At 72.2% G+C, this 56,929-nt stretch carries 48 protein-coding genes, 1 tRNA gene and 2 pseudogenes (1 of these 51 cut by a window edge); 12 read left to right on the top strand and 39 right to left on the bottom strand.

What is annotated here, in order from left to right; genetic code table 11:
- The 12 genes and pseudogenes from ABT014_RS11295 to arc all read right to left on the bottom strand — a co-directional run.
- Nucleotides 1–143, bottom strand: the 5' end (the start) of a protein-coding gene (locus tag ABT014_RS11295; RefSeq protein ID WP_350638444.1) for a helix-turn-helix transcriptional regulator. It extends 814 nt beyond the left edge of the window; 143 of the gene's 957 nt are visible here — the first part of the coding sequence; the start codon lies at nt 141–143; the stop codon falls past the left edge of the window.
- Between the two features lie 4 nt (nt 144–147).
- Entirely contained in the window at nt 148–1,119 is a 972-nt protein-coding gene (locus ABT014_RS11290; RefSeq protein ID WP_350638443.1) for a helix-turn-helix transcriptional regulator, read from the bottom strand.
- A gap of 147 nt (nt 1,120–1,266) precedes the next feature.
- A complete protein-coding gene (locus tag ABT014_RS11285; protein ID WP_350638442.1) occupies nt 1,267–1,638 on the bottom strand; it encodes an FKBP-type peptidyl-prolyl cis-trans isomerase in 372 nt (123 codons plus the stop codon).
- Nucleotides 1,639–1,790: 152 nt separating this feature from the next.
- Nucleotides 1,791–3,074: an FKBP-type peptidyl-prolyl cis-trans isomerase gene (locus tag ABT014_RS11280; protein ID WP_350638441.1), complete on the bottom strand. Its 1,284-nt coding sequence runs from the start codon at nt 3,072–3,074 to the stop codon at nt 1,791–1,793.
- A 116-nt stretch (nt 3,075–3,190) separates the two neighbouring features.
- Nucleotides 3,191–4,177 (bottom strand): FKBP-type peptidyl-prolyl cis-trans isomerase, encoded by a 987-nt coding sequence (locus ABT014_RS11275; protein WP_350638440.1) that lies wholly within the window; start codon nt 4,175–4,177, stop codon nt 3,191–3,193.
- A gap of 105 nt (nt 4,178–4,282) precedes the next feature.
- Nucleotides 4,283–5,644: a Pup--protein ligase gene (gene pafA, locus ABT014_RS11270; protein ID WP_350638439.1), complete on the bottom strand. Its 1,362-nt coding sequence runs from the start codon at nt 5,642–5,644 to the stop codon at nt 4,283–4,285.
- A gap of 145 nt (nt 5,645–5,789) precedes the next feature.
- A complete protein-coding gene (gene prcA / locus ABT014_RS11265) occupies nt 5,790–6,608 on the bottom strand; it encodes a proteasome subunit alpha (protein ID WP_350638438.1) in 819 nt (272 codons plus the stop codon).
- Between the two features lie 36 nt (nt 6,609–6,644).
- A complete protein-coding gene (gene prcB / locus ABT014_RS11260) occupies nt 6,645–7,487 on the bottom strand; it encodes a proteasome subunit beta (protein WP_350638437.1) in 843 nt (280 codons plus the stop codon).
- A pseudogene (locus ABT014_RS11255) lies at nt 7,439–7,561 on the bottom strand (endonuclease VII domain-containing protein); the annotation flags it as partial. The gene prcB and the pseudogene ABT014_RS11255, both read right to left, overlap by 49 nt.
- A gap of 158 nt (nt 7,562–7,719) precedes the next feature.
- Entirely contained in the window at nt 7,720–7,935 is a 216-nt protein-coding gene (locus ABT014_RS11250; protein ID WP_350638436.1) for a ubiquitin-like protein Pup, read from the bottom strand.
- Nucleotides 7,936–8,094: 159 nt separating this feature from the next.
- On the bottom strand, nt 8,095–9,606 hold the full coding sequence (dop, locus tag ABT014_RS11245; RefSeq protein ID WP_350638435.1) for a depupylase/deamidase Dop: 1,512 nt from the start codon (nt 9,604–9,606) through the stop codon (nt 8,095–8,097).
- A 196-nt stretch (nt 9,607–9,802) separates the two neighbouring features.
- Nucleotides 9,803–11,569 carry a proteasome ATPase gene (arc, locus tag ABT014_RS11240; RefSeq protein WP_350638434.1) on the bottom strand — a complete coding sequence of 589 codons (1,767 nt, stop codon included), beginning with the start codon at nt 11,567–11,569 and terminating at the stop codon, nt 9,803–9,805.
- 287 nt (nt 11,570–11,856) lie between these two features.
- On the opposite strand from arc, the gene ABT014_RS11235 reads away from it, so the two are divergent.
- Nucleotides 11,857–12,144, top strand: a complete 288-nt coding sequence (locus ABT014_RS11235) for a ferredoxin (RefSeq protein WP_350638433.1) — start codon at nt 11,857–11,859, stop codon at nt 12,142–12,144.
- Between the two features lie 34 nt (nt 12,145–12,178).
- Here the strand turns inward: ABT014_RS11235 and ABT014_RS11230 are convergent, their stop codons facing one another.
- From ABT014_RS11230 to ABT014_RS11220, 3 genes are all read right to left on the bottom strand, one after another.
- A complete protein-coding gene (locus tag ABT014_RS11230) occupies nt 12,179–12,790 on the bottom strand; it encodes a hypothetical protein (protein WP_350638432.1) in 612 nt (203 codons plus the stop codon).
- Nucleotides 12,791–12,996: 206 nt separating this feature from the next.
- Nucleotides 12,997–13,959, bottom strand: a complete 963-nt coding sequence (locus ABT014_RS11225; protein ID WP_350638431.1) for a tRNA (adenine-N1)-methyltransferase — start codon at nt 13,957–13,959, stop codon at nt 12,997–12,999.
- Between the two features lie 73 nt (nt 13,960–14,032).
- Nucleotides 14,033–15,241 carry a site-2 protease family protein gene (locus ABT014_RS11220; protein WP_350638430.1) on the bottom strand — a complete coding sequence of 403 codons (1,209 nt, stop codon included), beginning with the start codon at nt 15,239–15,241 and terminating at the stop codon, nt 14,033–14,035.
- Between the two features lie 245 nt (nt 15,242–15,486).
- Here ABT014_RS11220 and ABT014_RS11215 point away from each other — a divergent pair, with 245 nt between their 5' ends.
- Nucleotides 15,487–16,380, top strand: coding sequence for a RecB family exonuclease (locus ABT014_RS11215; RefSeq protein WP_350638429.1), 894 nt, complete (start codon nt 15,487–15,489; stop codon nt 16,378–16,380).
- A 46-nt stretch (nt 16,381–16,426) separates the two neighbouring features.
- Nucleotides 16,427–17,098, top strand: coding sequence for a response regulator (locus ABT014_RS11210; protein ID WP_350638428.1), 672 nt, complete (start codon nt 16,427–16,429; stop codon nt 17,096–17,098).
- Between the two features lie 84 nt (nt 17,099–17,182).
- Here ABT014_RS11210 and ABT014_RS11205 read toward each other — a convergent pair whose 3' ends face one another.
- The 3 genes from ABT014_RS11205 to metH form a co-directional block, all read right to left on the bottom strand.
- Nucleotides 17,183–18,793, bottom strand: a complete 1,611-nt coding sequence (locus ABT014_RS11205; RefSeq protein WP_350638427.1) for an ABC transporter substrate-binding protein — start codon at nt 18,791–18,793, stop codon at nt 17,183–17,185.
- A 345-nt stretch (nt 18,794–19,138) separates the two neighbouring features.
- Nucleotides 19,139–19,837 carry an HAD family hydrolase gene (locus tag ABT014_RS11200; protein WP_350638426.1) on the bottom strand — a complete coding sequence of 233 codons (699 nt, stop codon included), beginning with the start codon at nt 19,835–19,837 and terminating at the stop codon, nt 19,139–19,141.
- A gap of 138 nt (nt 19,838–19,975) precedes the next feature.
- The gene (gene metH, locus ABT014_RS11195; RefSeq protein ID WP_350638425.1) at nt 19,976–23,500 is read right to left on the bottom strand and encodes a methionine synthase; all 3,525 of its coding nucleotides are present in this window, start codon (nt 23,498–23,500) and stop codon (nt 19,976–19,978) included.
- A 153-nt stretch (nt 23,501–23,653) separates the two neighbouring features.
- Between metH and ABT014_RS11190 the strand changes: the two genes are divergently transcribed.
- On the top strand, nt 23,654–24,709 hold the full coding sequence (locus ABT014_RS11190; protein WP_350638424.1) for a glycoside hydrolase family 18 protein: 1,056 nt from the start codon (nt 23,654–23,656) through the stop codon (nt 24,707–24,709).
- Between the two features lie 20 nt (nt 24,710–24,729).
- Here the strand turns inward: ABT014_RS11190 and ABT014_RS11185 are convergent, their stop codons facing one another.
- From ABT014_RS11185 to ABT014_RS11150, 8 genes are all read right to left on the bottom strand, one after another.
- The gene (locus ABT014_RS11185; protein WP_350638423.1) at nt 24,730–25,296 is read right to left on the bottom strand and encodes a TetR/AcrR family transcriptional regulator; all 567 of its coding nucleotides are present in this window, start codon (nt 25,294–25,296) and stop codon (nt 24,730–24,732) included.
- Nucleotides 25,293–25,655 carry a DUF1304 domain-containing protein gene (locus tag ABT014_RS11180; protein WP_350638422.1) on the bottom strand — a complete coding sequence of 121 codons (363 nt, stop codon included), beginning with the start codon at nt 25,653–25,655 and terminating at the stop codon, nt 25,293–25,295. The genes ABT014_RS11185 and ABT014_RS11180 overlap by 4 nt, the downstream gene beginning before the upstream one ends.
- Nucleotides 25,656–25,714: 59 nt before the next feature.
- The gene (locus ABT014_RS11175) at nt 25,715–27,331 is read right to left on the bottom strand and encodes a glycoside hydrolase family 13 protein (protein WP_350638421.1); all 1,617 of its coding nucleotides are present in this window, start codon (nt 27,329–27,331) and stop codon (nt 25,715–25,717) included.
- Between the two features lie 49 nt (nt 27,332–27,380).
- A complete protein-coding gene (locus tag ABT014_RS11170) occupies nt 27,381–28,250 on the bottom strand; it encodes a carbohydrate ABC transporter permease (RefSeq protein WP_350638420.1) in 870 nt (289 codons plus the stop codon).
- Nucleotides 28,251–28,262: 12 nt separating this feature from the next.
- On the bottom strand, nt 28,263–29,210 hold the full coding sequence (locus ABT014_RS11165; RefSeq protein ID WP_350638419.1) for a carbohydrate ABC transporter permease: 948 nt from the start codon (nt 29,208–29,210) through the stop codon (nt 28,263–28,265).
- A gap of 78 nt (nt 29,211–29,288) precedes the next feature.
- Nucleotides 29,289–30,686 (bottom strand): extracellular solute-binding protein, encoded by a 1,398-nt coding sequence (locus tag ABT014_RS11160; RefSeq protein ID WP_350638418.1) that lies wholly within the window; start codon nt 30,684–30,686, stop codon nt 29,289–29,291.
- A 310-nt stretch (nt 30,687–30,996) separates the two neighbouring features.
- Nucleotides 30,997–35,295 carry a galactose-binding domain-containing protein gene (locus tag ABT014_RS11155; protein WP_350638417.1) on the bottom strand — a complete coding sequence of 1,433 codons (4,299 nt, stop codon included), beginning with the start codon at nt 35,293–35,295 and terminating at the stop codon, nt 30,997–30,999.
- A gap of 329 nt (nt 35,296–35,624) precedes the next feature.
- Nucleotides 35,625–36,638 carry a LacI family DNA-binding transcriptional regulator gene (locus tag ABT014_RS11150; RefSeq protein WP_350638416.1) on the bottom strand — a complete coding sequence of 338 codons (1,014 nt, stop codon included), beginning with the start codon at nt 36,636–36,638 and terminating at the stop codon, nt 35,625–35,627.
- Between the two features lie 147 nt (nt 36,639–36,785).
- Here ABT014_RS11150 and ABT014_RS11145 point away from each other — a divergent pair, with 147 nt between their 5' ends.
- Nucleotides 36,786–37,610, top strand: coding sequence for an SGNH/GDSL hydrolase family protein (locus ABT014_RS11145; RefSeq protein ID WP_350638415.1), 825 nt, complete (start codon nt 36,786–36,788; stop codon nt 37,608–37,610).
- A 223-nt stretch (nt 37,611–37,833) separates the two neighbouring features.
- Entirely contained in the window at nt 37,834–38,940 is a 1,107-nt protein-coding gene (locus ABT014_RS11140) for a PAC2 family protein (protein ID WP_350638414.1), read from the top strand.
- 61 nt (nt 38,941–39,001) lie between these two features.
- On the opposite strand, the gene mshC is transcribed toward ABT014_RS11140, so the two are convergent.
- From mshC to ABT014_RS11120, 4 genes are all read right to left on the bottom strand, one after another.
- Nucleotides 39,002–40,231, bottom strand: coding sequence for a cysteine--1-D-myo-inosityl 2-amino-2-deoxy-alpha-D-glucopyranoside ligase (gene mshC, locus ABT014_RS11135; protein WP_350638413.1), 1,230 nt, complete (start codon nt 40,229–40,231; stop codon nt 39,002–39,004).
- A 111-nt stretch (nt 40,232–40,342) separates the two neighbouring features.
- Nucleotides 40,343–41,239, bottom strand: a complete 897-nt coding sequence (locus ABT014_RS11130; RefSeq protein WP_502894942.1) for an SCO1664 family protein — start codon at nt 41,237–41,239, stop codon at nt 40,343–40,345.
- Nucleotides 41,209–41,766, bottom strand: coding sequence for a DUF3090 domain-containing protein (locus ABT014_RS11125; RefSeq protein ID WP_350638412.1), 558 nt, complete (start codon nt 41,764–41,766; stop codon nt 41,209–41,211). The genes ABT014_RS11130 and ABT014_RS11125 overlap by 31 nt, the downstream gene beginning before the upstream one ends.
- Before the next feature lie 82 nt (nt 41,767–41,848).
- A complete protein-coding gene (locus ABT014_RS11120) occupies nt 41,849–42,574 on the bottom strand; it encodes a histidine phosphatase family protein (protein WP_350638411.1) in 726 nt (241 codons plus the stop codon).
- Between the two features lie 99 nt (nt 42,575–42,673).
- Between ABT014_RS11120 and corA the strand changes: the two genes are divergently transcribed.
- A complete protein-coding gene (corA, locus tag ABT014_RS11115) occupies nt 42,674–43,660 on the top strand; it encodes a magnesium/cobalt transporter CorA (protein WP_350638410.1) in 987 nt (328 codons plus the stop codon).
- Nucleotides 43,661–43,743: 83 nt separating this feature from the next.
- On the opposite strand, the gene ABT014_RS11110 is transcribed toward corA, so the two are convergent.
- Nucleotides 43,744–44,790, bottom strand: a complete 1,047-nt coding sequence (locus ABT014_RS11110) for an LLM class F420-dependent oxidoreductase (protein WP_350638409.1) — start codon at nt 44,788–44,790, stop codon at nt 43,744–43,746.
- Nucleotides 44,791–45,073: 283 nt separating this feature from the next.
- Here ABT014_RS11110 and ABT014_RS11105 point away from each other — a divergent pair, with 283 nt between their 5' ends.
- The 3 genes from ABT014_RS11105 (at nt 45,074) to ABT014_RS11095 (ending at nt 49,129) form a co-directional block, all read left to right on the top strand.
- Entirely contained in the window at nt 45,074–46,054 is a 981-nt protein-coding gene (locus ABT014_RS11105; protein ID WP_350638408.1) for an aldo/keto reductase, read from the top strand.
- 23 nt (nt 46,055–46,077) lie between these two features.
- Nucleotides 46,078–48,165, top strand: coding sequence for a helix-hairpin-helix domain-containing protein (locus tag ABT014_RS11100; protein WP_350638407.1), 2,088 nt, complete (start codon nt 46,078–46,080; stop codon nt 48,163–48,165).
- 97 nt (nt 48,166–48,262) lie between these two features.
- The gene (locus tag ABT014_RS11095) at nt 48,263–49,129 is read left to right on the top strand and encodes an MBL fold metallo-hydrolase (RefSeq protein WP_350638406.1); all 867 of its coding nucleotides are present in this window, start codon (nt 48,263–48,265) and stop codon (nt 49,127–49,129) included.
- A gap of 58 nt (nt 49,130–49,187) precedes the next feature.
- Here ABT014_RS11095 and ABT014_RS11090 read toward each other — a convergent pair whose 3' ends face one another.
- Nucleotides 49,188–49,805: a hypothetical protein gene (locus tag ABT014_RS11090; protein WP_350638405.1), complete on the bottom strand. Its 618-nt coding sequence runs from the start codon at nt 49,803–49,805 to the stop codon at nt 49,188–49,190.
- Between the two features lie 325 nt (nt 49,806–50,130).
- Here ABT014_RS11090 and ABT014_RS11085 point away from each other — a divergent pair, with 325 nt between their 5' ends.
- Nucleotides 50,131–50,343 carry a DUF5703 family protein gene (locus ABT014_RS11085; protein WP_350638404.1) on the top strand — a complete coding sequence of 71 codons (213 nt, stop codon included), beginning with the start codon at nt 50,131–50,133 and terminating at the stop codon, nt 50,341–50,343.
- 125 nt (nt 50,344–50,468) lie between these two features.
- Here ABT014_RS11085 and ABT014_RS11080 read toward each other — a convergent pair whose 3' ends face one another.
- From ABT014_RS11080 to ABT014_RS11070, 3 genes are all read right to left on the bottom strand, one after another.
- Entirely contained in the window at nt 50,469–51,209 is a 741-nt protein-coding gene (locus ABT014_RS11080) for a chaplin (protein WP_350638403.1), read from the bottom strand.
- A gap of 319 nt (nt 51,210–51,528) precedes the next feature.
- The gene (locus ABT014_RS11075) at nt 51,529–51,771 is read right to left on the bottom strand and encodes a chaplin (RefSeq protein WP_350638402.1); all 243 of its coding nucleotides are present in this window, start codon (nt 51,769–51,771) and stop codon (nt 51,529–51,531) included.
- A gap of 284 nt (nt 51,772–52,055) precedes the next feature.
- Nucleotides 52,056–53,393 (bottom strand): M20/M25/M40 family metallo-hydrolase, encoded by a 1,338-nt coding sequence (locus tag ABT014_RS11070; protein WP_350638401.1) that lies wholly within the window; start codon nt 53,391–53,393, stop codon nt 52,056–52,058.
- A 246-nt stretch (nt 53,394–53,639) separates the two neighbouring features.
- Between ABT014_RS11070 and ABT014_RS11065 the strand changes: the two genes are divergently transcribed.
- Nucleotides 53,640–53,724, top strand: a tRNA-Leu gene (locus ABT014_RS11065).
- Nucleotides 53,725–53,831: 107 nt separating this feature from the next.
- On the opposite strand, the gene ABT014_RS11060 is transcribed toward ABT014_RS11065, so the two are convergent.
- The 4 genes and pseudogenes from ABT014_RS11060 to ABT014_RS11045 all read right to left on the bottom strand — a co-directional run.
- Nucleotides 53,832–54,734 carry an ABC transporter permease gene (locus tag ABT014_RS11060; RefSeq protein WP_350638400.1) on the bottom strand — a complete coding sequence of 301 codons (903 nt, stop codon included), beginning with the start codon at nt 54,732–54,734 and terminating at the stop codon, nt 53,832–53,834.
- Complete coding sequence (locus tag ABT014_RS11055; protein ID WP_350638399.1) at nt 54,721–55,545, bottom strand: ABC transporter ATP-binding protein; 825 nt, start codon at nt 55,543–55,545, stop codon at nt 54,721–54,723. The genes ABT014_RS11060 and ABT014_RS11055 overlap by 14 nt, the downstream gene beginning before the upstream one ends.
- A 78-nt stretch (nt 55,546–55,623) precedes the next feature.
- Complete coding sequence (locus tag ABT014_RS11050; protein ID WP_502894941.1) at nt 55,624–56,787, bottom strand: aliphatic sulfonate ABC transporter substrate-binding protein; 1,164 nt, start codon at nt 56,785–56,787, stop codon at nt 55,624–55,626.
- A pseudogene (locus ABT014_RS11045) lies at nt 56,744–56,929 on the bottom strand (hypothetical protein); the annotation flags it as partial. The gene ABT014_RS11050 and the pseudogene ABT014_RS11045, both read right to left, overlap by 44 nt.

The raw sequence follows: 56,929 nt of genomic DNA, 5'->3' as shown, positions 1-56,929 counted from the left end.
GGCAGCACGTTCAGGTCGCCGATCAGCTCGCGCTCGGTGATGCCGAAGGCGCGGGCGACCTCGGCCACCTCGGCGCCCGGGCGCTCGCGCAGATAGGTGACCAGGGAGAGCATCCGCCGGGTCTGGTCGATCGCGTTGCTCATGGCCTTACTCCCCCTCGGCGAGGCCGGCCACCGCGCGCAGCCGGTCGATGACGTCGGCCCGCAGGTCGTCCGGGCCCAGCACCACGACGTCCGGCCCGAACTCGGCCAGGTCGGCGCCCAGCCCGTAGCCGTACGGGATCTCCAGCTCGTCCCACTGCTCGTCGACCCGGACGCTGGCCAGCGCCTTGGTGCGCAGCGGGAAGGCGGCGCCGCGGCGCAGCCGGACGGTGGCCGTGCTGGTGGCGCCCTCGCCGGCGAACCGGGCGACGTACGCCCGGACGTCCACGTGCTCGGGCACCGCGCCGGTGAAGGCGCCGGAGCGGGAGCGGACCTTGCCGGTGATCCGGCTGAGCCGGAAGACCCGGGCGTCCTGCCGGTCCCGGTCGTAGCCGGCCAGGTACCAGTGGCCGCGCCAGCACTCCAGTGCCCACGGCTCGACGGCGCGCTGCTCGGGCACGGCGGAGCCGGCCTTGCGGTACTCGAATCCGACCGGGCGGCGGTCGCGGGCGGCGGTGAGCAGCGGCTCGAACGCGGCCTCGCGGGCCGGGATCCGCGGCTCCAGCGCGCTGTGCTCGGCCTCCTCGGCGAACGGCACGCCGGCCGCGCGCAGCTTCTGCAGCGCGCCGCTGGCCGCACCGGACATCTTGGCCTGCTGCCAGACCCGGGCGGCCAGGCTGAGCGCGGCGGCCTCCTCGGCGTCCAGGGCGATCTCCGGCAGCCGGTTGCGGTCACGGCGGGCCAGGTAGCCGATCTCGCCGTCCAGGGCGTTCTCGTCCACGTCGATGATCAGGCCGAGCTCGCGCAGGTCGTCCTTGTCGCGCTCGAACATCCGGTTGAAGGCGTCCTCGCTGCCCTGCTGCCAGGCCTCGCGGTAGGCCTCGACGGACTCCCGGAGCTCCTTCTTGGAGAGCGGGCGTCTGGTGTTCATCAGGCACAGCGCAAGGTTCATCAGCCGCTCTGCCTTGGCGATCGCCATCGCGGACCTTCCTGGGAGTCTCGGCGGGACATTCTTGATCCGGCGGACCTGACCGTACCGGTACGGGCACGCTGCGCAAAAGCCGAGTCCGGATACGCCGCAGGGGCCGCCCCCGCCGGAGCGGGTGGCGGCCCCTGCGGGCGGGGCTCAGACGCCGAGCAGGTCGACCACGAAGATCAGGGTCGAACCGGCCGGGATGAGCGGGCTGGGCGACTGGTTGCCGTAGGCCAGGTGGGCCGGGATGACCAGCTCGCGGCGGCCGCCGACCTTCATGCCCTGGACGCCCTGGTCCCAGCCCTTGATGACGCGGCCGCCACCGAGCGGGAAGCGGAAGGTCTGCCCGCGGTTCCAGGAGGCGTCGAACTCCTCGCCGGACTCGAAGGTGACGCCGACGTAGTGGACCTCGACCATCGCGCCGGCCTTGGCCTCCGCGCCGTCGCCGACCACGATGTCGCGGATCTGCAGCTCCTTCGGCGGCTCGCCGCCCGGGAAGTCGATCTCCGGCTTGCTGATGCTCACAACAGACTCTTCTCGTTCGCTGATAGAGACATGACGCGGCGGCAGCCGCCCGCGCCGAGGTCCTTTCGGAACCACGGTACGACCGGCTGCCGCCCGTCGAAGTCAGGCCCGGCCGCGAGTTGCCCCGCGGCCGATCACCCGGACATTGTGTCTCAGCCGCTGCCGCCGCCGATACCGGCGTCCAGGATGTCGACCACGAAGACCAGGGTCGAGTTGGCCGGGATGGTGTCCTTGGCCTGGTCCTTGTAGGCCAGCGAGGCCGGGATCACCAGCTCGACGCGGCTGCCGATGTTCTGCCCGACGATGCCCTTGTCCCAGCCCTCGATGACGCTGCCGCCACCGGTCACGAAGCTGAAGGCCTGGCCCCGGTCGAGCGAGGAGTCGAACTTCTTGCCGTCCTTGTAGAGCGCGCCCGTGTACTGGACGAGGACGCCCTCACCGGACTCGACCTTGCGGCCCTTGCCCTGGATCAGCACCGCGCTCTTCAGCTCGGTCGGGTCGGCCGCGCCCGGCACCGGGATGATCTCGGCGGCCTTCTTGCCGTTGTCCTTGACCTTCGGGAAGTCGGACGGCGGGGGCGTGACGTCGCCGCTCAGCACGGCGTCCTGCGCGTTGGCGTTGCGGATGTCGATCACGAAGACCAGGTTGTCGGTCGGGCCGACGCCCATGCCCTGGCTGCCCTGGTCACGGAAGGCCGCGGCCGGCGGGGCCACCACCAGCAGCCGGCTGCCGACCTTGTGGCCGGTCACGGCGGCGTCCAGGGCGGGGATCAGCTGGCCCCCGTCGGCCTGGAACAGCTGCGGCTTGCCGCCCTCGTACGAGCCCTGGATCTCCTTGCCGGTGGTCCAGTTCATCGCGGTGAAGTCGGCGGTGACCCAGTTGTTCTTGTCCACCTTCGGGCCGGTGCCCGGGGTCAGCTCCTTGACCACGAAAGTGCCGTCCGCCGCCTCCTTGGGCAGCGTGATGGTGGCCTTGGTGCCGAAGTCGCCGGTGACCGTCGGGAGCACCTTGGCGGTGTCCTTGATCGGCGGCACCGGGGCCTCGGTGGGCGACGGCTCCGCGGTGGGCGCGGCGTCGGCCTTGGCGGCGGAGCTCTTCGAGTCCGGCTTGTAGGCCACGTACAGCGTGATGCCGCTGCCGACCAGCAGCAGGGCGAGCACCGTGCCGAGGATCACACCCAGCTTGCCGACCCCGGGCGGGTTCTCGTTGTAGCCCGCCTCGGACACCTCCTGCTTGCGCTTGGTGGAGGCGAAGACCTGCGGCTGCTCGTCATCCGCGGACCCGGCCGGGGCGGCCGGGGCCTGGCCCCAGCCGGCCTGCTGGGCCAGGATCGCCGGCGGCACGACGATCGACTCGCGGTCGGGCGATGCCGGGCCTGGGCCGACCGCGCCGTTCGCGGTCCCGGCCTCGCCCGGGCCCGACGCTTTCTCAGTCATGACTCCCCAATTCATCTCGCCCGACGACAGGTACCAACTGCGGAAGGGCAGCAGTATGTCAGGTCACCATGAGGACGGGCGTTCAGGTTCGCGAACGCCCGTCCGCCCCCATGGGATCAGACCGCTTCGAGAATGTCGATCACGAAGACCAGCGTCGAGTTGGCCGGGATGGAGCCGCTGGCCTTGTCGCCGTAGCCCAGCGCCGGCGGCACCACCAGCATCACCCGGCTGCCGACGGTCTGGCCGACCAGGGCCTGGTCCCAGCCCTTGATCAGGCTGCCGGTGCCGACCTGGAGCGCCTGCGCACCGCCATGGCTCCAGGAGGAGTCGAACTGCTTGCCGTCCGCCCAGGTGACCCCGGTGTACTGGACCAGCAGGGTCTGCCCGGAGGTGACCTCCTTGCCGTCGCCCTTGACCAGGACGAAGGTCTGCAGGTCGGTGGGCGGTGCCTGGCCCGAGGGCACGGTGATGGTGGGCGCGGCCTTCCCGTTGTCGGTCACCTGCGGCATGTTCGCCGGCGGCTCGGAGATCGTGCCGGTGATCGTGGCGTCCGGCGGGACGTCCTGCACGATGTCCAGCACGAAGACCACGGTGTCGTCCTTGCCGATCTCGAGCGCGCTGTTGCCCTGGCTGCCGAAGGCCGCCGCCGGCGGGGCCACCACCAGCACCCGGCTGCCCACCTTCTGGCCCACCACGCTCTGGTCGAAGGCGGGCACCAGCCCCCCGCTGCCGGCCTGGTAGAGCTGCGGCTTGCTGCCCTGGTCGTAGGAGCTGGGCAGGTCCTTGCCGGTGGTCCAGTCCTTGGCGGTGTAGTTCACCGTGACCCAGTCGTTCTTGGCCACCGTCGCCCCGTTGCCCTCCGAGACGGTGCTCACCACGAACTGGCCGCTGGGCTTGGCGTCCGGCAGCGTGATGGTGGCCTTGCTGCCGAAGCTGCCGCTCACGGTCGGCATCGGGTCGGCCGAGGCGACCGGGCTCGGCACCTCCACCGGCGAGGGCGCGGTCGTGGTGGGCGAGCCGCCCCCCGAGGACCCGGATCCGCTGCTGCACGCGGCCAGCAGCACGGCGAGGGGCACAACCAGAAGAGCGGCGAATCTGCGCATGCGGCTCAGCGTATGGCCCGATTCGTCCGGGATGTCGGAGACACAAGGGCAAGACAAAGGGGTGGTGATCGGACAATTGGTCCGATCACCACCCCGGCCCACCGGTCACATGCCGGCGATCAGCTTCTCCACCCGCTCGTCCACCGAACGGAACGGGTCCTTGCAGAGCACCGTCCGCTGCGCCTGGTCGTTCAGCTTCAGGTGCACCCAGTCGACGGTGAAGTCCCGGCGCTGCTCCTGCGCCCGGCGGATGAAGTCGCCGCGCAGCCGGGCCCGGGTGGTCTGCGGGGGCACCGACTTGGCCTCGAAGGTCTTCAGGTCGGTGGTCACCCGGGTGGCCTGCCCCTTGTTCTGGAGCAGGTAGAACAGTCCGCGCCGGCGGTGGATGTCGTGGTACGCCAGGTCGATCTGGGCGACCCGCGGGTTGGACATGGTCATCTGGTGCTTCTCGCGGTACCGCTCGATCAGCTTGTACTTCATGATCCAGTCGATCTCGTTGCCGACCCGGGCCAGGTCCTCGGTGCGGACCGCCTCCAGGGTGCGGCCCCACAGCTCGAGCACCCGGGCGATGGTGCCGGTGTTCAGGCCCTTGCGGTCGGCGAACTCGAGCGCCTTGGTGAAGTACTCCTCCTGGATGTCCAGCGCGCTGGCCTCCCGGCCGTTGGCCAGCCGCACCTGGTGGGTGCCGGTGAGGTCGTGGCTGACCTCGCGGATCGCCCGGATCGGGTTCTCCAGGGTGAGGTCGCGCATCACCACGCCGGCCTCGATCAGGCGCAGCACCAGGTCGGTGGCGCCCACCTTGAGCAGGGTGGTGGTCTCCGACATGTTGGAGTCGCCGACGATCACGTGCAGCCGGCGGTACCGCTCGGCGTCGGCGTGCGGTTCGTCCCGGGTGTTGATGATCGGCCGGGACCGGGTGGTCGCCGAGCTGACGCCCTCCCAGATGTGCTCGGCGCGCTGGCTGACGCAGAACACCGCGCCCCGCGGGGTCTGCAGCACCTTGCCCGCCCCGCAGATCAGCTGGCGGGTCACCAGGAACGGGATCAGGACGTCGGCCAGCCGGGAGAACTCGCCGTGCCGGGCCACCAGGTAGTTCTCGTGGCAGCCGTACGAGTTGCCGGCCGAGTCGGTGTTGTTCTTGAAGAGGTAGACGTCACCGGCGATGCCCTCCTCGTGCAGCCGGCGCTCGGCGTCCACGAGCAGGCCTTCGAGGATCCGTTCGCCGGCCTTGTCGTGCGTCACCAGCTCGGTGACGTCGTCGCACTCGGGGGTGGCGTACTCGGGGTGCGAGCCCACGTCCAGATACAGGCGTGCACCGTTGCGCAGGAAGACATTGCTGCTGCGGCCCCAGGAAACTACGCGGCGGAAGAGGTACCTGGCCACCTCGTCCGGAGACAGACGCCGTTGTCCCCGAAACGTACACGTGACACCGTACTCGTTCTCCAGCCCGAAAATTCGGCGGTCCATGAGGCATCTTTTCTCTTCCGAGGGCCTTTCGAAACCCATAGCGACGATGCCAATCCGATCACGGCGAACCGCCAAATCCCCGCAGGCGCAACGGAATCCCGCACGGCGCGGAATGCGCGCGCCGTGCGGGATCCACCCCGCCGGGTCACTCCCCGGCGGGCTCCGTGCCGTCCTCGCCCGTGGCCGCCCCGGCGGCGCCGTCGGACGGGCCGTCGGCGGCCTCCGGTGCGGCCTCCGGTGCGGCGTCGTCCGCGGCCGTCTCGTCGCCGCTCAGCAGCCGGGCCAGCTGCCCGCCCAGGACCCGCTTGAACTTGCGCTGCTGGGGGCGCTGGCGGTCCAGCACCGCCACCTCCAGCTGCTCCGGGGTGAGCACCCGCGGGCTGCCGCCGTTGGGGTCGCGGGCGAGCGCGTCCACGGCCACCCGCAGCGCCTCCACCAGGCTCATCCCGGCCCGGTGGCGCTGCCCCAGGTAGTTGCCGATGGAGTCGGCGTTGCCGCCGACCACCACGGAGTTCTTCTCGTCGACCACCGAGCCGTCCGGGGTCAGCCGGTAGATCTGGTCGTCGTCGTCGGTGCGGCCGACCTCGGCCACGATCAGCTCCACCTCGTACGGCTTCTCGCCGACCGAGGAGAAGATGGTGCCGAGCGTCTGGGCGTACACGTTGGCCAGCCCGCGCGCGGTCACGTCGGCCCGGTCGTAGGAGTACCCGCGCAGGTCGGCGTAGCGCACGCCGCCGATCCGCAGGTTCTCGAACTCGTTGTACCGGCCGACCGCGGCGAACGCGATCTTGTCGTAGATCTCCGACACCTTGTGCAGCGCACGGGAGGTGTTCTCGGCGACGAACAGGATGCCGTCGGTGTAGGTGAGCACGACCACGCTGCGCCCGCGGGCGATGCCCTTGCGGGCGTACTCCGCGCGGTCCGCCATGGCCTGCTGAGGCGAGACGTAGAACGGTGTGGACACCGGTGGACCGTCCCTTCCGGGTGAGGAGTGCGCGGACTAGAGGAGCGGGGCCTGCGGGCCGTTGGGGTGCTCGCGGCGGCCGGCGGTGATGGAGACCGCGATCGCGCCCACCTCCTCGTCGGACAGCCGGCGGAAGCCGTCCTCGGTGATCACCGAGACGATCGGGTAGATCCCGCGGGCGACGTCCGGGCCACCGGTGGCCGAGTCGTCGTCGGCGGCGTCGTAGAGCGCCTGCACCGCCAGCGTGGCGGCCTGATCGCCGGTCAGGCCGGCCCGGTACAGCTTCTTCATCGCGCCGCGGGCGAAGACCGAGCCCGAACCGGTCGCGGCGAAGCCGCGCTCCTCGGAGCGGCCGCCGGTGACGTCGTAGGTGAAGATCCGGCCTCGGCCGAGGTCGAGGTCGTAGCCGGCGAAGACCGGCACCACCGCGAGGCCCTGCATGGCCATCGGCAGGTTGGACCGGATCATCGTGGTGAGCCGGTTGGCCTTGCCCTCCAGCGAGAGGACGGCGCCCTCGATCTTCTCGTAGTGCTCCAGCTCCAGCTGGAACAGCCGGACCATCTCGACCGCGAGGCCGGCGGTGCCGGCGATGCCGACCGCACTGTACTCGTCGGCCGGGAAGACCTTCTCGATGTCGCGCTGGGCGATCACGTTGCCCATGGTGGCCCGGCGGTCACCGGCGATCACCACGCCGCCGTCGAACACCGCCGAGACGATGGTGGTGCCGTGCGGCGCCTCGATCGTCAGACCCTCGGGGAGGGTGCGGTGGCCGGGCAGCATGGACGGCGAGTGCTGGGCCAGGAAGTCCATGAACGACGAGGACCCCGGGGTCAGGAAGGCAGCCGGTAGACGCCCGGTGCCACCAGTGTTGGCTTCCACACGTTTCCTTCCAGTGGACGATCATTGCAGCTGATGCCCCGGACCTTACCCGCTTCGCGGCCGTGATCCACATGTCCGGACCGGTGTGCTTGCGGGCCCCTCGCGGGCTGGGCCGGGGCGGCGTGGCGCCGGGCCGGGGCGGCCCGGACAGCACGCAGCGCCGCAGACGCGATTGGCGCCTGCAGCGCTGCCCGCCCCGAATTGACTACGGTTTTCCAGGACCCGGGGGAAACTACTCTCCGCCCTTTTGCACGAATCCGCGGACGAAGTCCTCCGCGTTCGACTCCAGGACCTCGTCGATTTCGTCCAGGACGGCGTCCACGTCGTCACTGAGCTTTTCCTGGCGCTCCTTGAGGTCTTCGGAGCCCTGCGCCTCCGCGGCCTGCTCCTCGACCTCCTCGGAGGAGCGGTTCGCCCGCTGCTGGCCGCCGTCGTTGTCCTTAGCCATTTCCCTCACCCCGCTCGCTCGATCGGTCCGGCACGGCTCGGTCTGCTTGAGTCAGACCCTATCCACAGGGTGCGGATCTCGCCCCCACTTACGTTCAACGCCCGGCTCTCCCCCGGATGATTCCCATCCGGGCGCCGTTCACCCGTGGTGATCGAAAAGTTACCCGCCGGCCAGCACCCGGAGCAGGTCCTCCGCCGTGCGGCAGCGGTCCAGCAGCTCCTTGACGTGGTTCCGGGTGCCGCGCAGCGGCTCCATGGTCGGCACCCGCTGGAGCGAGTCCCGGCCGGGCAGGTCGAAGATCACCGAGTCCCAGGAGGCCGCCGCGACGTGCTCGGCGTACTGCTCCAGACAGCGGCCCCGGAAGTACGCCCGGGTGTCCTCCGGCGGCTTGAGGACGGCCCGGCGGACCTCCTCCTCGGTCACCAGCCGGTCGAACCGGCCGCGCGCCTCCAGCCGGTTGTAGAGGCCCTTGTCGGGCCGCACGTCGCTGTACTGCAGGTCGACCAGGTGCAGCCGCGGGGCCTCCCAGCCGAGCGAGTCGCGCTGGCGGTAGCCCTCCAGCAGCTCCTTCTTGGCGATCCAGTCGAGCTGCCGGGACAGGCTCATCGGATCGCGCTCCAGCCGCCCGAGCACGTCCTCCCAGCGCGCCAGCACGTCCAGCGTCTGGTCGTCCGCGTCCTGGCCGAACCGGTCCTCGACGTACTTGCGGGCCAGCTCGCAGTACTCCATCTGGAGCTGGACCGCGGTCAGCTTGCGGCCGCTGCGCAGCGTGATCAGGTACTCCAGACCGGGGTCGTGGGAGACCCGGTGCAGGGTGCGGACCGGCTGGTCGACGGCGAGGTCGACGGCGATGAAGCCGTCCTCGATCATCGAGAGCACCAGCGCGGTGGTGCCCAGCTTGAGGTAGGTGGAGATCTCCGACAGGTTGGCGTCGCCGATGATCACGTGCAGCCGGCGGTACTTCTCGGCGTCGGCGTGCGGCTCGTCCCGGGTGTTGATGATCGGGCGCTTGAGGGTGGTCTCCAGGCCGACCTCGACCTCGAAGTAGTCCGCCCGCTGGCTGATCTGGAACCCGTTGGCGGAGCCGTCCTGCCCGAGCCCGACCCGGCCGGCGCCGGTGACCACCTGGCGGGAGACGAAGAACGGGGTCAGGTGCCGGACGATGTCGGCGAACGGTGTCGCCCGCTGCATCAGGTAGTTCTCGTGGGTGCCGTAGGAGGCGCCCTTGTTGTCGGTGTTGTTCTTGTAGAGGTGGATCGGCTGCCCGTTCGGCAGCTCCAGGGCGCGGGCCGCCGCCTCGGCCATGATCCGCTCACCGGCCTTGTCCCACAGCACGGCGTCGCGCGGGTTGGTGACCTCGGGCGAGCTGTACTCGGGGTGGGCGTGGTCCACGTAGAACCGGGCACCGTTGGTCAGGATGACGTTCGCGAGGCCGATGTCCTCGTCGGTGAGCTGGCTGGCGTCCGCCACCTCCCGCGCGAGGTCGAAGCCCCGGGCGTCGCGCAGCGGATTCTCCTCCTCGAAGTCCCAGCGGGCCCGGCGGGCCCGGTGCATCGCCGCCGCGTAGGCGTTGACGATCTGGGACGAGGTGAGCATGGCGTTGGCGTTCGGGTGGCCGGGCACGGAGATTCCGTACTCGGTCTCGATCCCCATCACGCGCCGTACGGTCATGCGGCCCTCCTTGCCCGGTACCCCGCCCCGCCGGGCCGGGTACTGACGTACCGCTGTGTTCACCTGTGTTCACCGCCGCCGGCCCGTGACCGGCGACAGGTCGAGCTTGGACCGGCCCCCTGCGGCCGGCCCCCGAGACACGCCGTCCGGCCGCGGGGCCCGCAGGCGCCGCAGCCGGACGGAGGGTGACCGCCGCTTAGAGGTACTGCCCCGTGTTGGCGACAGTGTCGATGGAGCGGCCGGACTCGGCGCCCTGCTTGCCGGTGACCAGCGTGCGGATGAAGACGATCCGCTCGCCCTTCTTGCCGGAGATCCTGGCCCAGTCGTCCGGGTTGGTGGTGTTGGGCAGGTCCTCGTTCTCCTTGAACTCGTCGACGCAGGCGGCGAGCAGGTGGGAGACGCGCAGACCCCGCTGGCCGTGGTCGAGGAAGTCCTTGATCGCCATCTTCTTGGCCCGGTCCACGATGTTCTGGATCATGGCGCCGGAGTTGAAGTCCTTGAAGTACAGGACCTCCTTGTCACCGTTGGCGTAGGTGACCTCCAGGAAGCGGTTGTCCTCGGTCTCCGAGTACATCCGCTCGACCACGGACTGGATCATCGCGGCCACCGTGGCCGGCAGCGAGCCGTCGTGCTCCTTGACGTCGTCCGGGTGGAAGGGCAGCGACTCCTTGAGGTACTTGGAGAAGATGTCCTTCGCCGCCTCGGCGTCCGGCCGCTCGATCTTGATCTTGACGTCCAGGCGGCCGGGCCGCAGGATCGCCGGGTCGATCATGTCCTCGCGGTTGGAGGCGCCGATGACGATGACGTTCTCCAGGCCCTCCACGCCGTCGATCTCGGCGAGCAGCTGCGGGACGATGGTGTTCTCCACGTCCGAGCTGACGCCCGACCCACGGGTGCGGAAGAGCGACTCCATCTCGTCGAAGAAGACGATGACGGGCGTGCCCTCGCTGGCCTTCTCCCGGGCCCGCTGGAAGACCAGGCGGATCTGCCGCTCGGTCTCGCCGACGTACTTGTTGAGCAGCTCCGGGCCCTTGATGTTGAGGAAGTAGCTCTTGCCCTGCGGCCGGCCGGTCACCTCGGCGACCTTCTTGGCCAGCGAGTTGGCCACCGCCTTGGCGATCAGCGTCTTCCCGCAGCCGGGCGGGCCGTAGAGCAGCACTCCCTTGGGCGGGCGCAGCTCGTACTCCTTGAACAGCTCGGCGTGCAGGTACGGCAGCTCGACCGCGTCGCGGATCTGCTCGATCTGGTTGCCCAGGCCGCCGATCTGCCGGTAGTCGATGTCCGGGACCTCCTCGAGGACCAGCTCCTCGACCTCGGACTTCGGCACCACCTCGTACACGTAGCCGGAGCGGGGCTCCAGCAGCAGCGCCTCGCCCGGGCGGAGCTTGATCCCGCGCAGCGGCTCGGCGAGCCGGACCACCCGCTCCTCGTCGGTGTGGCCGGTGACCAGGGCCCGCTCGCCGTCCTCGAGGACCTCCTTGAGGGTGACGATGTCGCCGATGCTCTCGAAGGCCATCGCCTCGACGACGTTGAGCGCCTCGTTGAGCATCACCTCCTGACCGCGGCGCAGCGCGTCCAGGTCGACGCTGGGGCTGATGTTCACCCGGAGCTTGCGCCCGCCGGTGAAGATGTCGACGGTGTCGTCCTCGTTCCGTTCGAGGAAGACGCCGAAGCCCGCCGGGGGCTGGGCGAGCCGGTCCACCTCCTCCTTGAGGGCCACGATCTGGTCGCGGGCCTCTCGGAGGGTGGAGGCGAGCCGTTCGTTCTGGGCGGAGACCCCGGCCAGGTTGGTCTGGAGCTCGACGATGCGCTCCTCGAGCACTCTTGAGTTGCGCGGCGATTCGGCCAGCTTGCGGCGCAGCACGGCGATTTCCTGCTCAAGGTACGAGACCTGTGCGGCCTCGTCTGAACCACGAGCAGGCCGGCCGGCGCTGCGGTTGTAGTCGTCATCGTGGGCGGCCACGGTCCTCACCTCCTCCTGGGGGAGCTGGACGCTTCCAGACCCTACCTGGGACCAGGGGTCCGTAAACCCCTAGATCAAGAAAGATGGAGTGGGCGTGTCCGATCTTCGCCCTGCGTGCTTCCCCTCTGGTAGAGGAGATGCCCACCGGCCGACGATTCGAAGCGGACCAGATGTATCGTCGATCGGGTCAATACCTGATCGTGACCGTGGAAAGCGGTGCGATCGTTGTACGAATGGCGGGATTGCCTACGAAATCGGGGCAACCCGGAGCAGAAACGGCAGGGGACATGTCGGCGACCGGTGACGAGCTCGAAGTGTGGATCGACCAGGACCTGTGCACGGGTGACGGCATCTGCGTGCAATACGCGCCCGAGGTCTTCGAGCTGGACATCGACGGCCTCGCCTACGTGAAGGGGCCGGACGACGAGCTGCGCCAGCAGCCCGGCGAGAGCGCGCCGGTGCCGCTGACGCTGCTTCAGGACGTGGTGGACTCCGCCAAGGAGTGCCCCGGCGACTGCATCCACGTGCGCCGGGTGACCGACCGCATCGAGGTGTACGGGCCGGACGCGCCGTAACGGCGCCGCACGGCGGCTGCCCCGGCGCGCGGGCTCAGACCTGCGCCGCCGAGGGGGTGGTCTCGCTACGGGTCCAGCGGCCGTCCTTGCGGACCCAGTTCAGGTCCTTGGCGACGTCCGGGCAGCAGCGCGGCACCTCGTCGTCCGAGTAGCCCTGGACGTGCGCGGTGACGTAGCCGCCGGCCGGGGCGAGCCGGGTGACGGTGAGGTTCTCGTCCGGGCTCAGCAGGGTCTCCAGCACCACCGGGCGGCCGTCCTGACCGGCCGGGCCGAGCAGCCAGATGCCGTCGGGCGGGGTGCCGTTGTCGGCGGCGCAGTGTGCGGCCACCACGGTGACCGGGCGGTGGTCGCCCAGGTCGGCCGGGAAGCCGGCGCCCAGGGCGACCGGGAACGGGCCGCAGTCCAGCGGGAGTTCGGCCCTGGCCGGATCGGGTGCGGCGGCGGCCGGGGTCGTAGCGGCCGGGCCGGTGACCGGCCGGGCGGTGACGGTCCCGGTGGCGGGGGTGGCGGCGAGTGCACCGCCGACCACGGCGAGGCAGCCGGCGGCCACCAGGGCCCAGTGCCGCAGTCCGGGGCGGGCGTGGGCGGGTATGCCCCCCGCACCGCTCGTCGTCATCGCCTGCGCCGTCTCGACCGCTGCTTCCACCAGGCAGTCCCCTCCACCGGTACGGTGCCCCTGAGCGGCACGGTGGGTGCTGTGAGCGAGCATCGTCCCACACCCGGACGGCGGTGTCCGCACCGGGTCGAGCGGCAGGTCGGCGCAGGTGCGGGTGGGGGCGGGCGGACAGCAGTGAGGGGTGGCACCCCGGGTCTCCCCGGGACGCCACCCCTCACGGATGCGCGGTGCGCGGGTCAGTCGAGCTCGCGCGCGTCGGCCGCGGCGGCCTGGCGGGTGGCGCGCCGGACGGCGGCCCGCTCGGCCAGCGTGAGCTCCGGCTCGCCGTTGTCGTAGTCCTCGCCGTACGCGCCCTTGGCGGGGCGGCGGCGGCGCAGCGGCGGCTCGACGCCGTCGGCCAGCCGGCGGGCGGTGAGCAGGAAGCCGGTGTGGCCGATCATCCGGTGGTCCGGGCGGACCGCGAGGCCCTCCAGGTGCCAGGTGCGGACCATGGTCTCCCAGGCCTGCGGCTCGGTGAAGGTGCCGTGCTCGCGCAGCGCCTCGACGGTCCGCGACATCTGCGTGGTGGTGGCCACGTAGCAGCAGATCAGGCCGCCGGGGACGAGCGCCTTGGAGGCGACGTCCAGGCACTCCCAGGGGGCGAGCATGTCCAGGATGACGCGGTCGACGTCGGTCTCGACCAGGTTGTCCTGGAGGTCGCCGACGGTGAGCTTCCACGCCGGGTGCGGCCCGCCGAAGTAGCGCTCGACGTTCCCCTTGGCGATCTCGGCGAAGTCCTCGCGGCGCTCGTAGGAGGCGAGCAGGCCGGTGTCGCCGACGGCGCGCAGCAGGTAGCTGCTCAGCGCTCCGGAGCCGACGCCGGCCTCGACCACGCGGGCGCCCGCGAAGATGTCGGCCATGGCGAGGATCTGGCCCGCGTCCTTGGGGTAGATCACCGCCGCGCCGCGGGGCATGGACAGGACGTAGTCGGGGAGCAGGGGTCGCAGCGCCAGATAGGGCACGTTGCCCGTGGTACGCACAACAGTGCCCTCGGGGGCACCGATCAGCTCGTCGTGGGGGAACGCACCCTTGTGGGTGTGGAACTGGTTCCCGGCCTGGAGAGTGAACGTGTAGTGACGGCCCTTGGGGTCGGTCAGCTGAACCTGGTCCCCGACCTGGAAGGGCCCGCGTCGGCGGGTGGCACCGGTCGGTTCGGACATGCGGACAATCTTAGGGGAAGCCGGACGCCCGTCCGACCAGTGCTGCCCCCGCCCCCGCCCGGCCCCGCCGCGGTCACCGACCGGCGAGCGCCGCGGTGAGGCGGCGTTCCAGGTCGGCGAGGGTGAGCACGCCGTAGGGCGAGCCGTCGGGGCGCACCACCAGGTACTCGGTGGCGGGGGTGCGGCGCAGCGCGGCGAGCAGCTGCTCGCCGGTGAGGTCCAGCGGGATCCGCAGGCCGGGCTCCAGGTCGCGGGCCAGCGAGCCGACCGACATCCACGGGCGGCGGTGCTCCGGGACGGCGCTCACCGCGTGCTCCTTGACCAGCCCGACCGGTGCGCCGGCGCCGTCCACCACCAGGATCGCCCCGGCCTCGGCCTCCCGGGCCCGGCGCATCGCCTCGCCGAGCGGGGTGTCCGCGGTGACGTGGACGGCCCGCCGGGTGAAGTCGCGGACCTCCAGCAGCGGCAGAGCCTCCTTGAGCCGGGCGTTGCGGACGCTGTTGGTGGCGCCGACCCAGATGATCACGGCGAGCACGGCGGCCAGCACCCCGTCGATCAGGGTGTCCACCGTGGAGCGGTCCGGGCCGGCCTGGGCGGCGCTGAACAGCGGCAGGCCGATCAGCACCGCCATGGCCAGGATCCGGCCGGCCCAGGCGGCCGCCACGGTGCCGGTCATCGGTCGGCCGGTGATCCCCCACACCACGGCGCGCAGCATCCGGCCGCCGTCCAGCGGCAGGCCGGGCAGCAGGTTGAAGGCGGCGACGACCAGGTTGGACACCATCAGGCCGGCCAGCAGGACGCCGGGCACGGTGCCGGTGTCCACCGCCCGCACGGCCAGGTAGAAGACCCCGCCGAGGACCAGCGAGAGCAGCGGGCCGACGAAGGCCAGCCAGAACTCCCGGCCGGGGCTCTGCGCCTCCTTCTCGATCTCCGACACGCCGCCGAAGAACTGCAGCCGGATCCGGCGCACGCCCAGCCGGTAGCGCAGCGCCACCACGGTGTGGGCCAGCTCGTGCACCAGCACCGAGGCGTAGAACGCGACGGCGAAGGAGAGCGCCACCAGGTACCGGGTGAAGCCGAGCTCGGGGAGCACCTCGGAGAGCCGGTCGCCGAAGATCCAGGTGATCAGGGCCGCGATCACGAACCAGGACGGCGTGACGTAGACCGGCACCCCGAACGGGCGGCCCATCAGGATCCCGCCGCGCGGCTCGTCGCCGTCGGGCCCGTCCGGGTCGCCGGCCGGTGGCCCCGCGGAGGTCTGCTGCCCCCTGGTGTCGCTCACGCTGCCCCTTCGCTCTTCGTCCGGTGGTCGGTCGGTGCGTGCCCGTGGTGGCGTCCGCGGTCGGTGCGCCCACGCTACGTGATCGCGCGCGCGATTCGGCGCGCGCCCCTCGCATGGGTCTATACCCCGTACAACGCCGCGTGCGCCCCCGTTGGTGCCGTCGGGTCCTCGGCGTTTCCCGGGTCGCGGGCCGCCGTCCGGTGCCCTGACAGCGAGATGTGAGCGGCGGGCAATAGGGTCTGGGTATGCAGCAGACCGACCGCGACCCCGCCGCGACCGCGCAGCCGAGGCCGGCCACCGCCCCCACCGGCCTGTCCCCCTCCCGGGCCGGCGACTTCATGACCTGCCCGCTGCTCTACCGGCTGCGGGTGATCGACAAGCTCCCCGAGCCGCCGAGCCCGGCGGCCACCCGGGGCACGCTGGTGCACGCCGTGCTGGAGCGACTGTTCGACAGCCCGGCCGAGGAACGCACCCCGCAGCGCGCCGTGGACCTGCTGCGCCCGCAGTGGGAGCGGCTGCTCGGCGAGCGGCCGCAGCTGGCCGAGCTGTTCGACCTGCCGGGCCAGGACGAGGACGCCGCCGCCACCGCGCTGGCCCGCTGGCTGGCGGACGCCGAGAAGCTGGTCGGCCAGTGGTTCCGGCTGGAGGACCCCACCCGGCTGCACCCGGTGGAGCGGGAGCTCTACGTGGAGACCGCGCTGGAGTCCGGCCTGCTGCTGCGCGGGTACATCGACCGGGTGGACGTCGCCCCGAGCGGCGAGGTCCGGCTGGTGGACTACAAGACCGGCCGGGCGCCCTCGCGGGACTTCGAGGGCAAGGCGATGTTCCAGATGAAGTTCTACGCCCTGGTGGTCTGGCGCTGGAAGGGCGTCGTGCCCAAGCGCCTGCAGCTGGTCTACCTGGGCGGCGGGGGCGACGTGGTCACCTACGACCCGGACGAGGCCGACCTGATCGCGGTGGAGCGCAAGCTGGAGGCGCTCTGGGCGACCATCTCGCGGGCGGTCGCCACCGGGGAGTTCCCGGCCACCCGCAACCGGCTGTGCGACTGGTGCGACCACCAGGCCAGCTGTCCCGAGTTCGGCGGCACCCCGCCGCCGTACCCGCTGCCGATCCACGTCACGCTGCCCGAGCAGGGCTGAGTCCGATCCCGACGGGGGACCAAGAGATGAGCAAGAGGAGTCACAGGTGACGATCCGAGTGCTGCTGGTCGACGACCAGCCGCTGCTGCGCACCGGCTTCCGGATGATCCTGGAGGCCGAGTCCGACCTGGTGGTGGTCGGCGAGGCCGGGGACGGCCAGCAGGCACTGGACCAGGTCCGGGCACTCCAGCCGGACGTGGTGCTGATGGACATCCGGATGCCCCGGATGGACGGCGTGGAGGCGACCCGGCGGATCGCCGGCCCCGGGCGGGACGGCCCGGCGAAGGTGCTCGTGCTGACCACCTTCGACCTGGACGAGTACGTGGTGGAGGCGCTGCGCGCGGGGGCCAGCGGCTTCCTGCTGAAGGACGTGCCGGCGGAGGAGCTGGTCCAGGCGATCCGGGTGGTGGCGGACGGCGCGGCGATGCTGGCCCCGTCGGTGACGCGCCGGCTGCTGGACATGTACGCCACCCGGCTGCCGTCCGGCGAGGAGCTGCCGCCGCAGGCGCTCACCATGCTGACGGAGCGTGAGGTGGAGGTGCTCCGGCTGGTGGCCCGCGGGCTGTCGAACGCCGAGATCGCCGCCGAACTGTTCGTCAGCGAGACCACCGTGAAGACCCACGTCGGGCACGTGCTGACCAAGCTCCAGCTGCGCGACCGGGTGCAGGCCGCGGTGTACGCCTACGAGAGCGGCCTGGTGCGCCCCGGCGCGCTCTGACGCCGCGGCGGGCCCGCCGCCCGCACGACCGAGGCCCGGTCCCCCTGCGCAGGGGGACCGGGCCTCGGTGGTGACGGGATGGGGTCAGCCCTTCTTGACCCGGCCGATCTCCCAGAACCGGACCACGCCGGTGGTGTCCATGGTGCCCTCGATGCCGGTGATGTCGTTGCGCGAGGCGAAGAAGGACTTGTTCTGGTACATCGGCAGCAGCGGCACGGCGTCCGCGATCAGCTTCTGGATCTGGTTGTAGCTGCCGCCGGCCGTGCGGTCGGTGGACTTGATGCTGTCCGGGACCAGGCTCTGGCTGATCTTCGGGTCGTCCCAGCCGTTGTGGAAGGCGCCGCCGTCCACCACGAGCGGGGAGATGAAGTCGTCCGGGTCGGCGTAGTCCGGGGTCCAGCCGACCGTGTAGGCCTGGTACTTGCCGGCGTCCCAGCCCGCCTTGAAGGCGTTCCAGTCGGGCTCCTGCTCGACCGTGATCTGGAACAGGCCGCTGGCCTCCAGCTGCTTCTTGACCAGGTTGAGCTCGTCCGCCCCGGCCCGGGCCCGCGACCAGGTCAGGGTGATCTTGATCGGGGTGGTGATCTTGGCGTTGGTCAGGATCTTCTTGGCCTTGTTGACGTCCGCCTCGCCGTACTTGTCGAAGAAGGCGGTGTTGTGGGCCGTGATGCCGGTCGGGACCACCGAGTAGAGCGGCTGGACGGTGCTCGCGTACACGTCGCGGGCGAGCGCCTTGCGGTCCAGCAGCTGCGCGATGGCCTGGCGGACCGCGACGTTGCCGCCGATCGGGTCCTTGGTGTTGAAGACCAGGAAGCGGGTCTCGGCGCCGTCGCCCTCGGCCACCTTGAGGTTGCCCTTGCCGGCCAGCTCGTCGTTCTTGATCTGGGCGGCGGCGGACGGCTCCAGGCTGTTGTCGGCCACGTCGACGTCGCCCTTGTCGAGCGCGGTCTTCAGCTCGTCCGCCTTGGCGAAGAAGCGCAGCGCGAACTTGTCGCTCTGCAGCTTGGCGTCACCCTTGTAGTTGGAGTTGGCCGAGAGCGAGACCTTGCCGATCGAGTGGCTCTCGGCGTCCGCCTCCTCGACCGAGTCCATCTTGTACGGGCCGGAGCCGACCAGCTTGGAGTTCTCCAGCAGCTTGTCGGCCGGGAACACCTGGTGGTCGACGATCGAGCCGGCCGCGGAGGCCAGCTTGGCCGGGAGCACCGCGTCCGGGGCGTTCAGGTGGAAGGTGACCTCGGCGTCGCCGCTCGCCTCGACCGAGGCGATGGTGGACAGCAGCGAGGACGGGCCGTTCTTGTCGTCGATCTTCTGCATCCGCTGGACCGAGAAGACCACGTCGGCGGCGGTCAGCGCGTGGCCGTTGGAGAACTTCAGGCCGCTGCGCAGGGTGCAGTGGTAGGTCTTGGCGTCCGACCCGGTGAACTCGCAGGACTGCGCGGCATCGGGCTGCGGCACGGTCGCGCCGGCCGGGAACTTCAGCAGCGACTGGAAGGTGTTGTTCAGGACCATCCAGGAGCCGGCGTCGTAGGCGCCCGCCGGGTCCAGGACGCTGGTCACGTTGGTGGTGCCCATGGTGATCGCGCCGCTGGAGTCACCGCCGGTGACGACCTTCGTCGCGGAGGCGCAGCCGGCGGCCGTGGTGGCCACCAGGGCCGCGCAGCTGAGGACGGCCATGCGGCGGTTGGCGGAAGTCATTCGGTTGGGTTCCTTCTGCATGCGGCCGGCTGCGGTGGGCGCCGGGGGCCTCGCCCACCTGCCGGAGTGGGGCAGGCTTCGAAGGGCCGTACGACCGCGGCCGCACCCCCGGCGGGATTACCCGGCGGCGGAGCTGACGCGGCATGAGGGTCAGGGCACTGAGTCGGATGTAGCGTGCCACATCGAACATGTACGAATCGTGCCCGTTCGCCCACCCTGACGGACCGTCGATCGACCACCCCGATGACTTGTCAGCCAATGCCCGATTTGCCCGTGGTCATGAGCACGCACCGTTGCCATCGGTGCGCGGTACGGAAACGGCGAATCGCCCGAAAGAGAGCAATCTCACACCCGGGCGGCGACCACCGCGTGCAGCAGCTCCAGATCCACCTGCTCCAGCGAGGCCAGCACGGTCCGGCCGGGGGCGGGCTCGATCGCCGCCACCGAGGGCACCGCGATCACCGGGCAGCCGGCCGCCTCCGCCGCCCGCACGCCGGTCGGCGCGTCCTCGACCACCACGCAGCGGCCGGGCTCCGCGCCGAGCCGGGCCACCGCGGCCAGGTACGGGTCCGGGTGCGGCTTGGTGCGCACCACCTCGTCCCCGGCCACCGAGAAGGCGAAGTGGTGGGCGCCCAGGCTGCGCAGCACGATGTCGATGATGTGCCGGTGCGAGGCGGACACCAGGGCCGCCGGGATGCCGTGCGCGGCCAGCGTGTTGAGCAGCCGTTCGGCGCCGGGCATCAGCGGGACGCCACCGGCCAGCAGGTCGACGAAGCGCTGGTTGATCAGCACCGTCAGCTCCTCCGGGGTGAGCCTCACGCCGGTGCGGCCCAGCAGATAGTCGATCACCCGGCTCATCGGGCCGCCCACCACCTGGGCCCGGTCCGCCTCGTCCAGCTGGTGGCCGAGCTCCGCGAAGAGCGAGGACTCGGCCTGCCACCAGAAGTCCTCGGTGTCGACCAGGGTGCCGTCCATGTCGAGCAGCACCGCCTGCAGGCCCGCGCCGTCGCCGGTGGTCCGGGCAGAGGTGGAAACGGTCGTCATGCGGGTGGTCCCTTCCGAGTGCCGACCATCCCGGGGGATGGCACAGGCCGGCCCGCTGGTGAGCGGACCGGCCCGTTCAGGATCATCAAGCTTACGCCCGGTGTCCGGTTTTGCCGCGAACGGAGCGCAAGGCGCGGATTACCGGGCGTTGAAGTACTTGGCCTCGGGGTGGTGGATGACGATGGCGTCGGTGGACTGCTCCGGGTGGAGCTGGAACTCCTCGGAGAGCACCACGCCGATCCGCTCGGGCTTCAGCAGCTCGGCGATCTTCGCCCGGTCCTCCAGCTCCGGGCAGGCCCCGTAGCCCAGCGAGAACCGCGCACCGCGGTACTTCAGCGCGAACATGTCCCGGACGTCCTGCGGGTCCTCGTCGCCGAAGCCCAGCTCGAACCGGACCCGGGCGTGCCAGAACTCCGCCAGCGCCTCCGCGAGCTGCACCGACAGGCCGTGCAGCTCCAGGTAGTCGCGGTAGGCGTTGTTGGCGAACAGCTCGTTCGCCGCCTCCGAGACCCGGTTGCCCATGGTCACCACCTGCAGCCCGAGCACGTCCCGCTCGCCCGACTCCTCCGGGCGGAAGAAGTCCGCCAGGCACAGCCGGCGGCCGCGCCGCTGGCGCGGGAAGGTGAACCGGGTGTGCTCGGAGCCGTCCTCGTTGAAGACGATCAGGTCGTCGCCCTTGGCGTTCGCCGGGTAGTACCCGTAGATCACCGCCGGCTCCAGCCAGCCCTCGGTCTGCAGCCGGTCCAGCCACATCCGCAACCGCGGCCGCCCCTCGGTCTCCACCAGCTCCTCGTACGACGGGCCCTCGCCCGTGCGGGCGGCCTTCAGGCCCCACTGGCCCTTGAACAGCGCGTCCTCGTCGAGCCAGGAAGCGTAGTCCGCGAACGGGATGCCCTTGACGATCCGGTCGCCCCAGAACGGCGGCGCCGGCACCCGGTTGTCCACCGCCACGTCCGAGCGGATCTGCCCGAGGTTCGGCTCCTCGACCGGCTCCTCGACCTCCACCCGGGCGTGCCGGCGCTGGCGCAGCTCGGGCAGCGCCGCCCCCGGGACCCCGCGCTTGACCGCGATCAGCGCGTCCATCAGCCGCAGACCCTCGAAGGCGTCCCGGGCGTAGCGGACCTCGCCCTCGTAGATCTCGTGCAGGTCCTGCTCGACGTAGGCGCGGGTCAGCGCGGCGCCGCCGAGGATCACCGGGTAGTCGGCCGCCAGGTTGCGCTGGTTCAGCTCCTGGAGGTTCTCTTTCATGATCACGGTGGACTTGACCAGCAGCCCGGACATCCCGATCACGTCCGCCTTGTGCTCCACCGCGGCGTCCAGGATCGCCGAAACCGGCTGCTTGATACCGAGGTTGACGACCGTGTAGCCGTTGTTCGACAGGATGATGTCGACCAGGTTCTTACCGATGTCGTGCACGTCGCCCTTGACGGTGGCCAGCACGATGGTGCCCTTGCCCTCGTCGTCGGACTTCTCCATGTGCGGCTCCAGGTGCGCCACCGCGGTCTTCATCACCTCGGCCGACTGGAGCACGAACGGCAGCTGCATCTGCCCCGAGCCGAACAGCTCGCCGACCACCTTCATCCCGGCCAGCAGCGTGCTGTTGACGATCTCCAGCGCCGGGCGCTCCAGCAGCGCCTCGTCGAGGTCCGCCTCCAGCCCGGCCCGCTCGCCGTCGATGATGCGCCGCTGCAGCCGCTCCTCCAGCGGCAGCGCCGCCAGCTCCTGCGCCTTCGACTCGGCGCTGGAGGCCACCGAGACGCCCTCGAACAGCTGGAGCAGCTTCTGCAGCGGGTCGTAGTCGGCGGTGCGCCGGTCGTAGACCAGGTCGAGCGCCACCTCCCGCTGCTCCTCGGGGATCCGGGCCATCGGCAGGATCTTCGAGGCGTGCACGATCGCCGAGTCCAGGCCGGCCTCCACGCACTCGTTCAGGAACACCGAGTTGATGACCATGCGGGCGGCCGGGCTCAGGCCGAAGGAGATGTTCGACAGGCCCAGCGTGGTCTGCACGTCCGGGTGACGCCGCTTCAGCTCGCGGATCGCCTCGATCGTCTCGATGCCGTCGCGCCGCGACTCCTCCTGGCCGGTGCCCAGGGTGAAGGCCAGGCAGTCCACCAGGATCGAGCTCTCCTCGATCCCGTACTCCGAGGTGAGCTGGGCGATCAGCCGCTCCGCGATCGCGACCTTGGTCTCGGCGGTGCGGGCCTGGCCCTCCTCGTCGATGGTCAGCGCGATCAGGCCGGCGCCGTGCTCGCGGGCCAGCGAGGCCACCTTCCCGAACCGGGTGTCGGGCCCGTCGCCGTCCTCGTAGTTCACCGAGTTCAGCAGCGCGCGGCCGCCGAGCGCCTCCAGGCCGGCCCGCAGCACGTCCGGCTCGGTGGAGTCCAGCACGATCGGCAGCGTCGAGGCGGTCGCCAGCCGGGCGGCGATCTCCTTCATGTCCGCCACGCCGTCCCGGCCGACGTAGTCCACGCACAGGTCCAGCAGGTGGGACCCGTCCCGGATCTGCTCCCGGGCGATCTCCACGCAGGCCTGCCAGTCGCCCGCCAGCATCGACTCGCGGAACTTCTTCGAACCGTTGGCGTTGGTCCGCTCCCCGATCGCCAGGTACGAGGTGTCCTGGCGGAACGGCACCGACTGGTAGAGCGAGGCCGCCGACGGGTCCGGCTGCGGGTCGCGCGTGGCGACCTCCCGACCGCGCACCCGCTCCACCACCGCGCGCAGGTGCTCCGGGGTGGTGCCGCAGCACCCGCCGACCAGCGAGAGGCCGTAGTCCCGGGTGAACACGTCGTGCGCGTCCGCCAGCTCCGCCGGTGACAGCGGGTAGTGCGCACCGTCCTTGCCCAGCACCGGCAGGCCCGCGTTCGGCATGCAGGACAGCCCCACCCGGGCGTTCTTCGCCAGGTAGCGCAGGTGCTCGCTCATCTCGGCCGGGCCGGTCGCGCAGTTCAGGCCGATGTAGTCCACGCCGAGCGGCTCCAGCGCCGTCAGCGCCGCGCCGATCTCCGAGCCGAGCAGCATCGTGCCGGTGGTCTCCACCGTCACCTGCACCAGCACCGGCAGGTCCAGCCCCGCCTCGGCGAGCGCCCGCTTGCTGCCCAGGACCGCCGCCTTGGTCTGCAGCAGGTCCTGGCTGGTCTCCACCAGCAGCGCGTCCGCGCCGCCCGCGATCAGGCCGGCGGCGTTGCGCTGGAAGCCGTCCCGCAGCAGCTCGTACGGGGCGTGGCCGAGCGTCGGCAGCTTGGTGCCGGGCCCGATCGACCCGAGCACCCAGCGCTCCCGGCCGTCCTGGGCCGCGAAGGCGTCGGCCGCCTCGCGGGCGATCCGGGCACCGGCCTGCGACAGCTCGAACACCCGCTCCGGGATGTCGTACTCCCCCAGGGCCGCGTGGTTCGCCCCGAAGGTGTTGGTCTCCACGCAGTCCACGCCCACCGCGAAGTAGGCGTCGTGCACCGAACGCACGATGTCCGGGCGGGTCACGTTCAGGACCTCGTTGCAGCCCTCGAGCTGCTGGAAGTCCTCCATCGTCGGGTCCTGCGCCTGCAGCATCGTGCCCATCGCACCGTCCGCCACCACCACCCGGGTGGCGAGGGCTTCGCGCAGGGCGTTCGCACGACCCTGCTGGACGGAGGTTTCCTGGGCGGACGACGGGACGGCTGTGGCCATGTGGCTGCTCCTGAGTGCGACGGCTGTCGGCTATGCGGCCCTCCGGTGTTCCGGGACGCACGCGGTCAGGGTATCCGTCCGGGGCCGCCGACACGGAACCCGTTTCGCATCGTGGGCGTCCTGATGGACGCCGGACGAGATGGGAGAGGCCTTGTGCGACAAGCGATACGGGCGCGGCTGAGGCTGCTGCGGGCGCGGTGGAGCAGGTGGGGGCGGTGGCGCCGGACGGGTGTCGCGGCCCTGCTCGGGCTGGTCCTGCTGCTGCTCCCGGTGGCCGGCGCGGCCGCCGCGCTGCGCCTCGCGTACACCGGCGAGCCGGCCGCCGAGGCCAGGACCAGGGGCCGGGACGCGGTCTGGCTGGGCCACGCCTGGGTGGACGGCCGCAAGGGGGACGCGGACCTCGCCGAGCTCGGCCGACGGCTGGCCGGCACCGGCATCCGCGACCTGTACGTGCACACCGGCCCGCTGGCGCACGACGGCTCGCTCGACCCGGCGCTGTACCCGGCGGCCCGGCGGTTCGTCGAGCAGGTGCACCGCACGCTGCCCGGCATCCGGGTGCAGTCCTGGCTCGGCGACGTGGTCGCGCCGGAGAAGGAGGGGCTGCACCTCGACCGCGCGGACGTCCGGGACCGGATCACCGCCTCCGGCACGCAGGTGCTGGACCTCGGCTTCGACGGGCTGCACTTCGACATGGAGCCGGTGCACTCCGAGGATCCCGGCTGGCTCGCCCTGCTCGACCAGGCGCACGCGATGACCGCCGCGCGGGGCGTGCCGCTGTCGGTGGCGGCGCCGCAGATCGACCCGGTGCCCGGACTGCACGTGGCCGGCACCGGACTGACCGGCCACGGCAAGTGGTGGTCGCAGGCGTACTTCGCCGAGACCGCCCGGCGGGTCGACCAGGTGGCGCTGATGTCCTACGACACCAGCATGCAGCTGGAGTCGCTGTACGGCGGGTACGTGGTGCACCAGACCCGGCTGGCCCTGGAGGTCACCCCCGACCGGGTCGACCTGCTGATGGGGCTGCCCGCGTACTGGGACGACACCTTCAGCCACCGCGGGTCGGCGGAGACCGTGCGCGCGGCCGTCCGCGGCGCCCGGCTCGGGCTCGGCGACAGCGCGCGGCGGTCGTTCGGGCTGGCGCTGTACGTGGACTTCACCGCGACCGACGCGGACTGGGCGGCGTACCGGGACGGGTGGGGCCGGCGCTGACCGCTCCGGTGCGGGGCCGGTCAGTCGAACGGGGTGCGGTTCAGCGCGATCAGCAGCCGCCAGGCCTGGCCGGACGCCACCGGCGGGGCGGCCGGGTCGGGGTCGTGCAGCCAGTCGGCCAGCAGGGTGGTGAAGGCCCCGGCGACCGCGGAGGCGACCACGTCCGGGTGGGGGGCGCCGACCAGGGTCCGTTCGGCCCGGCTGCGCTCGCGCAGCTCGCGGTTGAGCAGCTCGCCGAGCGGTCCGGCGCCGGCCGGGAGCAGCAGCGAGCGGTAGAGGTCGGCGCGGTCGCCGACCCGGGCGAAGAACTCCACCATGGCGGGCGGCGGCGCGGCCGGGTCGGGGATGCCCCGCCAGGCGTGCAGCGCCTCCACCGCCTCCCGGGCCACCTCGGCGCAGGCGTCCACCGCGAGCGCCTGGAGGTCCTGGTAGTGCAGGTAGAAGGTGGCCCGGCCGACGCCGGCGCGGCGGGCCACCGCCGAGACGCTGACCTGGTCGAGCGGGCGCTGCGCGCACTCGGCGAGGAGCGCCGCCCGGAGCCCGGACCTGGTGCGCTCGGCCCGGGGATCGCCGCCCGCCGCCGTCACCCGGCCACCAGTACGGCGGCCAGCGCCAGCGCGCCCGGGAGGGCCTGGGCGACCAGGATCCGCCGGTTGGCGGTGGCCGCGCCGTAGCCGCCGGCCACCACCACGAAGCTCAGGAAGAACACCTGGACACGGTAGCCGATCGGATCGGCCGCGATCAGTCCCCACAGCAGGCCGGCCGCCAGGAAACCGTTGTAGAGGCCCTGGTTGGCGGCCAGCGGGGCGGTGACCCGGGCCAGCTCGGCGTCGAAGCCGGACAGCTCCCGGCCCGGCCGGCGCTCCCACAGGAACATCTCCAGCACCAGGAAGTAGAGGTGCAGCACGGCCACCAGGGCCACCAGGACGACGGAAAGGATCTGCACGGCACGCCCGCTCTCTCATGGACAACTGTCCAGCAATCATAGACAGCTGTCCAGAAGAATTACGAGTCGAGCAGCCAGGCCGCCGTGTCCGCCGGCAGCAGACCGCCGGTCACCGGCCCGCTGGCCAGCAGCACGGCCGCGCCCGCGGGCAGCGGCACCGGATCGGCGCCCAGGTTGACCACGCAGCCGAACCCTCCCGCGCGCCGGAACGCCAGCACCCGGTCACCGGCCGGCAGCCACGCGAACTCCCCCGTCACGGTCGTACGCCGGATCCGCAGCGCCGCCCGGTAGAGCTCCAGCATCGAGTCCGGGTCCCCCGACTGGGCCTCGACCGTCAGGGCGGCCCAGTCGGCCGGCTGGGGCAGCCACGGTTCGACGCCGGGCGGCGCGAAGCCGTACGGCGGCTCGGTGCCGGACCAGGGCAGCGGCACCCGGCAGCCGTCGCGGCCCGGGTCGGTGCCCCCGGAGCGCAGGTGCATCGGGTCCTGGAGGCGCTCCAGCGGCAGGTCCTCCACCTCCGGCAGGCCGAGCTCCTCGCCCTGGTAGAGGTAGACCGAGCCGGGCAGTGCCAGCGAGAGCAGGGCGGCCGCCCGGGCCCGGCGGATCCCGAGCGGCCGGTCGGTGGGGGTGCCGAAGGCCTTGGCCGCGAAGTCGAACCGGGTGTCGGCCCGGCCGTACCGGGTCACCGTCCGGGTGACGTCGTGGTTGGCCAGCACCCAGGTGGCCGGGGCCCCGACCGGGGCGTGCGCGGCCAGCGTGGCGTCGATCGAGGCACGCAGCTGCGCCGCGTCCCAGGGCCGGGCCAGGAAGTCGAAGTTGAAGGCGGTGTGCAGCTCGTCCGGGCGCAGGTAGCGGGCGAACCGCGCGGTGTCGGGCACCCAGATCTCACCGATCAGCACCCGGGGCTCGGCGTAGGAGTCGGCGATCGCGCGCCAGGAGCGGTAGATCCCGTGCAGGTCGTCCCGGTCGACGTAGGGGTGCGGGTCGCGGCCCGGCTCGAAGTCCGGCAGCGCCGGGTCCTTGGCGAGCAGGCCGGCGGAGTCGATCCGCACCCCGGCCGCGCCCCGGTCGAACCAGAACCGCAGGATCGACTCGTGCTCCGAACGCACCTGCGGGTGGGCCCAGTTGAGGTCGGGCTGCTGGGCGGCGAACAGGTGCAGGTACCAGTCGCCCGGGGTGCCGTCGGCGTTGCTGGTCCTGGTCCACGGGCAGCCGCCGAACTCGGACCGCCAGCCGTTCGGCGGCAGCTCGCCGTGCTCGCCGCGCCCGGGGCGGAAGTGGAAGAGCTCCCGCTCGGGGCTGCCGGGGCCGGCCGCGAGGGCGGCGCGGAACCACGGATGGGCGTCGGAGACGTGGTTGGGCACCACGTCCACGATGGTCCGGATGCCCAGCTCCAGGCCTTCGGCGATCAGCTTCTCGGCCTCGGCCAGTGTGCCGAAGGCCGGATCGACGTCCCGGTAGTCGGCCACGTCGTAGCCGCCGTCGGCCATCGGCGAGGGGTACCACGGGTTGAACCAGACGGCTTGGACGCCGAGTTCGGCGAGGTACGGCAGGCGGGAGCGGACCCCGGCAAGGTCCCCGGTGCCGTCGCCGCTGCCGTCGGCGAAGCTGCGCGGGTACACCTGGTAGATCGCGGCGTCCCGCCACCAGTCCGAATGCTCGGGCTGCTGTGCCACGGTGGGGCCCCTTTCGGAGGGTCGACAGGATAAGGAGGTTGACGGAACGTCAGCCCTTGAGGCTGCCCGAGGTCAGGCCGGCCATGATGTTGCGCTGGAAGATCAGGAAGAACACGATGGTGGGGGCCGAGGCGATCGCCAGCGCCGCGATGATCACGTTCTGCGAGACGCCGAGCGAGAGCGAGTTGATGCCGATGTTGAGCGGTTGCCGGGCCGGGTCCGGCTCGACCAGCATCGGCCACAGGAAGTCCTTCCAGACGTTGACCACCGCGAAGATGGACACCACGCCGAGGATCGGCCGGGACATCGGCAGCACGATCGACCACAGCGCCCGCAGCGGGGTCGCGCCGTCGATGGCGGCCGCCGCCATCAGCTCCTCCGGGATCGAGTCGAAGAACCGCTTCAGCAGGAAGATGTTGAAGGCGTTGGCCACGGTGGGCAGCCAGATCGCCCACGGGGTGTTGATCAGGTTGACGTGCAGCAGCGGCAGATCGAGCACGGTCAGGTACTGCGGCACGATCAGCACCGCCGCCGGGATCATCAGGGTGGCGAGCATCATGCCGAGGATCGCCCTGCCCAGCACCGGCCGCAGCTTCGACAGGGCGTAGGCCGCCGCGACGTCGAAAACCAGTTGGAGCGCGAGCGCCCCGAAGGCGTAGTACAGGGTGTTGAACAACAGCCGTCCCATCCGCAGTTGGCTCCACGCCTCACGGTAGGTGTCGGTGTGGATCTGCGCGGGGAAGAGCGTCGGCGGGTTCTGCAGCACCTCGCGGGTGGACTTCAGGCCGCCGGTGACCAGCCAGTAGAGCGGGCCGAGGAAGACCAGGGTGAAGGTGACCACCACCAGGGTGAGCACGATCCGGTACACGATCCGCCCGCCGCGGCGGTTCAGCTGGGTGTCGGAGATCAGGGTGCGCATCGCGGCCGCTCCTCAGTCGGCGGTGCGGCTCAGCCGCGCGTAGAGGGCCGAGAAGCCGGCCAGGACGACGAGCATCACCAGGCCCAGCGCGGAGGCGCTGCCGTAGTTGTTGAAGTTGAAGGCGTACTGGTAGATCAGGTAGACCACGGTGGTGGTCGAGCCCTGCGGGCCGTTGCCGCCGGTGAGCAGGTACGGCTCGACGAAGACCTGCATGGTCGCGACGACCTGGAGCAGGAGCAGCATCGAGAGGATCAGCCGGGTCTGCGGGATGGTGACGTGCCAGATCCGGCGCAGCAGGCCGGCCCCGTCCAGTTCGGCGGCCTCGTACAGCTCGCCGGGGATGCCCTGCAGGGCGGCCAGGTAGATCAGGGTGGCGCCGCCCATGTTCATCCAGGTGGCGGCGATCACCACCGAGATCATCGCGGTGCCGGCCGAGTTCAGCCAGGCCGAGGTCGGCAGGTGGAGGTGGGCGAGGATGCTGTTGAACAGGCCGTGCCCGGGGTCGTAGAAGTACTTGAACAGCAGCACCGAGGCGACCGGCGGCATCATCACCGGCAGGTACACCAGGATCCGCAGGTAGGCCTTGGCGTGCCGCAGTTCGTTGAGCAGCACCGCGACCACGAAGGGCACCGCGAAGCCGAGCACCAGGGCGAGCACGGTGAACAGCAGGGTGTTGCGCCAGGCCTGCCAGAAGGCCGGGTCCTGGAGGATGTGGTCGAGGTTGTCGAGCCCGACCCAGGTGGTGCGGCCGCGCTTGGTCCGCTGGAAGCTCATGATGACTTCGCGGACCATCGGGTACCAGGCGAAGTAGCCGAAGCAGAGCAGCGCGCCGAGCAGGAAGCCATGGGCCGTCAGGTGCTGGCGGACGCGCTGGCGCAGGGCTGCGCGGCGGGAGGCGGGGGCACGGCCCTGGTCGGGGCCGACGGGCTTGCGGCGGACGGAGACGCTGATCGCTGCCATGGGTGATGCTCCTGATCGGCTGGCTGGGCAGGTGCGGGCGGCGCGGGGGCCGGCCGGCGGGCCGGCCCCCGCGAGCCGCTACCGCAGGCTCGCCAGTACCTGGTTGACCTGGTTCTCGGCGTCCGAGAGCACCTTGTCGACGGTGGCGTTCCTGTCGGTCAGGACGGCGGAGACGGCGTTGTCCATCACCTTGTAGATCTGCTGGGCGTTGGCCGGCTCGGTCTTGCCGGGCACGGAGGCGGCCAGGTACGGCGCGTAGTTCTGCACCGGGACGGTGGCGTCGGCGGCCTTGGCCTTGTTGTCCGCGTCCAGGCTGGCGCCGGTGAAGAAGAACGGCTGCGGCAGTCCGACCGGCAAGCCGTCGGTCTTGTTGCGGGCGTAGTCGAACTGGCCCTTGCCGATGGTGAGGAACTTGAAGTTGATCCAGGCGATGCCGGCCTTGATCTGGTCCGGGGTCGACCCCTTCTTGAACAGGTAGTCGTTGCCGCCGAGCAGGGCCGCCTTGCCGCCCGGCATCGGGCCCATCCCGTAGTCGGCGTAGTTGCCCTTGAGGGTCTGCACCATGTAGGTGATGTCGTCCGGGGCGCCGACGTAGAGGCCCAGCTTGTCGGTGGACATCTGGGTCATCAGGTCGGGCCACTTGAGGCCCTGGGTGGCGCCCATGCTGTTGTCGGTCCAGCGCATGTCGTACAGGTTCTGCAGGACCTGCTTGCCCTCGGGGGTGTTGAAGGCGGCCTTCTTGCCGTCCGGGGTGGTCATCGAGCCGCCGAGGCCGTAGAGCTCGGCCGTGTAGTGCCAGCCGCCCTGGTTGGTGGCGCTGTAGTCGCCGTAGCCGTTGACGCCGTTGCCGAGGGCGGCGATCTTCTTGGCGGCCTCCCGGATGCCCTCCCAGGTGGTCGGCGGCTTGTCCGGGTCCAGGCCCGCCTGGGTGAACAGCTTGCGGTTGTAGATCAGGCCCATCTTGTAGTTGGAGTAGGGCAGGCCGTACAGCTTGCCGTCCGACTTCAGGGTGGCCAGCACGGACGGGTCGATGTCCTTCAGGGCCGGGATGCTCGTGTCGTTCACGTACGCCGAGATGTCCTCGGCGCCGTCGGCGTCCAGCACCTGGTTCAGGTCGGTGAAGTAGCTGTAGAAGACGTCGGTCTGGGTCTTGCCCTTGAGCTGGGCGGTGAACGCGGCGGGCTCCTCGCAGGGGAAACCGTCCTTCGCCCGGACCGTGACGTTCGGGTAGAGCTTGTTGAAGGCCGCGACGTCGTCCGCCCACTGCTTGCGCTCGGCGGCCTTGGTGACCGGCGGCTGGCAGTCGATGCTGATCGTCACCTTGGTGGCCGGGTCCAGCGGGGCGGCGGCGTCGGACGAGGCGCCCTGGTCCGAGGAGCCGGCGGAGCCGGAGGAGCTGCAGGCGGCGGCGCCGAGCGCCAGGCCGGCCGCGGCGGCGAGGGCGACGGATCTGCGGATGAGCCGGTCTCTGTTCATGCGGGTGGACCCTTTCGAGCACGTGGGCAGCGCCTGGGCGCGGGAGTAGCCCGTGATTTCCGGTGGGGCCGCCTCCGAGGAGCACAGTCGGGTGGCGGGGAAGCGCGCGAGGTCGTACCTCTGCTGCTGCGGTGACGCATCGCCTGCTGGCGTCGACTACTTAACCAGTCTCGACAGATGACCACAAGATGTCGACGAGATTTCGCAAAAACACGACTTCTCGCTTGCGTAAGCCACTGTCGGCGCTGGTCGCGGGCATGCCGGAGCAGGGCGGGCACCCCGGTGCCCGCCCTGCTCCGGAGCTTCGGTGCTACGGGTTGACGGTGATGTGGAAGGTCGAGGTGGAGTTCTGGATGTCCTTGGCGTTGTTGCTCAGGGTGAGGTGGTTGAAGGTGACCGAGCCGACCGCCGGGCCCTGGCCGGCCTCCGGCATGTCGTTGGCCCAGATCCCGTAGCCGGACCTGGCGTCGTAGGCGTCGCCGCTGCGGCGGGCCCCGGAGATCGAGACGTTGGTGAACACCGTGTCGGTGACCGGGTTCTGCGGCTGTCCGCCGCTGTAGTTGGTCTGGAACATGATGCCGCTGTAGGTCGGGTCGACGATGTCGACGTCACTGACCCGGATCCCCTGGAAGACCTTGGAGGCCGAGAAGACCCAGATCGCCGGGAAGACCTGGGCGCCCCAGAAGTGGCCGCCGGCCCGGACCAGCGAGATGTTCTGCAGGTTGGTCGGGTCGGTGCCGAAGCCGTTCATCGGGTAGCCGAAGTCCAGCGAGGAGATGGTGACGCCCGAGTAGCACAGGGTGTCGGCGATGTAGATGTTGCGGAAGGTGTTGGCGTAGCCGCCGTACACCGCGATCCCGGCCGCCCGCCAGGTCAGCACGGCGGTGAGGTTCTCGAAGACGTTGTTCTTCTCGTCCGCGCCGCCGGCGTCGATCGCGGAGAACAGCGCGAAGCTGTCGTCGCCGGTGGACCGCGCCTCGTTGTTGGAGACCAGGTTGTCGGTGGAGCCGTTGGTCATGTTGATGCCGTCGGCGAAGGTGTCCCGGATCCGCGAGTTGGTGATCCGCATGGAGTCGGTGTTGGCACCCCAGTACATGCAGACCATGTGCTCGGTCCAGATGTTGTCGATCGTGATGTTGGCGACGTTGGAGAAGTCGAAGACCTTGCCGGGGCCGTCGATCCGCGAGGTGTAGTTGCCGAAGTAGGCGAACCCGGCGAAGGTCGAGCCGTTGGCCGAGGCCTCCGCGCGGAAGCCGACGTCGGTGTTGGACTGGCCGCCCGGCGCGTAGAACCGGGTGAACCACGGGCCGGCGCCGATCACCTTCACGGCCTTGCCGTAGACCTGGAACTTGTTGGCGGTCTGGTAGTCGCCCGCGGGCAGGTAGACGCCGACCAGCGTGCCCGTGGTGTCCATCCGCACCCGGTCCAGCGCGGCCTGCACGTCGCCCTGGGTGAAGCCGGCCGGCACGGCGTACCGGGCGGGGTCGGGGTTGGCGGTCTGGGTGGCCTGCTCCAGGCTGACGAAGTCGATCGCGTACTGGCTGGAGTTGGCGGCGTCCTTCTGCAGCTTGATCTTGCTGCCGGCGGGCACGGTGGTGCCCAGCAGCAGGTTCGCCTCGTCGTAGACGTGCCGCGGCCCGCCCGCGCTCGGGCCGTTGCCCGGTGAGGTCTCGTTGCCGTACAGCCAGGCGTACTTGGAGGTCAGGTCGATCGCCTTGAGGAAGCTGCCGTTCACGTAGACGTCGAGGGTGGAGTTGATCCCGTCACCCCCGGGCGCGTCCGGGACGGAGAACCTGGTGACCAGCGTGTTGGTGGCCGCCTTGGTGGTGAACTCCACCGAGGAGCCGGTGGAGTTGAGCGTCACGGCCCGGCGCCCGGAGGCCTCGCCGGCCAGGTCGCCGATGGTCCGGTTCGGGCCGACCACGGCAGCGCCGCCGGCCAGTACGCCGTCCTCGGCCTCGTAGGTGTCGTACGGCATGTTGGCGCCGCGGCCCACGTACAGCGGCTGGGTGGTGGTGTTGTTGCCCTGCTTGACCGCCAGCTCGTTGCCGTCCGCGGCCAGCACCGTCCGGACGGTGTACTTGCCGTTGGCCGCCGTCCAACTGCCCAGCGAGACCGGGGCGGTGGTGGCGCCCGCAGCGATGGCGCCGGTGTAGGAGCCGGTCAGCGTGCGGACCACGGCGCCGGTGGTGGCGTCGGCGACCGTGAGGGTGATCGGGTGGCTGCCGCCGGCCGAGGCCACGGTGCCCTGGTTCTTGATCGCCACCGTGAAGGCGACGTTGTTGCCGGCGGCGGGGTTGCCCGGGGTCCAGCCGACCGGGGCGGCGACCAGGTCGGAGCTGGCGACCGGGCTGACCGTCAGCGCGGTGGGGCTGGTCCAGTCGTTGTTGGTCTCGTCCCGCTCGATCACGGCGTTCGGCTCGTCGGCCTTGGCCGTCAGCTGGTAGCTGCCCGCGTTCTGGGCCCCGATGCTCGCGCTCACGGTGGCGGTGGCGCCCACCGCCAGCGCGCCGACCTGGGCGGTGCCGACCTTGGTGGTGCCCAGGTAGAAGTTGACGCTGCTCGGGCCGGCCGCCGCCGTACCGGCGTTGCGCACGGTGGCGGAGAGCTGGACGGCGTCGGTCTCCACCGGGGCGGCGGGCGTCGCGGTGATGCCGGTGACGGTGAGGTCCGGGTTGGGCGCCGGAGTGCCGATCACCTGGAACTCGGCCACCTGGCCGGCCGCGGAGCCGCTGTTGGCGGTGATCCTCAGCTGGACGTCGGCCGCGGTCGCACTGACGGGGATGGTGACGGTGTTCCCGGAGGCCGGGTCGAAGGTGTAGTTCTGCGGTGCGACCAGCCGGGTCAGGCCGGTGGCGCTCTGCTCGCGGCCGAGCACCTCGATGGTCTGGGTCCGGGTCGACCAGGCGCTGTTCGGGTTGAGCTTGACCACCACGGAGCTGGTGGCGGCGTTGGCCCCGAGCGCCACCGTGAGGGTGTCCGGGTAGCTGCCGGGGGCGCCCTCCCAGTAGGTGGCCGGGTCGTTGTCGTTGGCGTTGGCCGCCACGAAGGTGAACACCGAGGAGGAGCCGGTGATCGGCTTGCCCGCCGCCAGGTTGGTGCCGGTGCCGCCGCTCTGGCCGGTCCGGATCACCGTGTTGCTGGTGGCCGAGCGGTTGCCCGCCGCGTCCTTGGCCTTCACGTAGTAGGAGACGGTGGCGCTGTCGGGCTGGCTGTCGGTGTACGTCAGCACATTGCCCGCGACCGTGGTGCGCAGCGCACCGTTGGCGTACACCTCGTAGCCGGTCACCCCGACGTTGTCGGCGGAGGCGCCCCAGGTCAGCTTGATCTGGCCGGAGGCCGGCTGGGTGTACGCCAGGCCGGCGGGCGCGGACGGGTCCTGGGTGTCGCCGCCCTGCCCGGTCCGGGTGACCGTGTTGCTGGCGGCGGACTGGTTGCCCGCCGCGTCCTTGGCCTTCACGTAGTAGGAGACGGTGGCGCTGTCCGGGCGGCTGTCGGTGTAGTTGAGCACGCTGCCCGCGACGCTGGTGAGCAGCACGTTGTCGGCGTAGATGTCGTAGCCGGTGACGCCCACGTTGTCGGTGGCCGCGTTCCACGCGAGGCGGATCTGCCCGGACGCCGGCTGGGTGTACGCCAGGTTGGCGGGTGCGCTCGGCGCCTGGACGTCGCCGGTGGCCGGCCCGTACGCCTCGAACTCGGCCAGCTGGGCGGCGGGCCAGGCCGAGTTGGCGGTGACGGTGAGCCGCAGGTAGCGGGTGGTGGCGGTGGCCAGGTTGACCGTGACGGTGTTGCCGGTCGCCGGGTCGAAGGCGTAGGCGGTGGAGGCCACCAGGTCGGTGAAGGTGCTGCCGTCGGTGCTGCCCTGCACCTTGAGGGTTTCCGTCCGGGCGCCCCAGCCGCCGGGCAGCTTGAGCACCACCTTGTTCACCGGCACGGCGGAGCCGAGGTCGCCCTGGATCCACTGCGGGAAGGCGTTGTTGGCGCTCTCCCAGTAGCTGCCCTGGTTGCCGTCGGCCGCATTTCCGCCGGTGTACGGGGAGTTGGCGCTGCTGGTGGTGACCGGGCGCCCGGCCAGCAGGTTGCCGGAGGCGGAGGCGGCGCCGTAGACCTCGAACTCGGAGAACTGCGCGGCCGGCCAGCCGGTGTTCGCGGATACGTTCACCCGGACGTAACGGGCGCTGGTGGAGGCGAAGTTGATCCGGACGGTGTTGCCGGCGCCCTGGTCGAAGGAGTAGACGGCGGAGCCGACCAGGGTGGAGAAGTTCGAGCCGTCGGTGCTGCCCTGCAGGGTGAGCGTCTCGGTCCGCGACTCCCAGGCGGTGGGCAGCTTGAGCACCACCTGGTCGATCGCTGCGGCGCTGCCGAGGTCGACCTGGACCCACTGCGGCAGGGCGTTGCCCGCGCTCTCCCAATAGCTGGACTGGTTGCCGTCGTTGACGTTGCCGACCGCGTAGACGTCGCCCACGCTGCTGGCGGTGACCGGCTTGCCGGCGGCCAGGTTGGGGCCGCCGGCGGCCTGGGCGGCCGGGAGCAGCGGCCCGCCCAGCAGGAGCAGGCCGAGCACGGCCGCTCCCGCCGTGAGCCGCGACGGTATGCGCTTCGATCTCATTGCGTCCCTCTGTCTCTGAGTGCGCGATCTGTGACAGCTGACCGGGCCGCCGCTGTCGGACGGCGGCCCGGAACTCCGGTGCTGTGCGCGGCTGCTGGGCGCGGCTCCACTTCGGGCTCGGCGCGTGAAGTAGTTGCAGCCTGAATCAAGAAAATGACATTGATCTGTGCAAGTTTTGCGCGATGGCAGCCAAGAGTTACAGAGGGGCTACGGGCATGTCAACGGTTCGTGCCGTGCGGCGGTCGGCCCCGGAACGGGCCCGGACATGCAGGAGCGGGCGGGCACCGTAGTGCCCGCCCGCTCGGTGGAGCTCCGTCAGACCGCCGCGGTCAACTCCGCTCGCGGACCGGCGCGGTCGAGCCGCGCACCACCAGCTCCGGCTCGAACAGCAGCTCGTCGTGGGTCACCTTGACCCCGGCGATCTCCCCCACCAGCAGCTCGACCGCCGCCCGGCCCATCGCCTCGATCGGCTGGCGGACGGTGGTCAGCGGCGGGTCGGTGCACATCATGAACGACGAGTCGTCGTACCCGATCACCGAGACGTCGTCGGGCACCGCGAGCCCGGCCCGCCGGACCGCGCGGACCGCACCGAGGGCCAGCGGGTCGGACGCGCAGACCACGCCGGTGACCCCGCGCCGGAGCAGCCGGGTGGTCGCGGCCTGCCCGCCCTCCAGGCTGAACAGGGCGCGCTCCACGTGCTCCTCGGGCAGGTCGAGCCCGGCCCGGTCCATCGCGGTGCGGGCCGCGGCCAGCTTGCGGTGCGAGGGCACGTGGTCGGCCGGGCCGAGCACCAGCCCGATCTTCCGGTGCCCCAACTGCTTGAGGTGGCCCACCGCCTGCTCCACCGCAACGGCGTCGTCGCAGGAGACCCGGGGGAAGTCCAGGTGCTCGATGGCCGCGTTCAGCAGCACGGTCGGCAGGCTGCGCTCGGCCAGCCGGTCGTAGTGCTCGTGCGGAGCGTCGCCCTGGGCGTACAGGCCGCCGAAGAACACCACGCCGGAGACCTGTTGCTCCAGCAGCAGGTCCACGTAGTCCGCCTCGGAGACGCCGCCGGCGGTCTGGGTGCAGAGCACGGGGGTGAAGCCCTGGCCTGCCAGCGCACCGCCGACCACCTCGGCGAACGCGGGGAAGATCGGGTTCTGCAGCTCGGGCAGCACCAGGCCGACCAACCGGGCCCGCTCGCCGCGCAGCTGGGTCGGGCGCTCGTAACCGAGCACGTCCAGGGCGGTCAGCACCGCGGCCCTGGTCGCTTCGGAGACGCCGGGCTTCTCGTTCAGCACCCGGCTGACGGTCGCCTCGCTCACCCCGACCTTCTTGGCCACCTCGGCAAGTCGTCGTGTCATGGCCGCGAGTCTACGTCAGATCACGCAAACGGCTTGCGCTGATTTGCAGATCGAGCCGTCCGAACTCTTCGCACCCGACCGACTACCATGCGTGATCGAACGGTCGCGCCGTCCGGCCGGCCGGCCCGTGCACCTCCGGAGAAGCCCGTGCGCCACCGCCTGCTCGCCGCCCTCCTCACCGCCCCGCTGCTGTTCCTCGCCGCCCCGGCCGCCGCGGCGTCCCCGCAGGACGGCTACGCCGCACTCGGCGACTCCTACGCGGCCGGGGTGGCCGCCGGCGGCTACGACCCGGCGAGCGGCGACTGCCACCGCAGCGCCCACGGCTACCCGGAGCTGTGGGCCGCCGCGCAACATCCCGCCGAGTTCGTGAACGCCACCTGCAACGGGGCGACCACCGAGGACGTCCGGCGCGACCAGCTGCCCCGGGTGCCGGCCGGTGCCACCCGGATCACCCTCACCGTCGGCGGCAACGACCTCGGCTTCGCCGACGGCGTGGTCGCCTGCCTCCAGCCCTTCAGCACCGACGCCCGGTGCGACCGCGCCCTGGACGAGACCGACCGCCGGCTGCGGGAGGACCTTCCCGGCCGCCTCGGCACGCTGTACGGCGAGCTGCGCACCGCCGCCCCGGCCGCCCGGGTGGTGGTCACCGGCTACCCGCACCTGCTCCACACCGGCACCATCTGCACCATCGGCACCGACGCCCGCCGGGCCCGCTTCAACGCCCTCACCGACCGCCTGGACGAGCTGATCCAGCAGCAGGCCGGTAAGCAGGGCTTCGAGTTCGCCGACGTCCGGCCGGCCTTCGCCGGCCACGGCGTCTGCTCCGGCGGCTCCCAGGAGTGGATCACCCGCTTCGTGCTCACCCACCTCTTCGAGTCCTTCCACCCCACCGCCCGCGGCCAGGCGGACGGCTACCTCCCGGCCGTCACGGCGGCGCTCGGGCAGAGCGCGGCCGGCCTCGCGGGCCGCTAGGCCCTCGCGGCCGGTCCTGCCGGGCGGGCCCTAATTCCGCCCCGCCTCGAGGCCCCTCCGATAGGCTCGTCCACTCCGGGCCGGGGCAGGTGTCGAAGACCGTAGGCTGGGCAGGTAGGGACCGTGGAACGGGGCGTTCCACGCGCGAGTTGAACAGTCGGCGGCCGGCCAACCGGTGCGCACCGGACGGGGGCGGCGGCTGACCGATGGAGGGAGACGCTGGGTGATCGAGCTGGAGGACGTGCCCGAGTTGATCGACCCGGTGATGGTCTGCGCCTTCGAGGGGTGGAACGACGCCGGTGACGCGGCCTCGGCGGCCGTCGGGCACCTGGACGAGACCTGGGGCGGGAAGGTGTTCGCCGCACTCGACGCGGAGGACTACTACGACTTCCAGGTCAACCGCCCCACCGTCTGGCTGGACGGCGGGGTCCGCCGGATCACCTGGCCGACCACCCGCCTCTCCGTGGTCCGGGTGACCGACCCCAAGCCGCGCGATCTGGTGCTGGTCCGCGGTATCGAGCCCAGCATGCGCTGGCGCTCGTACTGCAACGAACTGCTCGGCTTCGCGCACGAGCTGGGCGTGGAGCTGGTGGTGATCCTGGGCGCCCTGCTCGGCGACACCCCGCACAGCCGCCCGGTGCCGGTCAGCGGCGTCACCTCGGACGCCGCGCTGGCCCGCACGCTGGACCTGGAGGAGAGCCGCTACGAGGGGCCGACCGGCATCGTCGGCGTGCTCCAGGAGGCCTGCGCGCACGCCGGGGTGCCGGCGGTGACGCTGTGGGCCGCGGTGCCGCACTACGTGGCCCAGCCGCCGAACCCGAAGGCCACCCTGGCGCTGATCAACAAGCTGGAGGACCTGCTCGACCTGCGGATCCCGCCGGGCGAGCTGGCCGAGGACTCCCGGGCCTGGCAGCTCGGCGTCGACCAGCTGGCGGCCGAGGACAGCGAGGTCTCGGAGTACGTGCAGCAGTTGGAGGAGGCCCAGGACACGGCGGAGCTGCCGGAGGCCTCGGGCGACGCGATCGCCCGCGAGTTCGAGCGCTACCTGCGCCGGCGCGACAACCTCGGGCCGACCGGCGAGAAGCCGGCCGCCGGGCACGCCACCGCCGGCCAGGCGGAGACCGAACCCAGGGCCACCGACGAGAAGGACACCGCCGAACCGGACGCCACCGAGCCGGGCGTCACCGAACCGGACACCGCTGAGAAGGACGCCACGGAGAAGGACCCGGCCGGCGACCGGGACCAGGCCGAGCCGGGCCCGGCCGAGGGCGACGGGGAGGACGGCGCCCGGGGCGCCACCGGGGAGCGCGACGAGGGCCAGGACGGCTGAGCGGAACGGCGAAGGGGCGTCAGGACCTGGTCCTGACGCCCCTTCGCGCTGTCCGTGGGTTCTACAGCGCCACGCCGAGCAGCGCGTCCACCGTGCGCGAGACCAGGCCGGGAGCGCCGATGTCGGTGCCACCGGTCCCGTGCTGCAGGGCGGCCCAGCGGTCGACGGCGGCCAGCGCGGCCGGCGCGTCCAGGTCCTCGGCCATGGCGGCGCGGACCTCGGCCAGCAGGCCCTCGGCGGACGGTCCGTCCGGCCGGGAGACCGCGGCCCGCCAGGTGGCGAGGCGCTCGACGGCGCGCTCGAGGTCGGCGTCGGTCCACTCCCAGTCGCTGCGGTAGTGGTGCGCCAGCAGCGCCAGCCGGATCGCCGCCGGGTCGACGCCCTCGCGCCGCAGCGCGGAGACGAAGACCAGGTTGCCGCGGGACTTGGACATCTTGTGGCCGTCCAGCCCGACCATGCCGGCGTGCACGTACGCCTGGGCGTAGGGGTGCTCGCCGGTGGCGACCTGGGCGTGCGCGGCGCCCATCTCGTGGTGCGGGAAGGACAGGTCGGTGCCGCCGCCCTGGATGTCGAAGGACATCCCGAGGAACTGCAGGGCGATCGCCACGCACTCGATGTGCCAGCCGGGGCGGCCGTGGCCGAGCTCGGTGTCCCAGGCGGGCTCGCCCGGGCGGGCGGCCAGCCAGAGCAGGGCGTCCAGCGGGTGCTTCTTGCCGGGCCGCTCGGGGTCGCCGCCGCGCTCGCCGAAGACCGGCAGCATCTGCTCGCGGGTGAGCCCGGAGACCTCGCCGAAGCGCGGGTCGGACTCCACCGAGAAGTAGATGTCGCCGTCCAGCTCGTAGGCGGCGCCGCTCGCCAGCAGCTTCTTGACCAGCGGGACGATCCACGGGATGGACTCGACGGCGCCGATGTAGTGGGCCGGGGGCAGGATCCGCAGCGCGGTCATGTCCTCACGGAACAGGGCGGTCTCGCGCTCGGCGAGCGCCGTCCAGTCCTGCCCGGTGGCCACGGCCCGCTCCAGCAGCGGGTCGTCCACGTCGGTGACGTTCTGCACGTACAGGACGTCGTGGCCGGCGTCCTTCCAGACCCGCTGCACCAGGTCGAAGGTGTTGTAGGTGGCAGCGTGGCCCAGGTGGGTGGCGTCGTACGGGGTGATGCCGCAGACGTACAGGCGGGCGGTCGGACCCTGGGGCACGACCTCGCGGACACCGTTCGTGGCGGTGTCGTGGATGCGCAGGGGAAGCCCCTGACCGGGCAGGGCGGGAACCTCGGAGGCGGGCCAGGAATGCATGGCACCGACTCTAACCTTGCGATCATTTGAAAGGCTAACCAGTCACCGGGATCGGCTTGAATCGCTTTCCGATCGTTCCGGGTACGAGCCACCCGCCGCGGCCCTCGCCGGTCAGACCGGCGGCCAGGGGATCGACGGCCAGTCAGCCGACGGCAGCGGGTGCCGCCCGGTGCTCCGCAGCTGGTCGATCCGCTGCCCGGTGGCGGCCAGTTCGGCCTCCGTCAGGTGCGGGCGCAGCTCCTCGGCCAGCGCGCCGTCGAGGGCGGCGCCGAGGCCCGCGGCGAGCCGGTCGAGCACCTCCCGGGCCTCCTCCGTCAGGGGCTGTTCGGCCCATCCCCAGAGCAGGGTGCGCAGCTTGCCGGGGACGGCGAAGGTCACGCCGTGGTCGATGCCGTAGATCCGGCCGTCGGCGGCCGGCAGCCAGTGGCCGCCCTTGCGGTCGGCGTTGTTGAGGACGGCGTCCAGCACGGCCAGCCGGCGCAGCCGCTCGTCGTCGCGGTGCACCAGCAGGGCGGTGCGGCCCTCCCCCACCTCGGCCCGGATGATCGGCAGCCAGCCGGGCTCGGGGCCGGCCGGGTCCTGGAGGGCGAGCAGTTCGGGGGCGCTGAGGTCGGGTTCGATCCACAGCTGGACCATGCCGGGGCCGTGCGGGCCCTCGCGCAGCACGGTCGGCGGGACCAGCGCCCAGCCGGTGGCGGCGGCCAGCCGGTAGGCGGCCACCTCGCGGCCGGCCAGGGTGCCGTCCGGGAAGTCCCAGAGCGGGCGCTCCCCGGCCACCGGCTTGTACACGCAGGGGGCGGTGCGGCCGTCCAGCGCGACGGTGCAGTACAGCACCGCGTTGGAGGCGTCGGTGACCCGGCCGTGCACGGTGAGGGCGCCCGAGCCGAGCAGGTCCAGGGCTGCGGCGGGGTCGGCGGCGAGGGCCGCGCTGGTCACCGGGTCGGTACCGGGGACGGCCTCGCTCTCCGGTGGGGTGTTCAGCGCCGGTAGCCGTTCGCTCGCGGGCACAGGTGGCCCTCCGGGTCGAGCGGGAGGTTGCAGAACGGGCAGGGCTTGCGGCCGGCCGCCACCAGGTCCAGGGCGCGCTTGGCGAACACCCGGGCCATCGCGCCGCTGAGCCGCACCCGGAGCATGTCCGGGCCGTTCTCCTCGTCCTCCAGCGCGGCTTCCTCGTCCTCGTCCTCGGTCACCGCCTGCGCCTCGACCACCAGGCACTCGTCGACGCTGTCCCAGGCCAGGGCCATGGTGCCGACCCGGAACTCCTGCTCCAGCGGCAGGTCGAGCGGGGCGGTGTCGATCAGTTCGGCGGGGGCCACGGCGGGGATCGCCGGCGAGCCCGAGCTGCGACGCAGCGCCTCGTCCAGGACCTCCTCGACCCGCTCGGCGAGCGCCGCCACCTGGGTCTTCTCCAGCAGCACGCTGGTCATCCGCCCGCGTGAGCTGGCCTGGAGGTAGAAGGCCCGGGAGCCGGGTTGGCCGACCGTACCGGCCACGAACCGCTCGGGCTGGTCGTAGAAGTAGACCTGACGGGGCACTCTCTCGCTCCGGATCGGGGATCGGGCAGGGGCTGTCTCTGGCCAGCCTACGGCTTGTGCCGGGGCCGGGGTGAGGGTGGGCTCAGGACGCGGGCGCCGGAGCGGCGGGGACGGCGGGGGCCCCGGTGTCGCCGCCGACCACCGCGTCCCCGCTCGGGGCCGGGCCGTCGGCCCGGGGGGCCAGCGAGGCGAGGCTGCCGGTGTCGCCGAGGCGCAGCAGGTACGGGCGGTGCGCGGTGTAGCGGATCGCGGTGACCGAGCAGGGCTCGACCGAGATCCGCTGGAAGTGGTCCAGGTGCAGGCCGAGCGCGTCGGCCACCACGGCCTTGATCACGTCGCCGTGGGAGCAGGCCGCCCAGACCGCGTCGGGGCCGTGCTCGGCGGCGATCCGGTCGTTCCAGTCCCGGACGGCGTCCACCGTGCGGTGGCTGAGTTCGCGCAGCGACTCGCCGCCCGGGAAGGCGGCGGCCGAGGCGTGGTCCTGGACGGTGCGCCAGAGCGGCTCCTTGGCCAGCTCGCCGAGCGGCCGTCCGGTCCAGTCGCCGTAGTGGCACTCGCCGAACCGCTCGTCCGCCTCCGCCGGGCCGAGCTCGGGGCGGGCCTCGAGCAGCGGCTCCAGGGTCTGCCGGCAGCGCTCCAGCGGGCTGGACACGACCTTCGCGAGCGGGATCCCGGCGAGCCTGGCGGGCAGCTCGGCGGCCTGGGCGCGCCCCGTCCCGTCGAGGTCGACGCCCGGCGTCCAGCCGGCCAGGACGCCGGCCGTGTTGGCGGTGGAGCGGCCGTGGCGGACGAGCAGCAGGGTGGGCATGCGGCCAAGCCTACGGGGTGCCCGTGCGGGGCCGCACCGGGTGGTCGGCTCGTGCGCTTTCGGTGGATGTGACGGCCGTTCGGCGCCGGGCACGGGAGAATGGCAGGCATGATCGTCGATTGCGCCGTCTACCGTGACGGCCACCGCTCCGAGACGCCTGACGACTTCTCGGACGCCCTGGACGCGGCCCGCGCGTCCGGGAACGCCTTCGTGTGGATAGGGCTGGCCGAGCCGACGGCCGAGGAGTTCGACCTGGTGTCGGCCGAGTTCGGGCTGCACCCGCTGGCGGCCGAGGACGCCGTGACCGCGCATCAGCGGCCCAAGCTGGAGGAGTACAAGGACTCGCTGCTGCTGGTGCTCAAGACGGTCGAGTACCACCCGGCGGACCGCAGCATGACCATCGGCGAGGTGATGGTCTTCGTCGGCGACTCGTACGTGATGACCGTGCGGCACGGGCCGGCCAGCCCGATGGCGAAGCTGCGCTCCTGGCTGGAGAGCCAGCCCGAACTGCTCCGGATGGGCCCGGCCGCGGTCCTGTACGGGGTCTTCGACCTGGTGGTCGACAGCTACCTGGACCTCGCCGGGACGCTCCAGGGCGAGCTGGACGACCTGGAGGCCGACGTGTTCGCGCCCGGGCGGGTGCACGGCGTCGCGGAGCGGATCTACGCCTTCAAGCGCGAGGCGATGCGCTTCCGCCGAGGCACCCTGCCGCTCCAGGAGCCGTCCGCCCGGCTGCTGCGGCCCGAGGTGCGCTGGGTGCCGATGGAGCTCCACCCGTACCTGCGGGACGTGGTCGACCACCTGACCCGGGTGAACGAGATGGTGGACGGCCTGGACCGGCTGCTCTCGGACATCCTGAACGCCAACCTGGCGCAGGTGAGCGTGCAGCAGAACAACGACATGCGGAAGATCTCGGCCTGGGCGGCGCTGGCCGCGGTGCCGACGATGATCGCCGGCATCTACGGCATGAACTTCACCCACATGCCGGAACTCCACCAGATCTGGGGCTACCCGGCAGCGCTCGCCCTGATGGCGGGCGCCTGCGTGCTGCTCTACCGCGCCTTCAAGCGCGCCGGCTGGCTCTGAGACCTGGCCGCCCGCCCGCGCGGGCTTCACAGCAGGGCGGGCGGGCGGGCTTCGAGTGACCGGACGGCGCCGGGCTCGGCGGGTCAGGCCAGGCCGGCCAGTTCCAGGGCCTCGACGCCGGTGCGCAGGGCGGTGATCCGCTCGTCGAGGGTGAATCCGGCCGGGGCCAGGGTGAGGGTGGTGACGCCCGCGGCGGCGTAGGCCTGCATGCGGTCGGCGATCCGCTCCTTGGTGCCGAGCAGCGCGGTGGAGTCGATCAGGTCGTGCGGCACGGCGGCCGCGGCGCCGGCGTAGTCGCGGGCGAGGTACTTCTCCTGGATCTCGTCGGCGGCCTGCTCGTAGCCCATCCGGCGGGCGAGCTGGTTGTAGAAGTTCTTGTCCTTGCTGCCCATGCCGCCGATGTAGAGGGCGGCGTAGGAGCGCTGCGAGTCGGCGGCCGCCTTGACGTCGTCGCCGACCGAGATCGCCACGGTCGGGCAGAGGTCGAAGCCGTCGAGGTCCTGCCCGGCCTTGGCCCGGCCGGCCTTCAGCGGCTCGAGCGAGAGCGCGGCGTGCTCGGGGGCGAAGAAGATGCCGAGCCAGCCGTCGGCGATCTCGCCGGTCTGCTCCAGGTTCTTCGGGCCGATCGCGGCGATGTACAGCGGGATGTGCTCGCGCACCGGGTGGACCGTGAGCTTGATCGGCTTGCCCGGACCGCCGGGCAGCGGGAGCGTCCAGTTGGCCCCCTCGTGGACCAGCCGCTCGCGGGACATCGCCTTGCGGATGATCTCCACGTACTCCCGGGTGCGGGCCAGCGGCTTGTCGAACTTGACGCCGTACCACCCCTCGGAGACCTGCGGGCCGGAGACCCCGAGGCCGAGCCGGAAGCGGCCGCCGGAGAGGGTGTCGAGGGTGGCGGCGGTCATCGCGGTCATCGCCGGGGTGCGGGCCGGGATCTGGAAGATCGCCGAACCGACGTCGATCCGCTCGGTCTTCGCGGCGACGAAGCTGAGCACGGTGGCCGCGTCCGATCCGTAGGCCTCGGCGGCCCAGCAGACCGAGTAGCCGAGCCGGTCGGCCTCCTGGGCGACGGCGATGTTGTCGGCATCCATGCCGAGTCCCCAGTAGCCGAGGTTGATCCCGAGTCGCATATGGGTGCCAAGCCTTCCAGTCGGTCCGTGGCGTGAGCGTAACCCTGCCGTCGCCGGACATGCTACTGGCCGGTAGATGTGTGCTGCATCACCCGTACGGCGGGAGCGCGCACGGCGGCCCGCACGCTGGAGGAGATGGGCGCGCGCGGCGTGTGCGCGGGTCTTCCGGGGTCACTCCGGGGTGCGGGCGCTACGCTCGGCCGGCAGCGGGATCCCACGCCCCGGCTGCGCGTTCACCCACGTGTCCACCTGCGTGTTCGTCAGCTGACGGAGGGCCGCCCCGATGGAACAGCGCCACCTCGGACGGACCGGGCTGCGGGTCTCCCGCCTCGGCCTCGGCACCATGACCTGGGGCCGGGACACCGACGAGCACGAGGCCGCCGAACAGCTCAAGGTCTTCGTCGACGCCGGCGGCACCCTGCTGGACACCGCCGACGTCTACGCCGACGGCGGCGCCGAGTACCTGATCTCCCGGCTCACCGACAGCCTGGTGCCCCGCTCCGAACTGGTCATCGCCACCAAGGCGGGCAGCGTGCCCGGCACCGACCGCCGCTTCGACGGCTCCCGCGGCCACCTGCTGGCCGCCCTGGACGCGTCGCTGCGCCGGCTCGGCACCGACCACGTCGACCTCTGGCAGGTGCACGCCTTCGACCCCGCGACGCCGACCGAGGAGACCCTGCACGCCCTGGACCTCGCGGTCGCCTCCGGCCGCGCCCGGTACGTGGGCGTCTCCAACTTCAGCGGCTGGCAGCTCGCCAAGGCCGCCACCTGGCAGCGCGGCACCCCGGACCGGGTCCCGCTCGCCAGCACCCAGATGGAGTACTCGCTGCTCCAGCGCGGCATCGAGCGCGAGGTGCTGCCCGCCGCCCTGGACGCCGGGCTCGGGCTGATCGCCTGCTCCCCGCTCGGCCGCGGCGTGCTCACCGGCAAGTACCGGCACGGCGTGCCGCCGGAGTCGCGCGGCGCCTCCGCGCACCTGTCCGGCTTCGTCCAGCCCTACCTGGGCGACCGCTCCCGGCGGATCGTCGACGCGCTCGCCACCGCAGCCGACGGCCTCGCCAGCAGCCCGCTGGCGGTGGCGCTCGCCTGGGTCCGGGACCGCCCCGGGGTGGCGAGCGCGCTGGTCGGCGCCCGCAACGCGACCCAGCTGCTGGCGGCGCTGTCGGTGGAGACCCTTACGCTTCCGGATGAGATCCGCGGCGCGCTGGACGACGTGTCGGCCCCACTGCGCCGCTACCCGGACCAGGGCTGGACGGAGCTGTAGCGCCGGCTGTGAGGAGCGTACCCATGACCGAAGCGGCGAGCAGCGAGACCGAGCCGAGCACGCCCGAGGAGCGGGCCGGCACGGTGGCCGCCCTCGCGGAGGCGATCCGGGCGGTCGGGCGCAGCGGCGCCGGCGAGGGCTCCGACGACCGCCCCGGCTCCGACCGGGACGCCACCGGCCCGGCCGCCGACGAGCAGCGCGAGGCCGCGCTGCGGGCCGCCGCCGAGGTGCTCGCCGAGGGCGGCGCGCCCGCCTCGCTGGCCCCCGCCGCCGTCGCCGAGCTCGGCGAGGGCGCGGCCGAGGCGCTGCGGGCCGACCCGTGGGCCGTCCTGGCGCTGCCCGGGGTGCGACCGGAGCAGGCGGACGGCTTCGCCCGCGGCCTGCTCGGCCAGCAGGCCGGCCCCGGCGACCCCCGGCGGGCGCAGGCCCTGGTGCCGTGGCTGCTGGAGCAGGCCGCGCTGCGCGGGCACTCGGCCCAGGAGATCGGCGAGGTGGCCACCGGCCTGGAGCGGCTGGGCCTGCCCGACCCGGCCCAGGCCCTGCAGGCGGTGGTGGTCGACGGTCAGGTGATGGCGTTCCAGGAGGAGCTGCCGACCCGCCCCGGCGCCGCGGACGACGAGGAGGAGCCGCCGACCCGTACGGTGCTCGCCCTGGAGCGGCTCGCGCTGGCCGAGGAGAGCCTCGCCGACGGGCTGGTCCGGGTGCTCTCCACCTTCACCCCGGGCTCGGACGAGGAGGACCGGGGGGCCCGGGAGGACCGGGAGGACGGCAACGACCAGGCGGACCCCGCGGGCGCGGCCTCGGCCGACGCCGCCGGGCAGGAGGACGGGGCCGAGGGCGACGACGCGCCCGAGGCCGCCGCGCCCGCCGACGTACCGGTCCCCGCCGACGTGTCCGTGCCCGCGCCCGGCCCGGCGGCCTGGGCCGAGGCGGTGGCCGCCGCGCCCTCCTCCTCCGCCGCCGCCCTGCTGCGCGCCGTCGCGGACGGCGCCCTGGTCGCCCACACCGGCGGCGAGGCCGCCCGCGGCGAGGTCGCCGCCGTACTGGCTGCCGCCCACGGTCTCGGGCTGCGCGCCTGGGCCGCCACCTGGACGGCGCAGGGCCGCGACAGCCTGGCCGCCCTGCTGCCCGACGGCCCCGCCGCCGCGGAGACCGCCGCGCGGGTGGTCACCCTCGCCGACCTGCTGGCCGGCACCGCCGGTCCGGGCCGCGCCGGGGACGGCACCCTGGCCCTGGACCTGCTGCTGGTGCTGGACGCGCCGCTGCTCGACGTCGAGCTGGCCGCGACGCTGCTGGAGGCGGTGGCGGACGGCACCCGGCTGGTGCTCAGCGGCGACCCGGGCCAGCTCTGGTCGGCCGGGCCCGGCCGGTTCTTCGCCGACCTGCTCGCCGTCAAGCTCTGCCCCGTGGTCGCCTCCCGGAGCCCGGACTTCGGGCCGATCGGGGAGCTGGTCTCCGGGATCGGGATCGGTGAGCTGCTCACCGTCGAGGCGCCGGAGAAGGAGGTGGTGATCCTCGGCGCGCAGGACGGCGGCGAGGCCGTCCACCGCGCGGTGCAGCTGCTCGGCGACTCCATCCCCCGCGCGCTCGGCATCCCGGCCGAGGAGACCGTGCTGCTCACCCCGGGCCACGGCGGCAGTGCAGGCACCCGGGCGCTGAACGCGGCGGCCAAGGCCCGGCTCAACCCGGGCCCCGGCCGGTTCGGCGGTTTCGACCCGGGCGACCGGGTGGTCCACTCCCCCTCGCTCGGCGTCACCCTGCCGGGCCGGGTGCTGGACGGCGACTCGGCCGGCCTGCACCTGGAGCTGGCCGGCGGCGAGCGGCTCACCCTCTCCCCCGCCCAGGCCGCCGGGCTGCGGCACGGCTGGGCGCTCACCGCCCACCAGGCCGTCGGCCGGCGCTGGCCGGCCGTGGTCGCCGTGCTCCCCCCGGACGCGGCGGCCGGGCTGACCAGGCAGTGGGCGTACACCGCGTTCGGGCGCGCCGAGCGCCACCTGTCCGTGGTGCACGCCGCCGGGCAGGCCCTGACGCAGGCGGTCGCCGAGCGCCCCGCGCAGCCGCGCGGCACCCGGCTGCGGGCGATCCTCGCCGAGCAGACCGGCGAGCAGTAGTCCACCGGCGGCGGGCCTCGCGTAGGCTCGCCGCCGTTCGCCCCGATCGGGGTGCGCGAGCGGCCCGGTCCGGCCGGGGCACGGAGCTGGAGGCGGTATGGGGACGACGGACACGACCGCGGGCGCAGCGCAGCCGGCCGGCCCGCTGGCGGTGCGGTGGATCCACGGCTCGCCGTCGGCCAAGCACAACACCGACCCCGACATCCAGGTGTACGCCCACGACGCGGACACCGTCGTGCTGCGCCAGAACATGGCGGTCGACTACGAGGCGCCGTTCCTGTTCCTGCTGTTCGGCGAGGAGCGGGCGGTCCTGATCGACACCGGGGCCACCGCCGACCCCGCGCACTTCCCGCTGCGGCGGGTGGTCGACGAACTGATCGCGGCCCGGCTCGCCGCCCGCCCGCACCCGGGCTACGGGCTGCTGGTGCTGCACACCCACGCGCACGGCGACCACGTCGCCGGGGACGGCCAGTTCGCCGGCCGGCCGGACACCGTGCTGGTCCCGGCCGGGCGCGAGGCCGCCTGGGAGTTCTTCGGCTTCGCCGCGGACCCCGATCGGGTGGCCCGGGTCGACCTCGGCGGCCGGGTGCTGGAGTGCCTGGCCACCCCCGGCCACCATCCGGCCGCGGTGACCTTCTACGACCCGCACAGCGGGTTCCTGCTCACCGGCGACACCGTCTACCCGGGCCGGCTGTACGTCGACGACTGGGCGGCCTTCGGCCGGACCGTCGACCGCCTGATCGGCTTCGCCGCCACCCGACCGGTCACCCACGTGCTGGGCTGCCACATCGAGATGTCCACCGCACCGGGCGTGGACTACCCGATCCGTACCGTCCACCAGCCCGACGAGCCGCCGTTGGAGATGACCGTGGCGCAGCTGCGGGACATCCGCGCGGCGATCGCGGAGATCGGCGACCGCCGGGGCCGGCACGTCTACCCCGACTTCGTCATCTGCCGCGACTGACGCCGCCGGGGCCGCGGTGGCCGGGTCCGCGGTCGCGGACCCGGCCACCGCGCCGGGCTCAGTGCTCCTGCTCCAGACCGTCCAGCTCGTCGTCGTAGACCTCGCTGACGTCGAACCGGCAGATCAGCAGCTGCGGGTCCAGCCCGTCGAAGGGCTCGGGCAGCCACTCGCCGGGGTCGGTGGGCTCGGTCGCCGAGACCCAGAGCGTGGAGTCGCCCTCCTCGAGGCCGAACTCGTCCGCCCGGGCGGCGATCTCGTCCGGCTCGTACTCGCCGAACAGCACGCCGATCGCGGCCGTCACGGCGTCCCCGGAGCCACCGCCGGGGGTGAGCGTGCTGTCCACCCGCTCGGCCTGCGCCCGCAGCCGGGAGGGGTCGGCGACCAGATAGTCGCGGCGGATCAGCACGCTGATCGCCTCGGGCTGGTCGGGGCCGTGGTAGGCGCCGCCCGCCTCGTCGCCGGGCACCTCGAACGGGGTGACCTCGTCGTAGGCTTCGTAGAGAAGTTGGTCGTACGCGATCGCCGCGGCGGCGAGCTCCTCGTAGGCAGTGACCACAGCGGGTTCGCCGGCTTCGGTGGCGCTCGAAACTGCTTCCAGGTGGCGGTCGATCGCGGCCTTGACCGCCTCGGCGGCGGCGCGTACCTCGTGGACGGTGAGCTGCGCGGCATCAGACATGGTGCAGACGCTATCCCCACCCGGCGGCGACACGCACAGCGGTTGTCACCTACGGCCGTGAATTCCCGGCAAGTTACCCCCCGATGTCCGATCCGGGTGGATCTGTACCGGACCCGCCCTCCAGCGGAACGGGTGATTCCGGGCGTCGGGGGCCGGGTGCTGGGTATCTCGTCCACAGTCGAAAACTGATGGACGGTCATCCCGGACCAGGGCAGGCTCGGCGGACCACCGGGCCGGCCGGGCCGGGTGCGACGCCCGTCCGCCCGGCCCGGCCGTCCGTGGCAGGCCCTAGGCTTGCCGACAGCCGAAACGCAGGAGGAGAGACTTGACACCACTCAAGGCGACCCGGCAGCCGGAGTACGAGTACCAGTCCCTGCGGCTGCCGCGGGGCACGTCGCGCAACGCGGCCCGCCAGTTGCTGACCGAGCACGCCGAGTACGGGCACTGGGAGCTGGACCGGCTGCGGCTGTTCCCGGACGGCAGCCGGACGGTCCTGCTCCGGCGCCGGATCATCCGGCAGGTGCGCAGCAGCTGGTGACCGGCCGCGCGGGGGCGGCCGGTCCGCCCGAGCGGCCCGGGGCAGCCGGGCGCGAAGCAGCGGCGTACGGCGCCCGCAGCCGTCCCCCCACGACCACGGGCGCCCGAGCCTGACGGCGGGCGGGGTCAGGCCGCCGAGCGGGCCCTGCGGTAGAGCACGCCGCCGCCGATCAGCAGCAGGGTGCCGGTGCCGGCCAGCAGCTCCAGCCCGGCCGCGCCGGTGGAGGCGAGCTGGGTCTGCGGGGCCGCCGGGGCGGCCGGCGAGGAGTCGGTCACCGGGGTGACGACGGGGGTGGTGCCGGGGCCCGAGTCCTCGGAACCGCCGCCGGTGCGGGGGGTGCCGGGGCTCGGCGTCCCGGGGGTGTCACCGGGCGGCGGCGGGTTGTGGGCGCCGGGGCTGTCGGGGCAGTCGTCCCCGGCCGGGGGCGTGACCGGGTGCACCGGGTGCGCCGGAGCCGGGTGGCTGTGGTTGGCGCAGTCGTTGCCGAAGGCCGGGTTACCGACGCCCACCACGTTGACCGAGTTGCCGCAGGCGTCGACCGGGACGCTCACCGGGGCCTGGACCGAGTTGCCCGAACCCACGCCGGGCGAGCCGTGCGTGCCGCCGCTCGTCGAGGCACCGCCCGTCGAGGCACCGCCCGGGTGGGCCCCGCGGGTGTGCGAGACGTTGCCGCACTGGTTGCCGAAGGCCGGGTTGAGCAGGCCGACCACGTCCACGGTGTTGCCGCAGGCGTTGACCGGGATGTCCACCGGCACCTGGACCGAGTTCCCCGAGCCCACGCCGGGCGAGTTCGCGGCGCCGCCCTGGGCCTCGGCGGCGGCGTAGGCGTAGCCCGCCGTCGAGGCCAGCACACTGCCGGTGGCCACGGCAGTGAGGAGGCCCTTCTTAGCGACCTGTCGCAATTGACTCCCCTGACTTCTGTACTTGTCGGAATTACCGACGAATGCCATCGCCGGTACTCCTGTAAACGATTGACGGCGGCAGGCGTTGAGCCAGAAGGCCGTAATTCATTCGATCGAGTGATGATCTCGGTTTCGCGTTCGCTGACACCCGAACGGACCGGGTGAAAAGCACGCCGCCCCCTGAGCCGCGGATCCACGGCTCAGGGGGCGTTCCGGTCGACGGCTCGCGCCGGTCGGCCGCCCGTCAGCGGGTCGAGCCTCCGGCCCGCGGGCCGGGGACGGCTCAGACGTTGGCGCAGCTGTTGCCGAACGCCGGGTTCAGCAGGCCGATCACGCTGATGGTGTTGCCGCAGACGTTGACCGGCACGTGCACCGGCACCTGAATGAGGTTGCCCGACAGCACGCCCGGGGAGCCGACCGCCGCACCGTGCGCGGTGGCGCCGCCGTGGGCGGACGCGACACCCGCGCCGGCGAGCACCAGGCCACCGGTGGCGGCGGCGACAGCGGCGATCTTCTTGACCTTCATGGTTCCTCCTGGTCGATTCCGCAGCCCGTTCCCCGGACTGCATATGGGTGAACGAGGGTGTGGCGAACGGGGTACGGAGCCGATCACCCATTCACTCCCAGCGGTGACAGCTCGTACGTCTGATCGACGCGGAATTCTCAGGAGTATCGTTTCTTCTTCAGCGTGTCGGACTGTCCCTAATCATCCGCTCCGACAATGCGGACGGCCCGCCCCGGAAAACCCGGGACGGGCCGTCGACGGCGGCCGTACGGGCGGGCCCGCGGGCCCGGCGCCCGGCCGCCGGCTCAGCAGGCGTCGAGGAAGCGGTCCAGCACCCGGACGCCGAACTTCAGGCCGTCCACCGGCACCCGCTCGTCCACGCCGTGGAACATCCCGGCGAAGTCCAGCTCCGGCGGCAGCTGCAGCGGCGCGAAGCCGAAGCAGCGGATCCCCAGGTCCTGGAAGGACTTCGCGTCGGTGCCGCCGGACAGGCAGTACGGCACGGCCCGGGCGATCGGGTCCTCGGCGCGCAGCGCCAGCTGCATCGCGTCCACCAGCGCACCGTCGAAGCTGGTCTCGATGGCCTTGTCGGTGTGCAGGCTCTCGCGCTTGACCCGCGGGCCGAGCACGCTGTCCAGCTCGGCCAGGAACTCCTCCTCGTAGCCGGGCAGGAAGCGCCCGTCCACGTGCGCGGTCGCCTGGCCGGGGATGACGTTCACCTTGTAGCCCGCGCCGAGCATGGTCGGCTGGGCGGTGTTGCGCAGCGTGGTGCCGATCATCTTGGCGATGCCGCCGAGCACGCGGAGCGTCTCGTCCATGTTCTCCGGGTCGAGCGGCACGCCGAGGGCGTCCGAGAGCTCGTCCAGGAAGGCGCGCACGGTCTTGGTGATCCGCAGCGGGAAGGTGTGCCGGCCGAGCCGGGCCACCGCCTCGCACAGCTCGGTGATGGCGTTGTCGTCGTTCTCCATCGACCCGTGCCCGGCCCGGCCCTCGACCGTGAGCCGCATCCAGTGCATGCCCTTCTCGGCCGTCTCGATCAGGTAGAGCCGGACGTCGTTGTTGACCGTGAAGGAGAAGCCGCCGACCTCGCCGATGCCCTCGGTCACGCCCTCGAACAGGTCGGGGTGCTTGTCGACCAGGTAGCGCGCGCCGTAGGTGCCGCCGGCCTCCTCGTCCGCGACGAAGGCCAGCACCAGGTCGCGCGGGGGCTTGCGGCCGGTGCGCAGGCGGTCGCGGACCACCGCCAGCGTCATCGCGTCCATGTCCTTCATGTCGACCGCGCCCCGGCCCCACACGCAGCCGTCGGCGATCTCGCCGCCGAACGGGTCGTAGGTCCAGTCGGCCGCGTTGGCCGGCACCACGTCGGTGTGCCCGTGGATGAGCAGACCGGGCCGCGACCGGTCCTCGCCCTCGATCCGGACCACGGTGGACGCCCGGCCCTTGGCGGACTCGATGATGGTCGGCTCCAGACCGAACTCGGCCAGCTGCTCCGCGACGTACTCGGCCGCCTTGCGCTCGCCCGGGCCCGACCCGTCCCCGTAGTTGCTGGTGTCGATCCGGATCAGGTCGCGGCAGATCTCGGCGACCTCCGACTCCGCCGTCACCCGCGCGGCTCCCGCCTGCTCCGCCCTCGACTCGCTCACGGTCACTCCTCGTCTCTGCCGACGTCTGCGGCCCGCGTGGCGCACCTGCGCACCACCCCCGGCCCGGCCGGGCTCCGCGGGCACCGTTCCGCCATCCTCCCCCGGCCGACCGCCCCCGCCCAAGAGCGAATTTCCGGCTCCCGGCGGCCCTGCCAGGGGCGGCCCCGGCGGTTTTGGGTCCGCCAGCCGATCTTTGCTACAGTTACGGAGTCAGCGCGGCGGAGAGCAGCGCGGACGACACACCCGGTCCGGGTGGCGGAATGGCAGACGCGCTAGCTTGAGGTGCTAGTGCCCTTTATCGGGCGTGGGGGTTCAAGTCCCCCCTCGGACACAGATCATCTTCTCGCGGGGAGATGCCACAGCAGTGACAGGTGCGGATCGAGGTCAGCCTCGATCCGCACCTTTCTGCTTTCCCGGTCGCTGCGGCGCGGCACCGGTTCACGGAGTGGGCCGGAGCAGGCCGCGGCTGCGCAGGACGCGGCGCTCGACGGGCGAGAAGACCAGCAGGTCGATGGCGACGCCGACGACCAGGATCAGGATGATGCCGAGCAGCACGCCCGCCATGTTGTTGAAGTCGCGCTGGTTCTCCAGGTAGCGGCCGAGGCCCACGCCCAGGTCGGGCGAGCCGGCGATGAGTTCGGCGGCCATCAGGGAGCGCCAGGAGAAGGCCCAGCCCTGCTTGAGGCCGGCCAGGTAGCCGGGCAGCGCGGCCGGGAACAGCACGTGCCGCACGCCGGCGAGACCGGTGGCGCCGAGGGTGCGGCCGGCCCGCAGATGCAGCGGCGGGACCTGGTCGATGCCGGAGATCAGGCCGTTGGCGATGGAGGGGACGGCGCCGAGCAGGATGACGGCGTACATCGCGGAGTTGTTGATGCCGAGCCAGATCACGGCGGCCGGGACCCAGGCGACCGAGGGCAGCGACTGCAGGCCGGAGAGCACCGGACCGAGGGCGGCGCGGATCGGCCTGACCCTAGCGACCAGCAGGCCGATCGGGGTGCCGAGGGCGACCGCCGCGAGGAAACCGGTGATGCCCCGGAGGACGCTGGTCCAGATGATCGAGAACAGCGTGCCCTGGTACCAGAGGTCGGTGAGGCAGCGCCAGACGTCCAGCGGAGCGGGGAGCTTGTAGTCGTCGGTGACGTGCAGGCCGTGGTCCAGCTGCCAGACCGCGAGCACCAGCAGGACGGCGAGCACCGGCGGCAGCGCCTTCCGCCGCAGCACCTGGCCGACCGGGGTGCGCCGGGGCCGGAACGCCTCCAGCGCGTCCAGGCCGGCCTCGACGCCGGTGAGGTCGCCAGCTGCGGCGACGCCGGTGGGAGCAGGGGTGTCAGTGCTCGCCATGGCGGCGGATCTCCCCACGCAGCTGCTCGGTGATCTCGACGGACAGGTCGGCGACGCCGGCGGACTCGATCCGGCGCGGCTGCGGCAGGTCGATCCGCCACTGCCCGGTGATCCGGCCCGGGCGGGAGGAGAACAGCACCACGCGCTGGGCGAGCCGGACGGCCTCGCGGACGTTGTGGGTGACGAACAGGACGGTCAACCGACGCTCCTGCCAGATCCGGATGATCTCCTCGTGCAGCACGTCGCGGGTGATGGCGTCGAGCGCGGCGAAGGGTTCGTCCATCAGCAGCACGCTGCCGCCCTGGGCGAGCGAACGGGCAAGCGCCACGCGCTGGCGCATGCCGCCGGAGAGCTCGTGCACGCGCTTCCGGTACGAGCCGCCGAGCCGGACCAGCTCCAGCAGGCGTTCGGCCTCGGGACGGCGCTCGGCGCGGCCCACGCCGGCCAGGCGCAGGGCGAGTTCGACGTTTCTGCCGGCGGTGAGCCAGGGGAACAACGCGTGGTCCTGGAACATCAGGGACGGGCGCCCGCCCGGCACCTCGATGGTGCCGGCGGTCGGCCGCTCCAGACCGGCGACCAGGTCGAGCAGCGTGGACTTGCCGCAGCCCGAGGCACCGAGCAGGCAGAGGAACTCGCCCGGAACGACATCGAGGTCGATGTCCTCCAGGACGGGGGCGGCGGTGCCGGGGCGGCCGAAGGACTTGTGCAGCCCGGAGATCCGGACGGCAGGGGCTCCGGCGGCCGGGCCCTGGGCGTCGGCGGGGGCGGGCGCGGGTGAGGCGTCGTGCTGGGTGGTGACTGCTGCGCCCATGGCGGGCACCTCCTGGCGGATGCGGTGAGGGGAGCGAAGGTCGGGGCTACCGGTGGGGCGGGACCATCGGGCCCGGGATCAGGAGGTTGTACCGAGCCCGGCGTCCGCGACCGCGGGCCGGCCCGCGGCCCCGAGCACCCTGTTCAGCAGCCCGAGGTCGTAGATGCCGCGGAGGTCGGCCCGGGCCAGCAGACCTGCGGTCACCGCGTGGTCGGCCTCGGACTGCAGGGTGCCGGCGAGCGGGTCGTCCAGGAAGTCGATGCTCCTCCAGGCGGGGTCGAGGACCGCCGGCTCCAGCGCGTTGCCGCCGGCCGCCCTGATCGCGTCGTTGGCGTCGGCCTCGGCCTTGTCCGGGTTGGCCTTGATGAAGGCGTTGGTGTGCACCGAGCCGCGCAGCACGGCCTCCACCACGTCCGAGTGCTCCTTGAGGAACCTCTGCGAGACGATGATGTTGGTGATCACGAACTGCTGGTCCGGCCAGAGATCCTTCTCCTCCAGCAGCAGCTTCGCGCCCCTGGCCACCAGGGTGGAGGCGGTCGGCTCGGGCACCCAGGCGCCGTCGATCGAGCCGGACCTGTAGGCGTCGGGGGTGACCTTGTTGTCGGTGCGGACCACCGAGACGTCGCCGGCGCCGGACTGCGGGTCGACCTTGTAGCCCTGCTGGGCCAGGTAGTTGAGCAGCGCCACGTCCTGGGTGTTGCCGAGCTGCGGGGTGGCGATCCTCTTGCCCTTGAGGTCGCCCAGGGTCTTGATCCTGTCCGGGTTGACCACCAGCTTCACGCCGCCGGAGGCGGAGCCGCCGATGATCCTGAGCGCCTGACTCCTCGACTGCACGTACCCGTTGACCGCCGGGGAGGGGCCGATCCAGCCGATGTCGACCGAGCCGGCGTTCAGCGCCTCGATCTCGGCCGGGCCGGCGTTGAAGATCTGCGGCTTGATCCGGGTCGCGCCCAGCTCCTTCTGGAACAGGCCCTCTTGCAGGCCGACCAGCGGGGTGCCGTGGGTCAGGTTGGCGAAGTAGCCGATCTTCACGGTGTCGGCGGAGAGTTTGACGGTGCCGGGAGAGGCCGGGGCGGCCGGTGCCGGGTTCGCCCGCACGCCGGACTTCGAGCCGTAGCCGCACGCGGTCAGCAGTCCACTCAGGCTCAGCACCACCACCGCGACGACCACAGCAGGTCCGGCGCCGGGGCGAGCGCGACTACGTGTGGCGGGCCGGGGGCGGCGGAGCGGTGTGGGAGCCATCGGAGGTGTCCTCTGCTGAAACGGTCACGGGCTCGGCCGCGGCCACCGTGTCGAAGGCCTCGCCCGCCATGCCGGCGGTGAGGGTGGTGCCGTCGGCCGGGTCGATCAGCAGGAAGGATCCGGTCCGGCGGTTGGTGCGGTA

Source organism: Kitasatospora sp. NPDC094015, assembly GCF_040304075.1.
GTDB lineage: Bacteria > Actinomycetota > Actinomycetes > Streptomycetales > Streptomycetaceae > Kitasatospora.
The sequence above is the reverse complement of the archived record's forward strand: the minus strand, read 5'-3'. Positions and strand labels throughout refer to the sequence as shown.

Bases quoted from the DNA above. Each gene is read 5' to 3' on its own strand.
- ABT014_RS11290 (WP_350638443.1), bottom strand. From the start codon at position 1,119: ATGGCGATCGCCAAGGCAGAGCGGCTGATGAACCTTGCGCTGTGCCTG.
- ABT014_RS11280 (WP_350638441.1), bottom strand. From the start codon at position 3,074: ATGACTGAGAAAGCGTCGGGCCCGGGCGAGGCCGGGACCGCGAACGGC.
- ABT014_RS11275 (WP_350638440.1), bottom strand. From the start codon at position 4,177: ATGCGCAGATTCGCCGCTCTTCTGGTTGTGCCCCTCGCCGTGCTGCTG.
- pafA (WP_350638439.1), bottom strand. From the start codon at position 5,644: ATGGACCGCCGAATTTTCGGGCTGGAGAACGAGTACGGTGTCACGTGT.
- ABT014_RS11250 (WP_350638436.1), bottom strand. From the start codon at position 7,935: ATGGCTAAGGACAACGACGGCGGCCAGCAGCGGGCGAACCGCTCCTCC.
- dop (WP_350638435.1), bottom strand. From the start codon at position 9,606: ATGACCGTACGGCGCGTGATGGGGATCGAGACCGAGTACGGAATCTCC.
- ABT014_RS11235 (WP_350638433.1), top strand. From the start codon at position 11,857: ATGTCGGCGACCGGTGACGAGCTCGAAGTGTGGATCGACCAGGACCTG.
- ABT014_RS11225 (WP_350638431.1), bottom strand. From the start codon at position 13,959: ATGTCCGAACCGACCGGTGCCACCCGCCGACGCGGGCCCTTCCAGGTC.
- ABT014_RS11215 (WP_350638429.1), top strand. From the start codon at position 15,487: ATGCAGCAGACCGACCGCGACCCCGCCGCGACCGCGCAGCCGAGGCCG.
- ABT014_RS11205 (WP_350638427.1), bottom strand. From the start codon at position 18,793: ATGACTTCCGCCAACCGCCGCATGGCCGTCCTCAGCTGCGCGGCCCTG.
- ABT014_RS11200 (WP_350638426.1), bottom strand. From the start codon at position 19,837: ATGACGACCGTTTCCACCTCTGCCCGGACCACCGGCGACGGCGCGGGC.
- metH (WP_350638425.1), bottom strand. From the start codon at position 23,500: ATGGCCACAGCCGTCCCGTCGTCCGCCCAGGAAACCTCCGTCCAGCAG.
- ABT014_RS11170 (WP_350638420.1), bottom strand. From the start codon at position 28,250: ATGCGCACCCTGATCTCCGACACCCAGCTGAACCGCCGCGGCGGGCGG.
- ABT014_RS11165 (WP_350638419.1), bottom strand. From the start codon at position 29,210: ATGGCAGCGATCAGCGTCTCCGTCCGCCGCAAGCCCGTCGGCCCCGAC.
- ABT014_RS11160 (WP_350638418.1), bottom strand. From the start codon at position 30,686: ATGAACAGAGACCGGCTCATCCGCAGATCCGTCGCCCTCGCCGCCGCG.
- ABT014_RS11155 (WP_350638417.1), bottom strand. From the start codon at position 35,295: ATGAGATCGAAGCGCATACCGTCGCGGCTCACGGCGGGAGCGGCCGTG.
- ABT014_RS11150 (WP_350638416.1), bottom strand. From the start codon at position 36,638: ATGACACGACGACTTGCCGAGGTGGCCAAGAAGGTCGGGGTGAGCGAG.
- mshC (WP_350638413.1), bottom strand. From the start codon at position 40,231: ATGCATTCCTGGCCCGCCTCCGAGGTTCCCGCCCTGCCCGGTCAGGGG.
- ABT014_RS11120 (WP_350638411.1), bottom strand. From the start codon at position 42,574: ATGCCCACCCTGCTGCTCGTCCGCCACGGCCGCTCCACCGCCAACACG.
- corA (WP_350638410.1), top strand. From the start codon at position 42,674: ATGGCAGGCATGATCGTCGATTGCGCCGTCTACCGTGACGGCCACCGC.
- ABT014_RS11110 (WP_350638409.1), bottom strand. From the start codon at position 44,790: ATGCGACTCGGGATCAACCTCGGCTACTGGGGACTCGGCATGGATGCC.
- ABT014_RS11105 (WP_350638408.1), top strand. From the start codon at position 45,074: ATGGAACAGCGCCACCTCGGACGGACCGGGCTGCGGGTCTCCCGCCTC.
- ABT014_RS11100 (WP_350638407.1), top strand. From the start codon at position 46,078: ATGACCGAAGCGGCGAGCAGCGAGACCGAGCCGAGCACGCCCGAGGAG.
- ABT014_RS11095 (WP_350638406.1), top strand. From the start codon at position 48,263: ATGGGGACGACGGACACGACCGCGGGCGCAGCGCAGCCGGCCGGCCCG.
- ABT014_RS11090 (WP_350638405.1), bottom strand. From the start codon at position 49,805: ATGTCTGATGCCGCGCAGCTCACCGTCCACGAGGTACGCGCCGCCGCC.
- ABT014_RS11075 (WP_350638402.1), bottom strand. From the start codon at position 51,771: ATGAAGGTCAAGAAGATCGCCGCTGTCGCCGCCGCCACCGGTGGCCTG.
- ABT014_RS11060 (WP_350638400.1), bottom strand. From the start codon at position 54,734: ATGGCGAGCACTGACACCCCTGCTCCCACCGGCGTCGCCGCAGCTGGC.
- ABT014_RS11055 (WP_350638399.1), bottom strand. From the start codon at position 55,545: ATGGGCGCAGCAGTCACCACCCAGCACGACGCCTCACCCGCGCCCGCC.
- ABT014_RS11050 (WP_502894941.1), bottom strand. From the start codon at position 56,787: ATGGCTCCCACACCGCTCCGCCGCCCCCGGCCCGCCACACGTAGTCGC.